The organism is Candidatus Thermoplasmatota archaeon, from assembly GCA_035540375.1.
Taxonomy (GTDB): domain Archaea; phylum Thermoplasmatota; class SW-10-69-26; order JACQPN01; family JAJPHT01; genus DATLGO01.
Window position 1 is genome coordinate 1 of the sequence record DATLGO010000009.1, and the last position, 43,331, is coordinate 43,331.

The window sequence follows — 43,331 nt, forward strand, 5'->3', positions numbered from 1 at the left end:
CTCCTACGGGGACTCGAGCCACCCCTCCGCGGTCCGATACGACCCGTCGAACCCCGACCCCTCGCACGTCGTCACCCAGAACATCGCCATCCTCGGCCATCTCGCCTACACGTCAAGCTACCACCGCGACACCGGTGGCAACGCCCCATGGCTCCTTCCGGGCCAGCACGACGTTGCCGCTTGGTACGGCAATTGGCTCGACGACGGCGACGGCGAGATCGAGATCGAAGGTCTGTACGATGCGAATGGAAACGGCGCGGGGAATGCCCCCGGAAACGAATTCCATGCGCGCTCCGAGCAGGTCCTGGCGTGGATCGAGCCCGGAAGCCATCCGACCTCGACGGATCCTCGCCGACCGATGACGCACGAGTACGACATCGAATACAACCGCAAGGCGAACCAGCTCCACGGCGCCCACGCGAACGTCCTCTTCCTCGACGGGTCGCTCCTCGAGCCCTACGTCATCGAAACGCTCGCCGCCGGCATCGCCAAGCCCGACGAAGCCAACGGGCGCCCGTTCACGATCGCCCCCGGTTCGCTCCTCGACGTGGATCGGTACATGGCTCTCGCGCCGGGCCCCGTCACGACCCTGTATCAGGCGGCGGCCTCGCCCTTCGTGAATGCGATCAGCACGCCGGGCGCGAACATGTGCCCGCGCAATTGCGTCGTCCCGCCGCTCCCGATCGCCCCGCCGCTCGGCGCGATGGACGTCGTGTTCTCGCCGTACGAGCACGAGCTCGGGAACGGCCCCCGCGCCGCGCAGCCCGGCCGCGGCCAGGACTACATCGACGACTGGCACGCGTGGATGGACGTGCTGCCCGGGATGACGCACCCCACCGGAGGCGTCGGCGCGCTGCGCAAGACCTACCCGTTGCCCGGCCTCGCGTACGACGGCGGGATTGCGATGCCCCCCGGCTTCTTCCATCCGGAGGTCCGGGTCGGCGCCTGGAAGGACTTTACGCGCGACGGCCACGTGGGACGGGTTCTCGCCCAGGACGCCTACGAAGGCGGAAACCGTCCGAGCCCCGACGACTACTATGACCATCATGGCGAATGGGTGCCGATCAGCGGGAAAGCCGTCGGGCCGCTCGGATTCCTCCTCACGCCGGAGACCGACTGGGGCCCGGCCGGCGTGTTCCGCTTCGGCCACCAGGGACTTCCGCAGACGAACGGCTCGCCGTGCCTCGCCACCGCGCCGCCCACGACGCTCTGCGTCTCCGACCTGACGCGGAACCCGAACTGGATCCGCGGCAGCGACCCGATCCTGATCCCGCCGAGCGGATCCGGCGCCGGTCACATGTTCATGACCGACTACCTGTTCTTTCCGCAGGGAACGTCCATGGGCGGCTTCGAGGTTTGCTTTGGCCCGCGCGACGTCACGTTCGAGCGCCCCGACGGATCGACGGTCACGGAGCGCGTCTCGGACTGCGACTGGGTCGGCAGGCTGGTCTAGCGGCCCGCCGACGAAACCGTGGATTGCGTCGCCGGCGAGCGCGCGGCGCAACCGGGCCGCGCGTGCGGACCTCGTCTCCGCTCGCTCCGCTGGCTCGCTAACAACAGCGCGCTTGGCGGGCCCACGGGCGCTCGAGGTCGCCGGCCGCGAAGGCGAGCGTCTCGTCGCCGACCGCGACGAGGAGCGTGCCCGCGGCATCGAGCGCGAGGACGACGGTGCCGCGCTCGCCGGTCGCGCGCACGAGCACGTCGTCGCCCGCAGCGAACATCACGCCACCTTCTGGCGGATCTCCACGCGGTTGCCGCTCGGGTCGACCGCGAGGAAGCGGCGGTGGCCTTCGAGGGGCGAGGTGTCGTGCACGCGGTACCGCTTCGCGGTGAGCGCGCGGCGGAGCGTCTCGGCGTCGTCGACGAGGATGGTCGCCTTCACGTCGGTCGAGTGCGTGAGCGTGGCCGTCGCGACGAGCACGAGCACCGTGCCCTTCGGGCCCACGAAGCGGAGGCCCGTTTCGCCGGGCTGGCGCATCGTCTCGCGCAGGCCCAAATACTGGCCGTAGAACGTGCGCGCGGGGATCTCCTGCCCCTTCGCGAGCGGGATCGGCGCGGGCGCCGCGAGGATCTCGAGGGCGCGCGGCATCGGATCACGCGACGCGGAAGTCGGGCTTCTCGCCCGCGAGGACCTTGTTGACCTGCTCCGCGACGTCGCGGCCCGCGCGGTCCTGCGCCTCGCGCGTCGAGGCGCCGACGTGCGGCGCGAGGCGGATCTCGCGGATCCCGAGGAGCGGCGAGTCCTTCGGGAGCGGCTCGGTCTCGAAGACGTCGAGCGCGGCGCCCGCGAGGTGGCCGCTCTTCACGGCCTCCGCGAGCGCGTTTTCGTCCACGATGCCGCCGCGCGACATGTTGAGGAGGCGCGCGCCCTTCCTGAACTGGGCGAGGAGCTTCGCGTTCACGAGGTGCTTCGTCTCGGGCGTGAGCGGGACGTGCAGGCTGACGTAATCCGCGCGCGCGACGAGGTCCTCGACGCGCGTGAAGCGGTCGCCGGGGCCGCGGCCCTCGGGGACGTAGGGATCGTAGAAGACGACGCGCATGCCGAACGCCTTCGCGATCTCGGCCACACGGCTCCCGATGCGGCCGACGCCGACGAGGCCGAGCGTCTTGCCCGAGAGTTCGGAGCCCATGAAGGCCTTCTTCTGCCACTCGCCCTGGCGCATCGAGGCATCCGAGGGCGCGAGGTGGCGCGCGAGGTCGAGCATGCGGCCGATCGTGAGCTCCGCGACCGCGTTCGTCGCGGCGAGGGGCGCGTTCACGACGGCGACGCCGCGCTCCTTCGCGGCGGCGAGGTCGACGTTGTCGACGCCGACGCCCGCGCGGCCGACGACCTTGAGCCGCTGCGCGGCCTCGAGGACGGCGCGCGTCACCTTCGTCTCGCTCCGGATCACGAGCGCCTCGTAATCGCCGATCGCGGCGACGAGCTCCTCGGGCGAGAGCTTCTTCTCCTCGACGTCGTGACCCGCCGCGCGCAGGGCGTCCACGCCTTCCTTCGCGAGGGGATCGGAGACCAGGACCCTCATGCGCGGGCGAACGTCCCCCCGACGTTAAAGTTAACCGCCTCCCTGGCGATCGCCCCGCGTGCCCTCCGGGAGCCTCGCGAACCTGAGCGCGATCGCGGACGACCTCATCCGGGACCTCGACGCGAAGGACGCGGCCCGCGAGCGCGCGATCGCGCTCTCGCGCGAGACCGTCCGTCTGTCGGGCGCGGCGATCCGCGCGGTGCAGCGCGGCGAGGACGCCGACGCGGCGCTTGCGGAGGCGCTCGCTTCGGGTCGCCGGCTCGCGGACGCGGTCGAGGGCCACATGGAGCTCGCCGCGGCCGGTTTCACGGAGAACGCGCAGCAGGAGGTCGCGGAGGCGGCGATGGTCGTCGCCATCGCGAAGGATCGCCCGCTTCCGCGCCCGCGCGACCTCCCCGTGACGCCGCAGGCGTACGTGCTCGGCCTCGGCGACGTCGTGGGCGAGCTGCGGCGGCTCGCGCTCGCGGACGTCGTCGCGGCGGACGAGAAGCGCGCCGCGCGCCATCTCGCGATGATGGAGGAGGTCCTCGACACCCTGCTGCGGTTCGACTACCCCGGCGCGCTCGTCGAGGTCCGCCGCAAGCAGGACGTGGCGCGCAGCCTCGTCGAGCGCACGCGCGGCGAGGTCGCGGTCGCGCTCGTGAGCGCGCGCCTCGAGCAGCGCCTCCGCTCCGTGTGACGTGTCACGCCGCGGGGTTACACCAACGTTATCCCGGCCGCGGACCCTTGCCGGGCGATGTCCCGTCGCGCGCTCGTCCTCGTCCTTGCGCTCCTCGCGTCGTCGCCTGGCCTCGCCGCCGCCGAGGAACCCCTCGACGTCGTTCCAGAGCCCTCCGTGGAAAGCGGCGCGGCGTCGAACGGATGGACCCACCGCAACAAGACGGTCGAGACGCACCACCGCCAATCGACCGAGTGGCGCAACGTCTCGTGGGGGGTCCCCGCCGCCTCGCTCGACGTGCGCGCGCGCCAGACGACCACCGACGACTGGGGCAGGGACGAAAGCGGCGACGCGCGGTACGACTGGCACTCGCACACGACCGAGCGCCATGCGAAAATCTCCCTCCGCGTCCTCACGACGGACGTCTCGCAGGAGATCCTCGTCACGAACTCGACCCGCCGCGTGGCCCATCATCTGGGCGACGACCGGGACCGCAGCCGCGAGAGCCACTACGCGCTTGCCGCCCCGGGCGCGGCGGGCGCGGCGGGCGGATGGTCGATGCGCGAGCGCGGGGACGTGGACCAATGCCGGGCCTGGATCGTCGGCGCCACGTCCGTGACGCTCCACGACGCCGCGTGCCTGCCGACCCCGAACGGGCTTGCGTGGCCCGCCCCCGCGCAGGACGGCTTCCGCGCCGCCGGCCACGACCTTCTCCCGTAGCGGTCCGCCGAGCGGCGAAGCCTTATAAATCGGCCGTCCGCTTTCCGGGCGGATGCGCCTCAGGACGCTCGCCCTCTCGATCGCCCTTCTCGCGACCGTCCTCCCCGCGCTCGCCCCCGTCACGACCGCCGCGTCGCTCGTGCCCGTCGTCAAGAGCCTCGAGTCTCACTACGGCCCCGAGGCCTGGAAGGACGAGCGCGACACGATGGGCGACGCGCTTGCGGCCTCGAACGCGCCCCCGCTTCCCGCGGGCTACACGGGCGTCTACGACAACCCGTACGACGGCCGCCCCCACCAGGCGCCGGGCGTCGCGAACGACTGGGGCCTGAATCTCACGGCGTTCGTGGAGATCCAGGACGGGAACGGCCGGCCCATCGCGCCCGTGACCGGCGCGTACCTCCTCCGCGCGCGCATCGAGGGCCCCGCGGGCGTCGGCGTCATCCCCGCGAAGCTCACGAAGATCTCCGCGAGCCTCTTCAAGGCCGAATTCGACCTCGACGGCGAGCGCGTCGTGCCGGGCGTCCGCTCCACGCGACCGCTGCCCCCTTCGGGCTCCTATCCGATCGTTTTCGAGGTCGTCCACGTCCCGTCCGACCCCGTGCTCGGCGTGCGCCAGACCGTCGCGAGCGCGACGCACGGCGTCCGCGTCTCGAGCGCCTTCGCGAATCTGCAGGGCATGGACTTCCCCGCCGCGCGCCTCCCCGAATTCACCGAGGTGAGCGGCCACAACCTCACCCCGCTCTACCCGACGCCCGTCGATCCCTCGCGCAAGCTGAACGTCGTCTTCGCGTTCGGCGAGGCGCACGCGGACGCGGTCATCGTGGCCGGCGCGGCGCGCAAGGCGACGGTGCTCAAGCAGGGCGTGACCGACGCCTTCGGGCGCATCGAGGCGACGATCGACCCGGGCGCGATCCTGGAAGGCGCGCGCTCGGGCCTCGTGATCGTCGAGGGCCACCTCAAGGGCTCGAACAGCACCGTCGGCAATGCGGTCGTCGTGCTCCCGGTCACGAGCCACGCCGTGAACATCACCGCCGTCGAGCTCGTCGCGCGCGGCGTGAACGGCGGCGAGGTGCGCGAGCTCGGCACCCTCGAGATCACCGCCACCGACCGCGACGCCGCCTCGACGCCCGCGGAGGCGAGCCGCCGCGGCCAGCTCCTGCTCCTCAAGGCCGGCGGCACGGAGGTGTTCGCGAGCGCGGAGTTCGGCCCGCCCACGGCCGGCTCCCCCACGGTCCGCAAGGCGACGGTCCAGGCGAACGACGTCCGGGCCGAGGAGGGCACGAACCCCTACTCCCTCGTCGCCATCTTCACCGGCAACGACAACCGGTTCTACGGTCTCGCGACCGCCGAGCGCGGCTACGACGTGACCCTCGAGCCCATTCCCCCGCTGCACCCGCTCGAGCAGGGCGTCCTGCGGATCCACATCCGCAACTTCGCGACGAACCACGACGCGGTGGAAGATTCCGGCCTCGCCCTCGGCGTGCGCGTCGAGGTCGAAGGGCTCCCGGGCGGGAAGACGCACCTCCAGCAGGTCGTCGTCGGCGAAGGCCGCGACGAGATCCTGGAGATCCAGTTCGTCTCCGAGACGACGCAGGAGCTCACGATCCGCGTCAACACGACCGGGGCCGAGTTCGGGATGAACCGCGAGATCTCGGCGAGCGTCGTGCCGACGCCCGGCGCCTTCGACCTGCTCGTCCAGCGCCTGCCCGTGCCCGGCGTCGCATCCGCCCTCGCGGTCCTCGCGCTCGCCGCGCTCGCGCTCAGGCGCCGCGCGCCTTGAGCACGCGCGCGTAGACAGCTTCGAGCCCGTCCACCACGGCCCCGATCGTGAAGTTCGCGAGGATGCGCGCCCGCGCCGCCTCGCCGATCGCCCGCGCGCGTTCGCGGTCCGAGACGAGATCCGTGATCGCCCGTCCGAGGTCCCGCGCGTCGAGCGGCTCCGCGAGAAGGCCCGTGACGCCGTCCTCGACCACCTCGTGGACGCCCGGGATGCGGCTCACCACGACCGGCTTGCCGCACGCCTGCGCCTCGAGCGCGGCGATGCCGAAGGCCTCGAGGCGCGACGTCGACGGGAGCACGCCCACGTCCGCCGCCGCGTAGTAGGACGGAAGATCGTCGTGTCGGATCCGGCCCGCGAAGACGACCTTGCCCGGCGCATCGCGCGCGAGGCGCTCGAGACGCGCGCGCTCGGGGCCGTCCCCGACGACGACGTGCGCGACGTCCGCGGGGGTATGCGCCGCCGCCCGCACAAACGTGTCCACGCCCTTGTGGTGCGTGAGGCGACCCACGAAGAGCGCGACCCGACGGTCGCCGAGGCCGTGCCGCTCGCGCGGGCCGCGGCCGTCGAGGCCCGGCCGGAAGCGCTCCGGATCCACGGGATTCGGGACCACCTCGACGTCCGGATGCCTCCAGAGCGAGCGCGAGGTCGCCGCGTACGTGCGCGTCGTCGCCACCACCGCGTCCGCCAACGCGACCGTCGAGCGGCCGAGGGTCCGCCTGAACACCTCGACGACGAGCGGGCCGTAGAAGGCGTTGATCTCGAGATCGCAATGATGCGTAAGCACGTGCGGAAGCCCGAGCCGGCGCGTCGCCCGCGAGGCCTGCCACGCCGTGACCGGGGGAGGCGAATGGGTGTGCACGACATCGAAGCCCCCCGAAGCGAGCGCCTCGCCCACGCCCGCGAGGACGGGCGTCGTCCACACGTTCGCGCGCATCGGAAGGCGGACGACGTCGAAGCCGTCCCGGCGCTCCCGCGGCGCGGTCCCCGCAAGACGGCTCGTCAGCACCGTCACCGCGCGGCCCCGGCGCGCGAGCTCCGTCGCGACCGACTCCACGTGCGATTCCACGCCGCCCACGTGGGGCGAGAAATACGGCGCGACCAGACCCACCCGCACAAACCGCCGCGACGGCGACCCGACGGAAAAACCTTGGCGAGAACAAGACGACGGTGACCGGGAGCCGGGCGTCGGGTGCCGGGACCGGGAGCCGGGCGTCGGGACCGGGACCGGGACCCGGGCGTCGGGACCGGGACCGGGAGCCGGGCGTCGGGACCGGTGCCGGGACCGGGAGCCGGGACCGGGTGCCGGGTGCCGGGCGTCGGGTGCCGGGCGTCGGGTCCGGGACCGGGACCGGGACCGGGACCGGGAGCCGGGACCGGGTGCCGGGTGCCGGGTGCCGGGCGTCGGGTGCCGGGCGTCGGGTCCGGGACCGGGACCGGGACCGGGACCGGGGGCGACCGGGCCACGGGACGCGGCGTCCCATCCCGGGAAGGAACATGAGTGTGACGCCGCAGGGACCCGGGACTCGAGGCAAGGGAGGTAGGCAGGCAGGGTCAGGGAAGCGACCCGGGTCCCGCGGGCACACCCCAGACTCGCCCGGGGGTTAGTTAAGGGCTCTCGGACGAGCATCGAAGCGAGGAAGGCAGGGCGCGGGAGGGTCGCCGGATCCCTGGCCTTTATGAAGGACCCCGTCGTCTGCGGCTTGATGGTCGAAGCCGTCCGCATCCTCGTCGCCCTCGGGTTCTTCGGGGGCTTCGCGCTCTACGGTCTGCACGCCTTCACGCTCGGACGGGCCCTCCGCAAGGAGGAGCTGGACACCCAGCAGACGACGGGGTGGATCCCCTTCGTCGTTGCCGCAGGTTTCCTCCTCATCGCGGCCCTTGCGGCCGCCGCGCTCAACCTCCGCCTCCTCCCGGGCGACGTCCTCGGCCTCAACGTCGTCCTCTCCTCGCAGATGGCCGCGGGCATCGTCCTCCTCATCGGCATGCTCAAGCATCGCTGCCCCGACGGTGTCGACCCGTCCGCCGGGCGCACCGCGAGCGGCATCCTCCTTGCGGCCGCGCTCGCGACGATCCCCGTCGCCGCGATGCAGGGCGCCTCGGCGATCGGGTTCCAGGTCCAGGTCGCGATCGCGGTCAACATCGGCACGATCGCGGCGGCGACGAGCCTCCTCGCGTGGCACGTCCGCGCGAGGGGTCTTACGGGCTCCGCGCTCGCCGCGAACCTCGCGGTCGTCGGCGCGAACGCGCTCGTGGTCTTCCTCTTCGTCCGCGCCGCGCTCGCGGCGGCGCCCGAAGACACCCAGATCCAGCTAAGGCTCGTCTCGGGCTTCTTCCTCGTCCTCGCGGCCGGTTTCGCGGCGCCCGCCTTCGGTCAGCTCGCGGCCGGGTCCGCTTCCGTCGCGGCCGAAGCCTCGCGCGCGGCGACCCGCCCCTCGACGTAGTCGCGGCCGCGCAGCACGACGGGGATCACGTCCCCGAGGCGGAGGCGGACGCGCACCATCTCGCCCTTCTCCTCGTCCCACAGGTCGCGCCAGTTCTTCGCGCTCACCTCGCGCTCGATCTCGGGGCGGTCCACGGAACCCGCGAAGAGCATGCTGTCGGCGTCGTCGACGGCCCACGGCCCGCCCGCGAGGTCGGAGGTCGGGAGGCGCGCCTCGAGACCTCCCTCGAGCGTCAGGAACACGCCGCCCTTTGTGATGCCGCTCACGCGACCCTTGAGCGTGCCGGACCACCGTGACGTGCGCGAGGCGAACACCATCGAGGCGTTCACGAGGCCGCGCTCGAGCGCCTCGGCCGCGGCGCCCTGCGCGGAGGCGTGCTCGCAGATGGACTCGACCTCGTCGAATCCGTGCGGCGGCGCTTCCCCGCGCAGGATCGCCTTGAGCTGGCGGTGCACGACCGTGTCGGGATAGCGGCGGATGGGAGACGTGAAGTGAGCGTAGCACGTGGACCCGAGGCCGAAGTGCCCGAGATTTGCGGTCGTGTAGAACGCGCGCCCGAGCGAGCCCAGCATCTTCAGGTGGACGAGTTCGCGCATCTCCGGATCGTCGAGGGCCGAGACCTTCGCGAGCGCGTCGCGGAACGGCGAAAGCCACGCCTCGCGCGCGGCCTCGTCGAGCTGCGCGAGGCCGCGCCACGCGGGCTTCGGCGGCGCGTCGGGAGCCTCGATCGCGGATTCGGGTTCCGGGGCGGGCTCGCGCTCCATGCGGAACCCGCCGCCGACGAGCTCGAGCTTGCCCTTCTTGAGCTGCTCGAGCAGGCTCGGCGCCTCGTCCTCGACGACGGCGGGGGCGCCCCCCGCGGCGAGGCCCGCGTCGGATTCCGGCGGCGGAAGCTCGATCGCGACGGGCATCTCCATCGTCCGCATCTGCGCGTTGAAGCGGTCGACCCCCGCGCGATCGGGAATGGGATGGCAGCGATAGGGGAGCGGGACGGCGCGGGCGGTGAGCATGCGCGCAACGGCCTCGTTCGCGGCGACCATGAACACCTCGATCATGCGCGTCGCGGCCGTCCCCTGCCGCTCGATCGCGTGGACCTCGCTGTCCGTGAGGCGGATCTTGCGCTCGTTCGTCTCGAGCGAGAGGCCGCGGCGGCGCGCCCCGACGAGCCGCGCGAACGCCTCCATCGACGCATAGGGCTCGTCGCCCCGCGCGATCGCGTCGTCGACCTCCCCGTAGGAGATGTTCTCGGCGACGCGGATCACGGATTCGACCGCGCGCTCGGAGACGACCGCGCCCGAGGCGTCGTATTCGAGGATGACGGTCATTGCGAGGCGGTCGACGTTCGCGTTCAGCGAGCAGAGGTCGTCCGAAAGGCGCGAGGGGAGCATCGGCAGGACGCCGATCGGGAGGTACACGCTCGTTCCGCGCTTGCGCGCGTGCCCGTCGAGGGCGGAATCCTTGGCGACAAACTCCGCGACGTCCGCGATGTGGACCCAGAGCGTGTGCGTGCCGTCGGGGTTCCTGCGGTACGAAACGGCGTCGTCGTGGTCCTTCGCGTCCGCGGGGTCGATCGTCCACGAGGGCAGCGCGCGGAGGTCCTCGCGGCGCGCGAGGGTTTCGGCCGGAATCGAATCCTCGAAGCGGGCCGCGGCGCGCTCGATCTCGGGCGGCGTCGCGAGGTCGAAGTACATCTCGTTCAGGACGCGCCGCGCCGCGATGAGCTCGATGACCTCCTTCTGCGTCATGAGGCCGAGATCCACGAGGAACTCGCAGAACACGCTCGAGTTCGAGACCCCCTGCGCGCCGGTCCAATCGAGCGCGAGCCACCGCGCGTCGTTCCAGAGGCTGTAGCCGTCGATCGTGGTCACGTGCGTGCCGGCGAGGCCGACCTCGCCCGTATCGCGGTCGTGGAGGATGAACGAGGCGTAGACCCGCTTCAGGAACTGGAGACGCGCGCGGTCGTCGTCCGTGAGCTGGAGGTCGGCGAGCGGAATGCCGCGGTACACGGTCTTCGGGCGCGCCCACTTGTCGGTCTCGTCGATGACCTCCTCCGCGACGATGAGGCGCTTCCTGAGCGAACGGAGGCCTTCGATCTCTCGCGTGATCGCCTTGTGCTCCGCGCGGGCGATCGGGCGCCAGAGCTCCGCGCGTCCCGCGACGCGCTCGAAGTAGCCGACGCCGGGCCTCAGGCAGGACTCGAGCGCGCTCTTCACCGCCTTGAGCTGCCCGCGCGAGGGCTCCTGGACGCGGAAGTGCTTCGCGGCGATGGCCTCGGGCGAAAGCGGCTCGGGCTCGTCCGCGACGGCGAACCAGATGTCGCGGTCCGTCAGCTCGCCCGATGCGCTCACGGGCACCTCCTCCACGAGCTTGCCCTTGCCGAACTCCGCGATGAGCTGCCGGAGCCGCGTGGCGAGCTCCGCCTCGGGCAGGTCTTCCGGCACGCGGGCGCTGAGCTTGCGGGCGGTCACGTTCTCGGGGCGGATCTCCTGCCGGCCCTTCGTCGTGAAGAGGATGACGTGGAAGGATCCCTTGCGCTTCACGCGCTCAAGGAAGATGCCGAGGTTCGCGGGCGCCTTGAGGCCGAAGAGACCTTCCTTGAACTCGACGAGGTCCCCCGGCTTCATGCGCGCGCAAGGGCGGGTGTCGGGGATGAAGGTTTCGCGGTCGTACCAGAAGGCGCAATGCGCGGCCCCCACCGCCGACGAGCGTGGCCCGCGTTGTCCCCACGCTCCTCGTCGTTGCCGCGCTCCTTCTCGCCGGTTGCGTCGCGCGTCCGCAGGCGGGGGACCCGCCGGGCGCGACGACGGGCGGGAACGGCCCGCCCGCCTTCGGCGACCCCTTCGCGGGGTGGCCGTCGCCGCGCCGCGACCGGCCCGTCGAGCCTCCGACGCCGCCCGAGGGCGTGGACGTGCACGTGCACGTCGACGGAACGCGCGTCCTCGCGCAGCTGCCGACGCGCTTCCTCGCGACGAGCATCGCGGACTGGTCGCCGCAGCTTTTCGACCCGACGCCCGATCCGACGTGGGTCGCGTACCTCGCGGCGATGCAACCCGCCTATCTCCGGTTCCCCGCGGGACATTCGGGCCAGGATTACCATTGGGACCCGACGAACACCGTGAAGAAGGCGCCCGAGGGCTCGCGATGGGTGCTCTCCGCGGACCGTCTCGAAGCGTTCCTCGACCTCTGCGACGCGGTCGGCGCGAAGCCACTCATCGAGGTGAACCTGAAGCGCGGCACCCCCGCCATGGCCGCGGACATGGCCGAGTGGAACCTCGCGAACGGACGCCGCATCGAGTGGTGGCAGCTCGGCAACGAGCCCGACTACAAGGCGACGAGCTGGAACCGGACGCCCGAGAGCCACGCGCGCGACTCCGAGCGCTTCGCGGCCGCGATCGCGGAGGTCGACCCCCGCGCGAGGTTCGCGGGTCCGGAGGTCATGACGCCCGCGGCGGTCACGGGCATCCGCGGCCGCGCGGACTGGATGACGCCGTTCCTCGAGCGCAACGGCGACACCGTGGACGCGGTCACGTGGCACTACTACCCGCTCGACTCGGAGCAGACCCGCAACTCGTCCTCCGCGACGCTCACGCGCGCGCACCTTCTGCAGGAGCGCGTCACCGACTGGCCGCCCGCCGGCCTCTCGTACGTCGACGACGCGGGCGCCTACACGCGCGTCCTGCGCGATCGCCACGCGCCCGAGGCGGAATTGTGGGTGACCGAGCTCGGCCCCGATTCGGGCATCAAGGCCGGGAAGGGCGTCGGCACGACGCACGCGGGCGCGCTCTGGGCGAGCGACGTCGTGGGCCGCTTTGCGCGCCAGGGCTTCACCGGCATCTTCCAGTTCCTGTTCAGCGCGAACCCCGGCCACGGCCTCGCGCTCATCGACATGCCGAGCGAGGACGTCCGGCCGATGTACTACGCGTACTGGCTCCACGCGCGACACGCCGCGGGCGCCGCGGTGCTGAACGCCACGGCGTCGGGCGACCCGAAGGTGGCGGCGCACGCGTACCGCGCGCCCGACGGGAGCGTGAAGCTCCTCATCGTGAACCGTAACGACGCGCCGGTCACGGTGGGCCTCACCTCGTCCGTGCGCTCGCTCCCCGCGATCGCGACCGCGTGGTGGCTCGGCGCGAGCGCGCCCGACGCGACGGACACCGCGGTGAACGGCGTGCGCTTCGCGGAGGGCCCCGTCGCGGTGGACGGCGTCCCCGCGCCCCTCCCGGGCGGCGCGCTCACGCTCCCGGGCGCGACGGCCGTGTGGCTCGCGCTCTGACGGGGACCCCGACACTCTTATGACGGGGGAGCGAGGTAGCCGCATCCCCACGCACGGATAACCAAGCCTGGCCAAAGGTGCTAGATTCAGGGTCTAGTCGCGAAGGCGTTCACAGGTTCGAATCCTGTTCCGTGCACTATCGGTGCGTCACGCGTCGGGACGCGGGGCGCCGAGCCGCCATCCTCTTGCACCCCACCGGGCGTGGGGCCGCGATGCGCATGGAGACCCGCAACGTCGCCGCTTCCGTCGTCATCGTGCTCGGCATCGCAATCGCCGCCTACGGGCTCTGGCTCGCCGCGCAACCCATGCTGCTCGAGCCCGAGCACACCGCGCCCCTCGGCGCCGCCGGGGAGGCGCCCGCCGTGCGCGACCTTCTCGCGTTCGGCTCCTTCCAGATCGCCGCGCTCTCGTTCGCCTGGGGCGCGATGGTCGCGGGCCTCGCGCCCGCCGCGATCCGGCGGGGCGACGTGGCCGCGTACGCCGCGCTCTGGCTCGGCGGCGTCGGCGCAGGCGCCGCGACCGCCTACCGCATGGTCGCGGTCGGCGACGCGGAGGGCGCGCTCTGGAGCGCGATCCCGGTGGTCATCCTCGCGGGCGCGCTCTTCACCGCGCTCGGCGCCGTCATCGACTCGGGCCGCCGGCTGCCGGTCGGCGCCCGCAACCCGCCGGGCCAGGCCGCGCGCGAGCGCGAGGATCCGATCCGCAAGGCGTGATCAGACCCGCCGGGCGACGAAGCGCCCCAGCGCGACGAGCCCGGCAAGGGCGACGCCCGCGACGAGCGCGGCCCCCGCGTCGAACGCGAGCCCCGCGCCCGCGGCGCGCGCCGTCGCCGTCTCGCGCCAGGCGCCGAGCCCCGCGACGGCGCCGAGGGCGAGCGCCGGCGCGAAGGCCGCGGCGAGGGTCCGCGCGCCGCGCGTCGCCGCGCCGAGCGCGAAGGCGGCGACCGCCCCCGCGGCGACGGCCGCGACCGGCGGGCCCGGCGGCTCGGCGCCGGGCGCCGCGAGCGACACCGGAACGAAGCCGGCGCTCGCGGCGCCGCCGAAGAGCGCGTCGAGGTTCGAGGGCGCCACGAACACGGCGGAGGGCGCCCGGGCGTCGAGGACGCCCACGACGAGGAACTCCACGTCGCCGCCCGCGCCGGGGATGACGAGCGTCGATCCGACCCCGTGCGCGCCGGGCGTCCCGTCGGGCGCGCGCGTGAGCGGCTCCGTGACGACGGCCGCGCGCGGGCTCGTCGGCAGCACCTCGAAGACCTCCATCGTGGAGCGGAAAGTCTGGGAGGCCTCGAAGAGCGGGGGCAGGTCGGGCGCGAGGCGCGACTCCGCGCCGAGCACGACGACGCCCGCGGGCCGGGGGGAGCCGTCGAGCCGCACGACCGCGTCGTCGGGGAGCCGGACCGCGCGCCACGGGCCCGCGTCCGTGATCTCGTAGGCTTGCTCCGAGACGCGCCCGGAGGCGGCGGCCGCCGAGGCCGAGACGACGGCGCCCGCGAGGACGACCGCGAACGCGGCGGCGGCGAGACCCGCGGCGCCGGCCTCGCGCGGCGTGGCGCGCGCGCCGACCGCGATTGCGACGCCTCCTCCGAGGGCGACGAGCGGCGCGAGCGCGAACGAGAACGACGGCAAGAGCACCCACGCGAGGGCCAGGAGGGCCGTCCCCGCGGCGACGGCGAGCGGCAGGCGGCGCGAAATCTTGCGCGGGAAGGGCACGAGGAGGAGCGCGAGGGCGAGCGCGGCCGCGAGGACGGCGGGAGCGGCTTCGGTCGCGCGGCGCGTCCACGCTTCGAGGGCCTCCACGCGGGCCGTCTCGCGGTGGCCTTCGAGGTCGCGGACGGACAACGCCTCGCGGGCGACGTCGCGCGACGGGCCGTCCGCGAGCGACCGCGCGGCTTCCTCGAGCGCCTCCTCGGCGAGGGCCGCGGGCGCGCCGGGCGCGGTTTCCACAACGCGAGCCTCGGTGATGCGCCCGCGCGCCCCGAAGAGCGCCTGCGCGGTCTCGAGCGAGGCGACGAGGTCGGCGTCGCGGGCGGCCTCGGGGGGCGTCGCGGGCGGCGCGAACGAGAGTCGGCCGGGGACGACCGAGACCGGCGAGCGCGCGTCGGGCGCGGCGGCGCCGGGCCGCGGGGCGTCGACCGCGACGACGCCCGCGACGCCCGGCAACCGCGTGCCGTTCGCCTCGAGCGCGAAGCGCACGGTCCACGTTCCCGGCGCGAGCGTCGGCGCGCCGTCGAGCGCGAAAGGCGGCGGGAGCGCGGTCGCGCCGCGCGGCACCTCGAGGGAGAACGCCGCCGCCACGCGGCCGTCGGGGTCCTCGAACGTCCCGTTCCAACCGGCGGGTCGCTCGTCGCGGCGGAGCTCCCGCACGTCCGCGTGGAAGGCGAGCCGTCGCGCGTCCCTGGGGATCGAGACGCGGAGGACCGTGAGGTTCTCGGCCGCGATGGCCGCGTCGTCGCGGCAGACCTCGCGCTCCGCCGTGAAGCGGGGCTCGCCGCAGGCCTGGAGGAACTCCATCTCGTGGAGCGTCGTCACGGGCGGAAGGACCCGCCGCAGCGCGAGAAGCTCCAGCTCGCCGTCGTGGTCCGAGAGCGGGCGGGCCGCGGTCGAGACCGGCGCGGCGGTGCCGCGGGGGAGGTCCACGCCCTCGAGCCCGACGAGCGTGTAGCCGACGCCCGCGATCTGGACCTCGCCGCGGTAGGCGAAGGCGGCCCGCGACCCCGGGACCGCCGCGAGCATCGCGCGGGCGCTTGCCGCCGGGAAGTCGGTGCGGCCGTCGATCGTCACGACGGCGGGGTGGTCGCCCGGCGCGACCCGGCCCGCGAGCGCGAGCGCGGCGTCGCGCTCGACCGCTGCGGCGCCGAGCGAGCCCGCGAGGAGGAGGGCGAGGGCGAGGCCGACGACGAGGCGGCGGGCATCCACGCGGGGTCCACGCGCGGCCTTCGGCTAAAACGTGGCGGCCGCGCCTTCCGCGCCGAGGACGCAGGGGGGAAACGCCACGGGGGAACGGGCGCGAACATTCATAAGCCGAAGGCCGGTTTGGAGCGCGCCATGACGTCGTTCCGCGGGCGCCACCTCTCGCACATCGCCGACCTCACGGTCGAGGAGATCAACCGGGTCCTCGACGTCGCGGAGACGTACGTCCCCGCGGGCCGGGGCGAAGCCTCCCTCGCGCGCGGCCAGGGCAAGGTCCTCGCGACGCTCTTCTTCGAGCCCTCGACGCGCACGCGGCTCTCGTTCGAGTCCGCGATGGCGCGCCTCGGCGGCACGACCATCAGCGTCGCGCAGCCCGGGCAGACGTCGGTCTCGAAGGGCGAGACCTTGTCCGACACCATCCGCATGGTGGCCGCCTACTCCGACGTCATCGTCCTCCGCCACCCGCAGGAGGGCGCCGCGCGCCTCGCCGCGCAGGTGTCGCGCGTCCCCGTCATCAACGCGGGCGACGGCGCCGGTCAGCACCCGACGCAGACGCTCCTCGACCTCTTCACGATCCGCCGCGAGAAGGGCACGATCAAGGACAACCTGGTCGCGCTCGTGGGCGACCTCAAGTACGGCCGCACGGTGCACAGCCTCGCGAACGCGCTTGCGCGCTTCGGCGCCGAGATGGCGTTCATCGCGCCCGACTCCCTGCAGGTGCCGAAGGACACCCTTGCGCAGCTCGACGAGCTGGGCGCGAAGTATACGCTCGGCAAGCGCGTCGAGGACGTGATCGACCGCGCCGACGTCCTCTACGTCACGCGCATCCAGCGCGAGCGCTTCCCGGACGCGGAGGAGTACAACAAGGTGCAGGGCACCTACCAGATCACGAACGACCTCCTCGCGAAGGCGAAGAAGGGGCTCATCCTCCTCCACCCGCTCCCGCGCGTCGGCGAGATCCACCCCGAGGTGGACGCAACACCGCACGCGAAGTACTTCACGCAGGCCGCAAACGGCGTCCCCGTCCGCATGGCCCTGCTTTCGCTCGTGCTCGGCCTCGAGGAGGGGACGCGATGAAGGAGCTCAAGGTCCAGCCCATCCGCAACGGGACGGTCATCGACCACATCACGCCCAACATGGCGATCAAGGTCCTGAAGATCCTCGGCCTCCCGCGCCCCGGCGCCTCCTCCACGGTCACGGCCGCGATCAACGTCCCGAGCGGCAAGTCGGGCGCGCGCAAGGACATCGTGAAGATCGAGGACCGCGAGATCGACGCGGGCGAGCTCAACCGCATCGCGCTCATCGCCCCCAAGGCGACGATCAACATCATCCGCGAGTACGAGGTCGCGCGCAAGGACGTCGTGCGCCTGCCCGAAAAGATCTCGGGCATCGTACGCTGCACGAACCCGAGCTGCGTCACGAACCACGAGCCCATCCAGTCGCAGTTCTGGGTGAACGGCGCCACGTCGCCCGTGCGCCTCAAGTGCATGTACTGCGACCACGAGGTCTCGGACGTGGCGGAAAGCCTGCGCTGATCAACGCATCTCGGTCCCGCCGTCCACGACGAGGGTCTGCCCCGTCACGAAGCTCGCGGCGGGCGAGGCGAGCCACACGATCGCCTCCGCGATCTCGCGCGGTTCGCCGAACCGCCCGAGCGCGTTCTCCCGCTCGAGTGCGGCCGCTTCCTCCGCGCTCACCTCGTCGAGCCAGGCCGTGCGGACGTTCCCCGGCGCGACGACGTTCGAGAAAATCAAGGAAGCCCTACACGGGGAGCCCACATCAAGAAGCACGGGTTACAACCTCCTGACGGATCACGGCACTCTAAAGGTGTTTCTCCATCCGAGCCACGAGCACCTGCTGAGCCCTTCGAGTGATAGGCGGAAGCCGTTTCAGGATTCGGAAGTAAGGGACCTGAAGGCCCAGCCTTGGCCTCAGATTCGGCGCCCGATCCCCCCGAACCCGCCGGCCCGGGGGGCATGCAGTGAGGTGTAGCGTGATAGGCCGGCGTGCAAATGAAGTTCTGGCACTCCATGGTGACGTACGTGACGAACATGAATAGTCCATCTCCTCCCTTGCCACCCGTCCCTCCTCGGCCTCCTGTAGCGCTGGCGTCGCCACCGCGGCCCCCCACGATACCGGGACCTCCTGGGCCACCTTGCGCGTAAGCTGTTCCTCCCGGCCCCCCTCGCCCACCTCTACCCGCGTCGGAGGTAGTGCTTGCGGCTCGGCCAGGGCCGCCGGGTCCCCCAGTGCCGCCGACGGCCGTGGCATCGCCACCGCGGCCCCCTACGCCTAGCGGGGATCCACCACCCGCGCCACCTGTTTTGTGGTCACCTCCACCGCGACAACCTTCTTGCCCATTCCCGTCCGAATAGGTACCACCGCAGTCCCCGCCGGGCCCCCCTAGATCAGGAATTTCGGGAACGTCTACAGGGTCAAAACTCAAAAGACCTGAGTTAGTTACGAGGATAGACTCAGCGTCACCCCCGTCCCCCCCGCGACCGCCATCAAACGAGCGCCCTCGAATGATGTCGGTAAGGTTAGAAAGGTCTCGGCCCGATCCGAGTCGCAACGCCCCGGATGCTCCGCCAGCGCCCCCTACGGCCTTTCGGGGCTCGAACCCTGAGGAATACGGTGCAAAGATTATATCTCGTACATCCCCCCCTTTGCCCCCGCTCCCGAAGATAATATCTCCGCTGAGAATCATCGATTCTGCATCTATCGAAAGGTCCCCGCCTGCGCCGCCGCGCCCCCCGACATCCGCGGCACCCGAAGGAATCAGCGAAACGGGCCGTTCTAAAGACTGCCCATCTCCACCGGCACCCGTCATCAGAACTCCTGTGACAAAGAGGAAGCCACGCGGCACGTGGAGAGAGATCCCCCCCCACGACCCCCCGGGAGAGCCTCATGCAATGAGGCGGCTATATCGCGCGAGATTCCTTGTGCAGCGATAATATTACCCTCTACGACGAGGAGATCTCGTGCAGACAAAACTATATCATGCCCGTTACCATCTTCGCCCACTCCGCCAATAATTGTCCCCCCAACTACGATTGTATTTGCTTCAAGTATGAAGGCGGCGATTGGCTGGATTTCGACACCAGAAGGGATAATGATCGTGTCATATTCGTAGCGCCCCCCGACAAGGGATTGAGTTACGAATGAACAGGAGGCGAGTGCGAATACACCTGGGACACAAGGAGTTGATGCCTCGCCCGCGGTGGGGGGCACAAGGGCGATCGGAATAAGCAATAGAACACTGATCGCGGCCGGACCACCAATCACGATGCGCAATCCTGCACACGCATAAAACCTATCATTTGGGTGACTGCTTAAGGAGCGATAGCACACGTTAAAGATGTGTTGATTCGGCTTACGTCTGATCACCTTCGTGCATGTTCCCCGCGCCCCAGAAGAAGATACTGGCAGCGAAGGAGCATCCTGACAACTCTGGCGAAGCGAAACACGGGAACGCCACCACCCGTTCCATGCGCCCGATCTTCGAGAGCAATTGAACTTGTTCCCATCCGATGAGCGTGGGTGTTATGCTTGGAACGCGCACAGGGCCTGCCCGTTCAAGTGAACCCTTAAGACACCAAAGTACCTCTTCTTGGCCGGTGTCGGCACGCCTTCCCACCCTGATCATCGTGGCGCTCCTTCCCGCCGCGGGTTGTCTCGCAATTTCGCAACAAGATGCCGGCAGCGGAGGGACTATAGCCGACGGCTCTGGAAGCACGGCACACTGGATCAACGCTACCGCCCGTTCCTTGAGCCTCATCGTCGAAGACAAAGGAGCTTACGGACTAGCGCATGAGAGTGGGAATGGTGCCGTCCAATATACCCGTATCAACGGGCTGAATGTCACTCAGACGGAGCGCCTTCTCCCGTTGGCGGGCGGAGAACGCGTGGAATGGATCGAAGGGGATTTTCAAGGAGGCTGGGCCGCCTATTTGGTCTCGGTAGTTCACGAAGGCTCTGGCGGCGTCACCGAAAGAAGGATTTCTGCAATGGTGCGCAAGCCTTCTGAAAGGCAATGGCACCGCATCGAAATTCCTGCGAATAGCCTACATTCTTCCGCATCAGGTCCAGTGTCCTTTGCGCTCGCGCCTGACGGAACGGCTTACGCACTCGTCTTTTCGATCGCTCCAGAACCCGCCCTCACCTTAGTTACGATCCGAGGAAAAGAGATTCAGTCTGAATCCATTGGACCCCCCTCATTCGGATCGGTGGCGGTCGATACCGAAGGAAAGGCTCGCGTATGCCACTCCGACCGACAGGGAAACGTGATCGAGCGAACTCCGGGAGGAAAATCCAGCCTTATTCACACAGGAAACCCAGGCGAATCCTACCTCTGCGTCTTCGCGATTCTATCCGACGGGAGCGCTAAGGCGGCCTTCGTGGCCCCCCCCGCCTTAGGCTCAAGTTGTTTAATCTACGATCTCTGCACTGGCAGTGTAACCAATCAGCGCTACATGCTGGGAGATCGGGAAGCAAACGGCTCCTGGAATGTCGCCTCTTCGACGATTCCGCTCCATGGCATGCCTCAATTGTCTGAGACACCTGACGGCCGCGTCTACTTCCAGAATCCCGCGAACGAACATCTCGTCGTTTACCAAGTCGAAGCCCTCACCGCGAGTGTCGTAAGGGCCATGGAGTACCGATTCCCATTCTCGACGCCCCGCTCCAATGGGACGACCCCGGCCTGGGCGTACCAACAGATAGAAAACCAGACGATCGTCGTCGAGCCCCTGATCCCCGCGTGACGCCCGCGATCACCGCATCTCGGTCCCGCCGTCCACGATCAGGGTCTGCCCCGTCACGAAGCTCGCGGCGGGCGAGGCGAGCCACACGATCGCCTCCGCGATCTCGCGCGGCTCGCCGAAACGGCGAAGCGCGTTCTCCCGCTCGAGCGCGGCCGCTTCCTCCGCGCTCACCTCGTCGAGCCACGCCGTGCGGACGTTGCCGAGCGCGACGACGTTGGCGCGGATGCCGTCCGCGCCCGCGTGGCGCGCGATCTCCTTCGCGAGGCCGAGGAGCGCGGCCTTCGCCTCCGTGTACGGGAGGCCCTTGTAACCGGTGAGCGCTGGCGTGGAGGAGACGAGGACGATCGCGCCCGCTTTGCGCGGCGCCATCGCGCGGAGGGCTTCGCGGGCGCAGTAACGAGATCCCGCGAGGTCCACGCGCGCGACCTCGTCGAACCAGCGCGTCACCGCTTCGTCGTCCATCGCGGCAAGGGGCGTGTCCCACCACGCGGGGACGACCGGGTGGCCCGCGACGCAGGCGAGCGCGTCGAGGCGCCCGTCCGAGACGTCGAGGATCTCCTCGAAGGCGGCCTTCACGGAGGCGAGATCCGCGACGTCCGCTTCCACGCCGAGCGCGGTGACGCCGTGCGCGGCCGCGAGGTCGTGCGCGACGGCCTCCGCCTCGTGCGCCTTGCGCGAGACGACGGCGACGTTCGCGCCATGCGCGGCGAATGCCTCCGCGGTCGCGCGGCCGATGCCTTTGGTGCCGCCGGTCACGACGGCCCACGCGCCTTGTGGATACAGACTCACGGCGTCCGAAGCGCCCCTGCTGCAGAAAAGCGCTTCGGGCGCCGCCAAGCGAGCGAAGCGAGCGTCCCCGCGCTCGCCGCAGGGTCGCAGCGAAGCGGAGACGAGGGCCGCGGGAGCGGCCCGATTGCGGCGAGCGCTCGGCCCGGCGACGAAATCCGACAGGATTTCGTCGACGGGACGCTAGCGGCCCGCCATTTCCTTCCAGATCGCCTCGGCGCGCGAGAGCTTCACGTCGCCTTCGGCGACGAGCCGCTCCGCGACCTCTTCGAGGCGCTCGGCGGGGACGCCCGCCATGAGCGCGAAGTTCTTCGCGTGGAGGCGCATGTGGCCCTTCTGGATGCCCTCGGAGACGAGGGCCCGCATCGCGGCGACGTTCTGCGCGAGGCCGACGCTCGCCGCGACCTCCGCGAGTTCGTTCGCGCTCTCGACCCCGAGGATCTTGAGCGCGAGGCCCGCCGTCGGATGCGCCTTCGTGGCGCCGCCGACGATGCCGAGCGCCATCGGGAGCGTGAGGCGCCCGCGCAGATGGCCTTCGGGCGTCGCGCTGAAGGTGGAGAGGGACCGGTAGCGGCCGAAGCGCGCGGCGTACGCGTGCGCGCCGGCTTCGACGGCGCGCCAGTCGTTGCCCGTCGCGACGACGACGGCATCGATGCCGTTCATGATGCCCTTGTTGTGCGTCGTCGCGCGGTACGGGTCCGCGTCGGCGAAGGCCGCGGCGTCGAGGATGCGCTCCACGACGTCGGGCCCGCCCAGCTCGTCCTTGTCGAAGACGGCCTCCGCGGTCGCGAGGCGCTGGTCGGCGAGGTTCGTGAGGATGCGCATGAGCGACGTGCCGCCCGTCATCTCCTCGAGCACGGGCGCGAGGGCCTCGGCCATCGTGTTCACCGCGTTCGCGCCCATCGCGTCCACGGTGTCGACGTGCAGGTGCACGACGACGAGCGTGCCGCGCTCGGTCGTGACGCGGCGCACCTCGATGAAGCGCGCGCCGCCGCCGCGTCTTGCGAGGCCTGGCTGGGCGGCGTTCGCGACCGCGAGAAGCTCGGTCGTCCGCGCCGCGACGAGGGCGCGCGCGGCGGCCGCGTTCGGGACGTTCTTGAGCGCGATCTGGCTCACCATCGCGCCGCCGGCCTTCGCCTTGAAGCCGCCGTGCGGGCGCGTCATCTTCGCCGCGTGGCTCGCCGCGGCGACGACGCTCGACTCCTCCACGACCATCGGGACGAGCCGGTCGCGGCCGTTCACCGTGAAGTTCGTCGCGACGCCGAACGGCAGCGGGTGCAAGCCGACGACGTTCTCGACGAGCGGGTCGAGGCGCTCGCGGTCCGGGCCCTCGGCGAGGAGCGCGAGATCGCTCTTCGTGAGGCCCGTCTCGCGCGCCACGACGGCGGCGCGCTCGGCGGGCGGGAGCTTGAAGAAGCCGGGAAGCCGCGAGGTGGGCACGCCTCCGCGAGCGCGGCGGCCCGCCTTAAGAATATCCCATCCGGGCCCGCGCGGTGGCATAGGTTGATGACCGCCGGGGCGGGTTCGACGCCGATGACCCGCGCCGCGGCGCTCGAACTCCGGGGTGTCGTGAAGGAGTACGGCCAGTACGCGGAGACCGTCCGGGCGCTTCGCGGCATCGACCTCGTCATCGAGGCGGGGGAGCTCGTGGCGGTCGTGGGCGCCTCCGGGTCCGGCAAGTCGACGCTCCTCCACATGATGGGCCTCCTCGACAAGCCGACCCGCGGCGAGGTGCTCGTGGGGGGCGTCCCGACGACCCGGATGGGCCGGAGCGAGGCGGCGCGGTTCCGCGGCCGCAAGCTCGGCTACATCTTCCAGGGCTACAACCTGATCCCGCGCCTCACCGCGCTCGAGAACGTCCTGCTGCCGGGCACGTTCGCGGGCGGCGACCGCGACGCGCTCGACCGCCGCGCGCGCGAGCTGCTCCGCCTCGTCGGCCTCGGCCACCGCCTCGACCACCGCGCCGTGCATCTTTCGGGCGGCGAGCAGCAGCGCGCCGCGATCGCGCGGGCGCTCGTGCACGACCCCGTGCTCATCCTCGCGGACGAGCCGACGGGAGCGCTTGATTCCACCGCCTCGCGCAAGGTCATGGAGATCCTCGCGCGGCTCAACGAGGAGCGCGGGGCGACGCTCGTCTTCGTGACGCACGACCTCGGCGTCGCGGCGCACGGGCGTCGTCTCGTCCGCCTCGCGGACGGGGCCGTCGTCGAGGACGCGCCCGCCGCGAAGGTCGTCGCCGGAGGGTGAGCGTGGGCGCGAGCGCGAGGCTGGCGTTCGGCGAGATCCGCGAGCACGCGGGCGTGTACCTCACGATCACGCTCATCGTCGCGCTCGCGATGGCCGTCTTCACCACGCAGAACGCGCTGAACGCCTACCAGGAGCACGTCAACGAGAAGACGGTGAAGCTCATGTACGGCGACGCGACCGTCACCGTCCATCCGATCGAGGCGCGGCGCCTCATGACGGGCGCGCCGCCGATGGACGACGCGGGCGCGATCGCGGAGCGCATCCGCGCGAACGGACACGAGGCCGTCCTGCGCGCGGCGGCGGACGGGACGATGTATCCGCACGCGTTCAAGGACGGCCGCTACACCGTGGACGGCGGCGCCTTCTGGGGCGTGGACGTCGCCCGCGACCCGCTCGTGACGACGCTTCGCGAGCGCATCGTCGAGGGCGCCTACTTCGACGCGAACCGCACCTACACGCAGGCCGCGATGGGCGCGCCCATGGGCCGCGAGCACCAGAACAAGCCGACGGTCACGGGCTATGGCGACCCGCGCGTCTCGTTCCCCCAATTCTACACGGGCCAGCAGAAGCCGTACCCGGTCATCATCGGGAAAGCGACGCAGGAGCTCTACGGGGTCGAGATCGGCGACGTCCTCCTCACGAACGTGCTCACGAGCCCCGACCAGGGCTCCTTCGCGACGCCCTTCTTCGAGGTCATCGGGGTCTACCAGATCGGACAGCCGAAGTTCGAGGAACTCATGTACTTCGCGCCGATCGAGAGCATCCAGGAGGTGCGCGCCTGGAACGCGGCGACCGCGAACTACGTGATCGCGAAAGCCGCGCCGGGATCGACGCCCGAGGCGCTCGTCGCCGCGGCGGAGGACGCCTCGCCCGGGCGCGGCGTGCACACGGCCTCCGACCTCAAGACGCTCTGGACCGGCAACCTCGGCGCCGTCGCGACCGCGATCCTCTACACGACCGTCGCGGCGGCGCTCCTCCTCTCCGCGACCGCGGTGAAGTTCGTGATGGACTCCATCGTCGTGCGCAAGACGCGCGAGATCGGCACGCTCAAGGCCCTCGGCGCCACGGACGGCGCGGTCGCGCGGGTCTTCCTGTACCAGGCCGCGCTCGTCGGCCTCGCCGCGGGCGGCCTCGGGCTCGCGATCGCCCACCTCGTCATGGGCGAGGTCGCGAAGGCCGGCGTCACGGTCGAGAGCATGCTCGGGTCGAAGCTCGAGATCCGATTCCTTGTGACGCAGGACGCAGTCGCCCTCGCCCTTGCGCTCCCGCTCGTCGCGGCGCTCGTCGCCGCGATCGTGCCGGCCCTGCGCGTCGCGCGCCTCTCGCCCGTCGAGGCGATGCGCCGCGGCGACGTCGCCGCCGCGCCGCGCCGGTCGCGCCGCGCGAGCCGTCGCCCCACCGCGGGCCGCCTCGCGCGCGGCGACCTCGCCGATCACGCGGGGCTCTACGCGGTGATTGTCGCGGTCGTCGCGATCGCGCTTGCGGTCTACGGCCTGCAGGAGGGATTCCGCGCGAACCTCGACCAGCAGGTGCAGGTCGCGGTGCGCGACACGATCAGCGGCGACGCGATGCTGCTGGCGCAGGGCCAGTCGATCCGCGACGCCGTCGCGGGCGCGCCCGCGATCGCCGACGCGGCGGGGCTCGCGGACGCGATCGCGAAGAAGCCCGGATGGAACGCGTCCCTGCGCACCAACATGGAGGGGCTCGTCTACTTCGGCGAGGGCGAGGAGGCCGACATCGACGCGGGCATCCTCTACGGCATCGACGTGGACCGCGACCACGACGTCCTCAGCCTCCAGGACAAGATCGTCGCGGGCGCCTACTTCGAGCCCGGCCGCTCGTACGCGGCGGGCGTCGAGCCCGTCGCGCAGCGCACGATCCCCCTCTGGTTCCCCGCCGTCTTCGAGCCCTTCCGCGGCCCGCTCGCGCCGACGATGCCCACGTACCCGATCCTCGTCGGCGAAGCCACCGCGAAGAGCCGCAAGCTTTCGGTCGGCGACGAGTTCGTGGGGCTCTTCAACAGCCCGACCGCGGACGACCCGCAGCGGCGCGTGAACGCGATCTTCCGCGTGCACGGCGTCTACGCGTCCGGCTTGCCGTTCAACGACCTCCTCATGTACTACATCCCGCTCGACGCCGCAAACGAGCTGCGCGGCTTCGCGCCCGGCGAGGCGTCGCTCGTCGTCGTGAAGGCGCCCGCCGGCATGGAGCGGGCCGACGTGCGCGCGACGCTCGAGCGCGACCACCCCGGCTTCGTCGTCTACACGTGGCACGACTGGGCCCTTTACTTCGTGGGCGCGGTCTTCGACGCGATGGCGCTCATGACCCTCGCCGCGATCGCGGTCACGCTCGCCCTCGCGGCGGTCGCGATCCTCTACGCGATGGACGCGACGGTGAAGCGCAAGACGCGCGAGATCGGCACGCTCAAGGCGCTCGGCGCGACCGACGCGACCATCCTCGGCCTCTTCCTCCGGCAGGCCCTCGTCGTCGGCGTCGCCGCGGGCCTCGCGGGCCTTGCGCTCCTCCACCTCGGCATCGCGTGGCTCGACGCCGCCGACGTCGCGGCGGAACTTCCGCTCGGCGTCACCGAGAAGATCCGCTTCCTCGTGACGCCCGCGACCACGCTCTTCGTCGTCGCGACGCCCGTGGCCGTCGCCGTCCTCGCGAGCGTCGTCCCCGCATGGCGCGCCGCGCGGCTCTCGCCCGTCGAGGCGCTGCGCGAGGGCGACCTCGCGCTTTGATGCCGGGAGCCGGATTTGAACCGGCGAACCCCTGCGGGAGCAGATCTTGAGTCTGCCGCCATTGGCCAGGCTCGGCCATCCCGGCTTCGGGCGTGCAGGATTCGGACGCCCGCTTAAAGGGTTTCTGAAGGGTGACGGATCGCCCGCCGCACCACAACGCTCTTGCACCGGGCGAAGGTCGCGCGGCCCGATGCCCCGCGTTCCGCGCCTCGCCGTGATCGTCCTTGGCGCCCTCGTCGCGCTCGTCCTCGCGCCGCCCTTCGTCGTGGACGCCGCGCACCGCGAGGACGCGCCCGCGGGATGCGAGCCCGTCGCGACGGTCACGACCGCGCGCACCGAGCGGGCGGCCGCAAACGGCCTCGTCGTCGTCGAGGAGCGCACGACGCGGCGCGCCGTCGACTGCGAGGGCCGCGCGAGCGGGAGCCTCCTGGCCGCGCGCGAGTCGTACCGCGCGGACGCAGGGTCGCACGTCCTCGAGCTCACGTGGCGCGCGAACGGCACGAAGCAGCTCGTGGTCCTCGACGCGCGCGGCCTCGCGGGCGCCGATGCGACCGGAACGTTCGAGACCTATCCCCGCTCCGACCTCGCGGCCCGGACCCATCGCCCCCTGCTCCCGATCTGATCAGCAAGCTGACCACAAAGGCCAAATGGACTCGAACGGGGTGACCGGCGCATGGCCGTCCGCCCCCTCGCCGTCCTGGCCGTCGCAAGCGCCCTCGCCCTCGCCGGGTGTCTCGGCGCGAGCGCCCCGCCCGCCGGCGCCCCGAGCATTGTCGAACGCGACCCCCTCCCCGCGGGTCTCACGGTGCTGAACGGGACGGGCCTCCTTCCCGCGCTTCCCGCGGGCTTCAACGGAACCCTGCCCTCGGCGCTCCAGTTCCTGCTTGGCGAGCGCGGCGGGGAGCCGAACGTCGGCGTGACCTCGAAAGGCACCGTCTTCATCACCGCGGACGACCACGTGATGCGCTCGGAGGACGGCGGCGCGACGTGGAAGTCGGTTTACGAGTTCGGAAGCGTCCACCCGCCCCAGGTGCCGGGCGTTCCCGTGAGCACGCAGGACCCCATCGGCAACAACGATCCCTACCTGTGGGTCGACCCGATCACGGACCGCATCTTCGCGCCCCTCATGTTCCCCATCCTCACCTGCTCCGAGCACATCTGGAGCGACGACGACGGCAAGACGTGGCTCGAGAAGCCGATGGGCTGCGGCCTCCCGCTCGTCGACCACCAGCGCATGGCGACCGGCCCGCCCTCGGCGAAGGGTCCGCAGCCGATCAAGGCCGTGTACCCGAACGTCGTATACTATTGCTACTTCAAGCTCGTCTCCACGAACTGCGCCGTGAGCTACGACGGCGGCCTCACGTACCCCATCGACCAGCCGATCGCGACGCGGCAGGACGCCTGCTCCGCCCAGAACGGCACGCCCGCGGTCGCGAAGGACGGCACCGTCTACGTGCCGATGGCGCGCTTCTGCCCGGTTCCGCAGGTCGCGGTCTCGGAGGACAACGGCCAGACGTGGGAGATCCGCAAGGCGCCCGCGACGGCCGGCACGTGGGGCGGCAACATCGACCCGGACGTGACGGTCACGCCCGACGGCACGCTCTACCTCATGTACGAGGGCGACACGACGCTCCCGACGCTCCTCCGCTCGAAGGACAAGGGCAAGACGTGGGAGGGGCCGTGGACGATGTCCCCGCCCGAGGTCAAGGGCGCGGTCTTCACCGTCATCACGAGCGGCGACGACGGCCGCCTCGCGTTCGGCTACCTCGGCACCGCGTCCGACGTGCGCGACCCGAGCGAGGCGCCCGCGGACACGCGCTGGCACGCGTACCTCGGCTGGAGCCTTGATGCGAACGCGACGGACCCGACGTTCGTGAACCTCCGCGTGACGCCCGACGAGGACCCCGTGCAGATCGGCTGCGTGTGGCTCAAGGGCGGCGGCAACCCCTGCCGCAACCTCCTCGACTTCATCGACCTGCACGTCGGGCCCGAAGGGCGCGCGTACATGGCGATCACGGACGGATGCACGAAGGACTGCGCCGGGAACCCCTCCGCGACGAACGAGAACTCGCGCCGCCGCGACACGGCCGTGATCGTGCAGCAGGCGGGCCCCTCGCTCTTCGCCTCCGTCGGGATGCTCGCGCCGCTCCACGCGAACCTGAGCGCGAGCGCGCCGGGCCAGGTCGTGTTCGGCACGCCCGCGCACGATCCGGTCCTCGACGGGACGCCGGACGCGACCCCGCCCGCGCGCCTTCCGCGCGAACGCCGTTGATCGGGACCCCCGGGGGCTTCCCCCCGGGGCGTCACCGGCCTCCGGGCCTGCGTTCGGTATAAATAGGGCTTCGCGCATCCGAACGCTGCTCCCTGCCCTTCCGGCAAGCCCTTTGGCTCGGACCCGGAAGTCGGACGGAGGCCATTCTCATGGCAGACCAGAAGGACGATTTCAAGTACATCGTGCGTATCGCCAACACCGACCTGGACGGCAACGACCAGGTCGAGGTCGGCCTTGCGGGCGTGAAGGGCATCGGCATCCGGACCGCGGCGCTCGTCGCGGAGAAGGCCGGCGTGCCGCGCTACATGAAGGTCGGCAACCTCTCGGACGAGCAGGTCAACGCCCTCGCGGGCGCCGTGGACCAGCTCGCGGAGATCGCGCCCACGTGGATGCTCAACCGCCAGAAGGAGATCGAGTCCGGCGAGGACCTCCACGTCATCGGCTCGGAGCTCGAAGGCAAGCGCCGCGACGACCTCAACCGGCTGAAGAAGATCCAGAGCTACCGCGGCATCCGCCACGGCTCGGGCCAGAAGGTCCGCGGCCAGCGCTCCCGCTCGAACGGCCGCACGGGTCTCACGATGGGCGTCATCAAGAAGAAGGAAGGCTCCCAGCCCGCCGGAGACAAGAAGTGAGGTGACCTGACATGGGCGACCCGAAATTCTCCCGTCCGAAGTACGAAACGCCGTCCCACCCGTGGCAGGCGCAGCGCATCAAGGAAGAGCGCGACCTCGTCAAGAAGTACGGCCTCAAGAACAAGACCGAGGTCTGGAAGGCCCGCTCGCTCCTCCGCAGCATCCGCGGCCAGGCCCGCGACCTCCAGGGCAAGCAGCGCCTGGACGACCCGCAGGTCAACCGCGAGACGCGCGGTCTCCTCTCCCGCCTCTACCGCGCGGGCATGCTCGAGGAGAACGCGACGCTCGACGACGTCCTCTCGCTCAACGTCGAGGCCGTCCTCGTGCGCCGCCTCCAGACGCAGGCCTACCTGAAGGGCCTCGCGGCGACGCCGAGCCAGGCGCGCCAGCTCATCATCCACGGCCACATCGCGATCAACGGCAGCCGCGTCACGATCCCCGGGATGATCCTTCCCCGCGCGGACGAGGGCGGCATCCAGTACACCGCGAACTCGCCGCTCACGAACGAGCAGCACCCGGTGCGCCCCAAGTTCGAGGCGCCGCCGGAGCTGCGCGACGCCCCGGCGCCCGAAGAGCGCCGCGGTGGCGGCGGTCGCGGCGGCGGCCGCGGTCGCGGCGGCCCGGGCGGTCGCGGTCGCGGCGGCGGCTCGAAGCCCCGCGGCGGTCGCCGACCGGCCGGTGAGGGCCAGTCGCAGGGAGGTGGCTAAGCATGACCAGCAAGTGGGGCATCGCCAACATCTACGCCTCGTTCAACAACATCATCATCACGGTGACGGACCTGACCGGCGCCGAGACGATCACGAAGTGCACGGGCGGCATGGTCGTCAAGGCCGCGAAGGACGAGGGCGGCCCGTACGCCGCCATGAAGGCCGCGGAGCGCATCGCCGAGGCCGCGAAGGAGAAGGGCATCGACTCCCTCCACGTCAAGGTCCGCGCGCCCGGCGGCCACAAGAGCAAGAGCCCGGGCCCCGGCGCCCAGGCCGCGATCCGCGCGCTCGCGCGCGCGGGCATGCGCATCGGCCGCATCGAGGACGTCACGCCCATCCCCCACGACGGAACCCGCAAGAAGGGCGGCCGGCGCGGGCGGAGGGTGTGAGCATGAAGATCGCCCTGCGCTCCTCCACCCCCAACCGCCTCGAGTTCGTGATCGAGGACGTGACGACGGCCTTCGTGAACGCGCTCCGCCGGACCCTCCAAGCGGAGGTCCCGAAGCTCGCGATCGAGGACGTCACGATCTACGACAACACGAGCGCGCTCTTCGACGAGATGGTCGCGCACCGCCTCGGCCTCCTGCCGATCCCGACGGACCTCGCCGCGTTCAACGCGCGCGAGGGCTGCCCGTCGTGCGGCGGCGAGGGCTGCGCGAGCTGCACGGTCCTCTACACCCTGTCGAAGGAGGGCCCCGCGATGGTCACGAGCGGCGACCTCAACCCGACGGACCCGAAGTTCCGCATCGCGGACGAGCGGATCCCGATCGTGAAGCTGCTCGAGGGCCAGCGCGTCATGCTCGAAGCGGCCGCGGTGCTCGGCACGGGCACGCGCCACGCGAAGTGGAACCCCGTGACGGCGTGCGGCTACCGCGAGATCGGCCGCGTGCAGATCGGGAACGCCTCGCTTCCCGACGCGGTCGCGCAGCACATCCGCGACACGGCGCCCGAAGGGAGCGTCGAGGTCGTGGACGGCAGGCTCAAGGTCGTCGACGAGGAGAAGGCGTACCGCTACCTCCGCGCCATCCAGGACGTCCACGCGCTCGAGGGCGTCAAGCTCTCGACGGAGGACAACAAGTTCGTCTTCTTCCTCGAGACGGACGGCGCCCTCACGGCGAAGGACGCGCTCCAGCGCGCGATCCACATCCTGATGGACAAGCTGAAGCAGGTCGAGAACGACGCCTCGGACCTCAAGCCGAAGGCGTCCCCCGTCCTGAACTAGGCCGACGTCCGCGCCCGCCCGCAAGGGCGGGACCCTTCTTTCTATCCGATGATCCAGCGCAAGCCTTGCGCGCGCGACGCGTTCCGCGCTCCTTAAGACGCGAGGCCGCCGTGGCCCCGCGTTGGTCGACGCGTCGCCGTTCGTCGCGCTGGAGCTCAGCCAATACGAGGTCTACGGCCTCTTCTTCCTCCTCGGCTCCTTCGTCGTCGCGAGCGTGAGCGACCTCAAGCACCTGAGCGCGCAGCGCGAGTTCATGGACGTGTGGATCGCGGTCGCGGTCATCCTGTTCATCCTCGACCTCGCGAACGCGAACTGGCGCCCCGACGCGCCGTTCCTCGTGAAATGGGGCCTCGTGATCCTGCTCTCGCTCCTCAGCTGGCAGCGCGTCGGCCTCGTGTTCCGCCTCGCGCCCGCGGACGTCGCCGCGTGCGCGGCGGCGGCCGCGCTCCTCTCGCCGCTCCTCATCCTCCTCTTCTTCATGGTGATGAAGGTCCTGAGCTGGCCTTTGGGCCCGCTCCTCGCGCGCGGCCGCAACGTCTACCCTTTCATGCCGGTCGTGACGCTCGGCGTCGTCGCCGTCCTGGGCTTTGCGGTCGCCACCGATCCGGGATTGATGGTTTAGACGATCGGGGTTCGGGGCCTTCAGCGGTGCACTCCGTGGCGCGCGTTTCACACCGAAGGTCCCGCTGCGGCGGGACCTTCGGCGCGCGCCCCTCCTCTGGACGTTCGCCCGACCTGCGGGTCGGGCTCGCCGCGGCGGCGTATCGCCGCGGCCCACCCCCAACGCCAGGGGCTTGGCCCCTGGACGCCCGCCGAGACCCGCGTTTTCTTCTCGAACGGTGCTCCGGTTCTCCGGCTCTTCTCGAGCGGGCGTGTGGGGCCCCCGTGGGGCGCCCTTCGCGCCGTTCAAGCTTCCGAACCTGAGCGCGAATACCGGCTGCGGTCCCGGACCCGGTCCCGGACCCGGTCCCGGACCCGGACCCGACGCCCGGCACCCGGACCCGACGCCCGATCCCGGTCCCGGCGCCCGACGCCCGGTCCCGGCGCCCGCTCCCGGCACCCGGCACCCGACGCCCGGTCCCGAAACCGGTCGCCGCGGTTCCGTGCTCGCCATCGACGAGACCGGCGCGCAAGGAGGCTCGCTCTGGGTGCTCACTCTCAAATAGGGGAACAGCTTTGTCGGGATGCCCCCGGGGCCGAGGCGCTTGGCGCGCGGCAGCCCGGGACGGTCCTCCGCGGAGGTAGCCAAGCCTGGCCAACGGCGCTAGCTTGAGGGGCTAGTCACGTAGGTGTTCCACGGTTCAAATCCGTGCCTCCGCACTCCGGCCGCGCGCGTCGCGCGGTCCGCTTTTCCGACCCGCGCGGCGGGTCCATGCGCGCGCGGTCCTGCGCGGGCGCCGCGTCGCCGACGGCCGCGTCCGGCGCCTCCGGCCCGACGGTTCCGCACGCCTTGGCCGCCCCCTTCGCCCCGATGAAAGACGGTATCCAATACGCTTATATGCGCACCACGGTACTTCCCGCCATCCCCCGAAGCGGGGGCAACCGGCTCGGCATCGTGACCGGGCGCCGCGAAACGACACGCGGTCGCAATCCGAACGGTTAAGTAGCGAACATGGACTCCGGTGAAAGCTCAGGAGAGGTTGTGATGACCCACACGTTCAAATCGATCGCCCTTGCGGGGCTGCTGCTTGTGGCCGCCCTGTCCTCGATGGTCCCGACGGCGGCGGCGCAGGCGCTGCCCGCGCAGCCGGCCGAGTCGCGCATCAGCCTCCTGATCACGCCGGTCGACGCGCCGATCAAGCCCCTCTCGGGTGTCGCGACGGCCAAGATCACCGGCACCTACACCTACTTCTCCGGCGGCGTCGCGCTCGTCCCGACGCAGATCGACCTCAAGGTCGACGACGCGCCGGGCTGGGCGGTCGCCTCGGTGACGCCCTCCACGCTGCAGGTCACGGGCGGCACGCCGTCCGGTCAGACCGTGACGCAGACCTTCTCGGCGAACGTCGTCATCTACACGCTCGCCGACGCGCCCGCCTTCACGCCGGGCCAGATCAAGATCTCCGCGACCGCGCTCCCGAACTCGGACATCGCGGGCAGCAAGGCGACGGAAGTCCTCCAGGTCACGGCGGACTTCTTCTCGATGATCGACGCCCAGATCACGCAGACGATCCAGCTCGCGAAGCCGCAGCAGCAGGTCTCCTACCCGATCACGGTCAAGAACCTCGGCAACGCGGACACGAAGCTCTTCTTCGAGATCGTGAGCAAGCCGGACAACTTCGAAGTCATCCCGCCCCAGCCGATCATCCTCGAGTCCAAGCAGCGCGGCGGCAAGACCACGCAGCAGGACGTGTTCCTCACGATCCAGACGCCGTACAAGAACGGCTACATGAACTCGGTCGGCGCGGTCACGATGAAGATCCGCTCGAACTACGCGCTGGACGCGACGAAGATCGGCGATTCGACGCAGCTCTCGGTCCTCACGACGACCAAGGGCTTCTACGTGCCCGGCCCCGACGCGGCGTTCTTCGTGATCGCCCTCGGCCTCGTCGCGGTCGCGCTCGGCGGCCGCCGCCGGTCGGCGTAGGGTCGCCGCTGGGGTGACCCATGCGGCGTGCCCCGATCGTCCTCGCCATCGTCCTCGCGACGACCACCCTCGTCGCGGGGGCGCCCCCCGCCTCGGCGCAGTATCAGAAGGAGCTCGTCGCGGTCTCGCTCGAGGTCCTCGATCCACCCCAGTTCGTGCCGTACCTCGGCGACGCCCGCTGGCGTCTCGTCATGCGGGACCTGAGCCGCGACGCCGTGCCCGAGGCGAGCCTCCAGGGCGATCCCGGCTTCGCCCACATGACGACCTTCGAGGTCCAATTCGTCAACGTCCCCGCCAATGCGTCCCTGAACGGCTGGGAGGCGGCGCTCACCAACACGACCGTCTTCACCTCGGGCGGCATGGTCCGCGAGACGACCCTCATCGTGCAGGCGCTCGGCCCGGTCTCCCTCAACCACGTCACGCTGAAGGTCGTCGCGACCATGCGCGCGAGCGACGGCGGGACGAAGTCGGCGGAGGTCCACGTGAACGCGTTCCTCGAGCCGTTCCGGCTCGCGAACGTGTTCATCAAGACGCCCCCGAGGTTCGTCGAGCAGCAGAAGGTCGTCACGTATCTCGTCCAGGTCGACAACGTGGGGACGTACATCGACACGTTCCTCCTCAACGTCTCCATCACTCCGGGCTGGAAGGCGATGATCACGCCCCGCGTCGTGATCGAAGGCAAATCGTCCGCGTTCGTGAACCTCACGATCCAATCGCCTTCGGGACAGCTCTGGCATCCCGGCGAGACCGCGATCATCCGCGTCTCCGCCCGATCGATCCACGAACCGGAGGTGGCCTTCACGGGCGCGAGCGTCATCATGGTCGACGGACCCTACGTTTCGGCCCTCTGGCGACCGCTCGCCGCGCTCTCCCTCGTCGCCCTCGCGCTGCTCACTGTCCGCGCATGGCGCGACCGCGACCTCGCGGCGCTCGAGAAGGGGCGACCCCGCAAGCCGCGTCCCACGCCCCGCCAGGCCGTCCTCCTCGCCGCCCTCGCGAAGCGCGACCCGCCCGCGTGGCGCGCCCGGAAGGCGGAGCAGCTCGCCCTCTGGCGCGAGCGTCGCCGCGCGTACCGCGCCGAGATGCGGGCCCGCCGCCGCGACGAGCGCAGGCTTCTCCGCGAGGAGCGCCGCGAGCTGCGCGCAACCCGCGCGAAGATGCGGAAGGCCGAGAAGCTCCGCCGCAAGGCCGAGAAGCTGCGCCTGCGCGAGGAGGCGAAGCAGCTCCACGCGACCCGCAAGGCGCAGAAGGCGGCCGACAAGGTCGCCCGCAAGGACGCGAAGCGTCAGGCGAAGGTCGACGCGAAGGAATCGAAGCGCCTCGCGAAGCTCGCGAAGGCCAAGGAGAAGCAGCTCGCGGCGGCGAAGAAAACGCTCGACAAGGCGCGCGCCAAGGCCGAGAAGGCGGAGAAGCGGGCGGCAAAGGCGGCAAAGCGCGCCGAGAAGCGCGGCCGAAAGGGGTCTTGAGCAAGGCTTAACGTTCCACAAGGAGACGCGAAACCATGGACGGACCGAGGCTGTCCCGAGCGGCCCTCGTCGCGCTCCTCGCGCTCGCGCCGGCCTTCGCCGGCTGCCTGGGCGGAGGCGGCGAGCGGCCCGTCGTCGCGGCGAGCGCGCCGCGCGAAGCCTCCGGGATGACCGTTTTCTTCGCGGCCCCCCACAGGCTCATCGGGCTTGCTCCGCCGCAAGCGGAGCTCCAGGTCCTGTACAACGGCAAGCCGGCCTACCCCGCAGGCGGCATGTGGGCGACGTTCCCGGTGAGCGATCGGCAAGGCGCGTTCTACCTCCCCTACTCCTTCTTCGTCGTGGGAAACGGGCAGTACGAGGTCCGTCTGCGGTACGACGGCGAGATCGCGACGACCCGCGTCAGCGTCGACAAGTGGGTCGAATACGTGTATCTGCATCCCTACCCGACGGACCGGCGCACGATCGCGGTGGACCTGCAGCTGTCGCGCCAGTCCGGCGGCGACCCCTCCAATCGCATCATGGCCTACGGCGATCTGACGATCCACGTCTACTACCGCGGCGAAGACACCTCGGGCTCGACGCGGGAATACGTGCACCGGGTCGCCCTCAAGACGAGCGGCGAGAAGGATTTCACCCGCCTCGAGATCCCGCGATCCGTGTTCAACCGCGGCCCGGGATACTATTCCTTCGAAAGCAAGTTCGACAACCTCGATGCGAAGGGCAACCACGGGGTCGGCAACGACCCGAGCCTGGCGGCCCGGTCGCCCCCCTGGAACTGGATCCGCATCGAATGAGCAACGTTTATGGCGCATTCCATGCGTGGGCGCCGCATGTCGCGCGCGCTCGCCCTCGGCCTCGTCCTGGTCGCCTCCACGCTCGCGGGCTGCGCGTCGCCGACGGGCGAGCCGCTTGACTCCGATGGCGACCGACTCCCCGACGAGGTCGAGGTGTCGCCGCGAAGCATCTCCGTGCTCCGGCCGGACGGCGAAACGACCCTCGAGGTCACGAGCGACCCCAAGCTCGCGGATACGGACGGCGACGGCTTGAGCGACCGCGACGAGTTCCTCCTTGGCACGGACCCCCGGAGCCTCGACACGGACGGCGACGGCCTCCTCGACGGCCGCAGCATCACCGCACAACCGGGCACCGACCTCCACGCCCGGCTCGTCGCGGCGGGCATCCATACCGCGCGCGACGACCCGACGACGTTCCTCGGCGAGGCCTCCATCTGCGAGGGCGGAGACGGCCTCAATCCCACCCAGCACAACAGCGACCGCCCCCTCGTCGACGGCCTCGGCGACGGCGAGGAGGCGGCGGGCGGCTGGAACGTGACCGTGCGCGGCGTCACGACGTTCGTCCAGTCGAGCCCGTGCGTGCCCGACACCGACAGCGACGGTCTCGCGGACGACCTCGAGAAGGCCGCGGGCACCGACCCGACGAAGCGCGACACGGACGGCGACTCGACGCCCGACCGCATCGACGCCGATCCGCTCGCGAACCTCGGCCTGCGCCTCACGCTCGACCGCGTCACGCAGAAGACGCCGCGCAACCCGCTTGGCGACGACGTTCGGTTCATCATCCAGAGCGGCCAGGATTCGCGGACCTTCACGGCGAAGGTGGGCGCCTCGACGGACGTCCGCATCACGTTCGCGTCCGATTCGGACGACGCGACGGCCGAGCCCGGGCGACTCCCGACGCAGGTCACCATCACGGCGCTCTACGACGTGGCGGGCAACCCGCAGCCCATGCGCATCGCGGGGTCGGGCCACATCCTGTCGCTCACCTACGACCTCATGACGGGGGAATGGTCCACGCAGGCGGGCGCGAAGGGGCGCTCGACCGGCACGAGCGAGGGCGAGGACGCGACGGTCGCGTTCTCCCTCGCGACCACGCGGTCCTGATCAGGCGGCCTTCCACCAGGGGCCAAGAAGCGCGTCCCACGCGGCGCGCATCCGCGCGTACTCCTCGGGGCAGCCTTCGGCGCGCTCCGCGGTAAGCCCGTCGCCGCCCGCGAGATCGGCGAAGCGGTCGGGATCGCTCCCGTAGACCCAGCAGAGGATGTTGTGGAAGCGCTGCGCGTCGAGGCTGTGCGCGTCGGCGAAGGAGGCCTCGTCCGGGTCCGCGGACCCGGCCTCGAGCGCGAACCATTCGGCGGCGGAGAGCGCGACGCCCTCGCCGCCCTCCTCCGCGAGCACGATCAAGGCGCTCAGCTGGTCGACCGCGTCCTCCTCGCGGCCCGTGGCGGGAATCCCGTTCACGTCGATGATCGCGTGTCCCGCTTCGTGGAAGAAGACGAAGGTCCACGTCCTGACGGCGTTCTCGACCGCGCTCGCATCGTCGTGGCCCGCGGCCTCGAAGAGCGCGCGCACGTGCTCGAGGAGATCGTGGCACATCGTGATGCGCCGCGTCTCGGGATCGTAGAACGCGTTCGCCTCTCCGCAGTCCGCGGCCGCGACCTCGACGTCGCGCGCGAGGCGGAGGTTCGCGTTGAGGTCTTCCACGAGCGCGGCGGGAAGGCCCGACGTTTCGAGCGCCCGCGCCGCGGTCCCGGGTTTGACCGCGACGACGAGAAAACGACCTTCGGTCGCGTCCGCGGCGGGCGCGGCGCAGCCCGCGAGGGCGACGGTCGAGAGGAGCGCGGCGACGACGGCCGCCCGCACGTCAGCACCCCGTCGCGGGGCTCACGCCCGGCACGACGCTTGGATCGAAGACGACGTAGGCAAAGGCCGCGATGACGAGGAGCGTGCTGAGGTACGCGAGCTTGCTCCAGGCCCACACCTTGCTCCCGTCGAGCGGCGGGATGGGGAGCATGTTGAAGCCCGCGAGGAAGACGTTCACGAACACGACGACCTGCCAGAGGTTCGCGTGGCGGGCGACGCAGAGCTCGGGCGTGAAGAGGAACATCGGAAGCGCGATGAGCGCGAGGCCGAGGTTGAGGGCGGGACCCACGATGCTGATGACGCCCGAGTCCCGTCGGGTCGCCTGGCCGTAGATGTGGACCGCGCCCGGCGCCGCGAACACGACGCCGAGGCCCATGCTCACGAGAAGTCCCACGAGGAGGTTGGTCCAGCTCGCGCGGAACTCCGCCCACATGTAGCGGCGCTGGGCGACGACCTTGTGCGCGAGCTCGTGGAGCACGAACGACGTGATGACGATGCCCACCGCATAGGGGAGGATCGCGAGGAGCGTGGACTCGTCGAGCTTGCCGTCGATCGCAAGCGCGGTGCCGGAGAGGGCGAACGTGAAGGCCACCGAGAGCACCGCGACGCTCAGCGCGAGGTGGAGGATCTCCTCGCCGCTGAAGGACACGGTGGGCTCGTCCTCCGTCTCGTCCCAGCGGTCGATCGCCCCGGTCGGCTGCACGGGGCCGTCACCCGTGTCGCGGTTCAAGACACTTCTGAAAGAGACGCGAAACCCTCATTCGCGGCGGCCGAAGGTGAAGAGCAGCGCGCCGAGGGCGAGGACCGCGAGGACCCCCGCGAAGCCGGGGCCGGGCAGCTCGCCCGGGGCGGCGTGCTCGACGCGGTATTCGAGCTCGATGGTCCGCGTGTTGGGATTCTCGAAGGTGAACCGGTAGGCGCCGGTCACGGGAGCCTCGAACGTCCCGTCGCGGGCGTTCTCGCGCGCGGGGGGGAAGATCGTGGTCGCGTTCGGACCCGCCGTCTGGATCGTGAGGAAGACCTCGTAATAGCGAGGCTCCTTGACGAGATAGGACCAGGCCACCTTCTGGCCCTTTCCGAGGCTCACGGTCACGGTCTCGCTCGTCCCCGGGGCGAGCGTGAGGGCGTCGGCCTTCACCGCGGCGAGCGCGGTGGGGGCCAGGAGAACGAGGGCGAGCGCAAGGAGAACCGGGCGCACGGCGCGCGAACCCCCTGGATCGCCTTAAACCTCACCTTCGGCGCCACGGGCGCGCGGCGAGCGCGAGCGCGGCGAGGGCCGCGACGAGGGCCGGCGCCGGGATGAAGGGGCGCGGGGGCTCGTTAGCGGGGTCGGGGAGCGGCTTCACGTAGACCCCGCCGCGCATGCCGCTGTGCACTTCGCAAACGAAAGGGACGACGCCGGCGGCGGTCGCGTTGAACGCGACAACGTCGGTCGGGCGCGATTCGCCGGGCAGGCGCACGGGCGTCCCCTGGTTCACGTCGCCCTGGACGCGGAGGCTGTGCGGGGCCGCGTTCGAGGCGGGGTTCGCGAACCGGAGGACGACGCGGTCGCCGACGTCGACCGTGATGTTCGTCGCGGACCAGCAGAAGCCGGCGCGATCGCACCCGGACTCGCGCGGCTCGAGGTCGACGGCGCGCTCGGCGGCGGATGCCGCGGGCGCGAGGGCGACGAGGGCGAGCGCGAGGGCGGGAACCACGATCCGGGGGCTCACGGGCCCCCGACGGCCGTCACCGCATTTGAATCCGACGCGCGAGGAGGGCCGCGAGCGCGCCGCCCGCCGCAAGGAGCGCGAGGCCCGGCGCGGGCGTCGGCGCGTTCGTCGCTTCCGAGGCGACGACGATCGTCCCCTTCATCTGCGGATGCACGTCGCAGATGAACGGGATCTCGCCGGCCTCCGTCGCCGTGAAGGTGATCGTGTCGTTCGCCTGGGCGCCGCCGGGGTCGCGGATCGGGGTGCTCTCGTTCACGTACCCGAGGACCGCGAGGTTGTGCGACATGAAGTTGGTCGCCTCGTCCTTGTACACGAGGGTGACGTTGTCGCCGACGTTCACGGTGATGTTCTGGGGCTCCCAGCAGTAGGGCGCGCCGCCCGGGCATCCCGTCTCCTTCGCGAGGACCGTGATGCGACGGTCTTCCGCGTGGACGGTGGGGGCGATCAGGGTGGCGAGAAGGAGGAGGGCGAGGACGCCGCGCATGGGTGCGCGGCGCGCCTCGCGATGCTTGAGGGTGGCGCCTACCGGCAAGGCCGGCGGGCGCCCGGGATCGAACGGTCCCCGGATCAGCCGCGGCGGCGCAGCACGACCGCGACCGCGAGGGCGCCCGCGGCGAGGAGAGCGACCTCGAAGCCCGGCGTGCGCGTCGGGGCCGTGGGGGTCTCGTCGCCCGTTCCGTTCGCGCTCTGGACGACGATCTTCCCGACCATCGTCGGGTGGACGTCGCAGATGAACTGGATCTCGCCCGTCTTCGTGGGCGTGAAGGTGATGGAGGCGTTCTCGGGCGTCGTCGTGATCGGCGTCTTCTCGTTCACGGGGGCCTTGATGTGGAGGTTGTGGGGCTGGATGCTGCCGTTCGCCTGGACCCATTCGAGGGTCACGTTGTCGCCGACCCTCGCCGTGAAGGTGGCTGGCTTCCAGCAGAACGTCCCGACGGGGCAGTTGGCCTCGAGGGCCTCGGTCACGAACATCTTGTTCTCCGCGGCGGCCGTGGGGACCGCAAGGAGCGCGAGCGCGAGGACGCCGACGAGGGCGAGCTTGGAGTTGCCGAGCATGCGGGCGGGCAAAAGGCGCGCCGAAGAAAAGCGTTTGGGTCATATTGTTGGGCTATCGCGGCCCGTTCACGGACCGGTCCCTTGAGGCGCTATTCCTCTTCCGCATCGCGCTTCTCCTCGAGACCGAGGACCGCGAGCACCTGCTTGCGGACGGCGTCCTCGGCGAGCTTGAGGAGCGCCTCGCGCTCGTCCACGTCCCCGAAGATGCCGAGCTTGATCTGGCCGCCCGCCATCTTCGCGTGGCCGCCCGCGGACTGCTTGCCGAAGGCCTTTTCCAGGGCCTCGCCGAGGTTCACGCGCACGTCGTTCGTGCGCGCGCTGATGTGGATGACGTCCTCGACGATGCCGAAGACGATGACCGTGGAGATGCCTTCGAGGCCGAGGAGGAAGTCCGCGGCCTGGGGCAGGGTGTCGCGGTCGCGGATGAACTCGACGCTCGTGATGAGGGTCGAGCCGTAGCTCTCGCGGTTGCGGACGGCCTTGCCGAGCACGTCCACGGTCTCGGCCGCCATCGGCGGGTTCTCGATCTTCTCGAGCAGGTCCATGTCCGCGTACGAGGAGAGGAACGTCGCGGCCATCATGTCCTCGGCCGTCGCGCCGCGCGTGTAGTCCTTCGTGTCGGTGCGGATACCGTAGAGGAGCGCGACCGCGAGCTTCGGCGAGACGGGGATGCCGAGCTGCTGCAGGTACTTCGTGAGGATGGTGCTCGTCGCGCCGATGCCGACGCGCACGTCCGCGAAGTCTGCGACGATCTCCTCCTCCTCGATCTGATGGTGGTCGAACACGATGTTCGGCACGACCTCGGGCGGGAGGATGTTGTTCTTGCCGGGAAGCGAGGCCTCGACGAGCGCGACCTTGTCGTGCGCGTTCACGATCTCGAGGACGTCGTCGCGCGGCCCGACCTGCGTGAGCTCGAGGTCGAGCAGGTTCACGAAGGCGCGGTTCTCCTGGTGGCCGATGTTGCCGCCGTAGTAGATCGTCGCGGGGACGTCGTAGTGCTCGCAGATCGTCTGGAGCGCGAGGCCCGACCCGAGGGCGTCGGGGTCCGGGTTGGACTGGATGAAGATGGCGATGCTCTTCGCCGACTGGATGATGTCCGTGAGCGCGTTGCCCGCGCGCTGGACCTCGTATTCCTGGAGCTCCCGGAGCACCGACCGGGCGATGACGTCCGAGGGCTGGATGACCCGGTCCGCGCCCGCCTTCGTGAAGGCGTCCGCGCTCACGGGGTCGAGGGCGCGGACGATGACCATGGACTTCGGCATCTCGCTCTTGACGTACTTGAGCGCCTGGAGGTTGCCCTCCATGTTGCTCGACATGAGGAGGATCGCGGTCGCGCTCGCGAGCTCCTCCCGGAACTCGCCGAGCTGGTCCATGTCCCCGACGACGGCCTCCATCTCGGAGTCCCGGAGATCCTCGACCCGTTTCCGGTTCTTGTCGATGATGAGGATCTCCTTGTCCCGGCTTTTCAGCAGCTTCGCCGTCTGGTAGCCGACGGAGCCGCAGCCGAGGATGACGTACACTGCCAGGGACCTCCGCGTGCAACGCATCAGCCGGGTGACCGTATTTAAATCTGTGCGGGCGGTGAGGACGCCCGACCCCAATCTTCGATCCGACGCCACCCGGACAGGTTCAAGCGGGCGGGCGCCCACGTGCGCCAGCCTCGACGCGGCGCTCGGGGGTCCCGGAGCGGCGCCGCCCCTCCTCGACATGGGCTGGAGACGCAAGACCGCCGGGCGGCCGAGGTCAGATTCCCGCCGCCGCGAGCGCTTCCCCGCAGCGGCACGCCTTGCGCTCCGGGATCTCCCCGAGGGCCCTCGCGAGCGCCTTCCCGACCGCGTCCGCAAGCGCCTTCGCCGAGGCCGCGATGTCGACCGCCCGCACGGGGCCGGGTGCGACGCCGGGGGCCGGGTTCGTGACGAGGCAGAGCGACGCGTAGCAGAGGCCCTTCTCGCGCGCGAGCGCCGCCTCGGGGCAACCGGTCATCCCGACGACGTCCCCGAGCGTCGCGTACCAACGCGTCTCCGCGGGGGTCTCGAGTCGCGGGCCCGGGGAGGCGACGTAGACGCCGTGGCCGCGCGCCGCGAGGCCGGCGTCCGAGGCCGCGGCGACGAGCGCGCGCCTCACCTCGGGGCAGTACGGCTCCGAGAGGTCCACGTGCACGGCCCGCTCGTCGTGGAACGTCCGCTCGTCGGCGCGGCCCGAGAGGTCCACGAAATCGTGCGGCACGAAAAACGAGGGCGTGGGGATGGTGGCGTGGAGCGCGCCCACGGTGTTCACGGCCACGACGCGGTCGACCTTCGCCGCGGCGAGGGCCCACACGTTCGCCCGGAAGCGGACGCGGTGCGGGGGCCGCGCGGGGTCGCCGTGGCGCGCCACGAAGGCCGTCTCGAGGCGGCCGGATCGGCCGAAGACCACGTCGACGGGTCCCCACGGGGTCTCGACCGGGAGGCGCTCGCCCGACATGAGGTTCCCGAGCCCGGTCCCGCCGACGACCCCGACGCGCACGCCCCGCGAAGGCCCGCGCGCCTCATAAGCTCCGCCGGAGGCTGAGCCCCGCTACAAGAAAGGCTAAAAAAGGAGGGCCCAATCGGGACCCGGGGACCCGGACATGCGCGCGACCCTCCTCACGTACACCCTGGCCCTCGTCCTCCTCGCGGCCCCCGCCGCGGCCCTCGGCCC

40 protein-coding genes and 3 tRNA genes are annotated in these 43,331 nt (G+C 71.0%); 25 read left to right on the plus strand and 18 right to left on the minus strand.

Annotated elements, in window-relative coordinates; all coding sequences use genetic code 11:
- Positions 1–1,453: hypothetical protein (locus tag VM889_01100; protein HVL47136.1), on the plus strand; the 1,453-nt coding region annotated here is incomplete at its 5' end.
- A gap of 97 nt (positions 1,454–1,550) precedes the next feature.
- Here the strand turns inward: VM889_01100 and VM889_01105 are convergent.
- From VM889_01105 to VM889_01115, 3 genes are read right to left on the minus strand one after another with little or no spacing between them, the layout of a single operon-like run.
- Positions 1,551–1,721 carry a hypothetical protein gene (locus VM889_01105; GenBank protein HVL47137.1) on the minus strand — a complete coding sequence of 57 codons (171 nt, stop codon included), beginning with the start codon at positions 1,719–1,721 and terminating at the stop codon, positions 1,551–1,553.
- Complete coding sequence (locus tag VM889_01110; protein ID HVL47138.1) at positions 1,721–2,089, minus strand: VOC family protein; 369 nt, start codon at positions 2,087–2,089, stop codon at positions 1,721–1,723. The genes VM889_01105 and VM889_01110 overlap by 1 nt, the downstream gene beginning before the upstream one ends.
- 4 nt (positions 2,090–2,093) lie before the next feature.
- Positions 2,094–3,023: a hydroxyacid dehydrogenase gene (locus tag VM889_01115; protein HVL47139.1), complete on the minus strand. Its 930-nt coding sequence runs from the start codon at positions 3,021–3,023 to the stop codon at positions 2,094–2,096.
- A 58-nt stretch (positions 3,024–3,081) separates the two neighbouring features.
- Here VM889_01115 and VM889_01120 point away from each other — a divergent pair, with 58 nt between their 5' ends.
- From VM889_01120 to VM889_01130, 3 genes are read left to right on the plus strand one after another with little or no spacing between them, the layout of a single operon-like run.
- Positions 3,082–3,702, plus strand: coding sequence for a translin family protein (locus VM889_01120; protein HVL47140.1), 621 nt, complete (start codon positions 3,082–3,084; stop codon positions 3,700–3,702).
- Between the two features lie 57 nt (positions 3,703–3,759).
- Positions 3,760–4,401 (plus strand): hypothetical protein, encoded by a 642-nt coding sequence (locus VM889_01125; GenBank protein ID HVL47141.1) that lies wholly within the window; start codon positions 3,760–3,762, stop codon positions 4,399–4,401.
- A gap of 52 nt (positions 4,402–4,453) precedes the next feature.
- Positions 4,454–6,181 carry a hypothetical protein gene (locus tag VM889_01130; GenBank protein ID HVL47142.1) on the plus strand — a complete coding sequence of 576 codons (1,728 nt, stop codon included), beginning with the start codon at positions 4,454–4,456 and terminating at the stop codon, positions 6,179–6,181.
- Here VM889_01130 and VM889_01135 read toward each other — a convergent pair.
- Positions 6,162–7,295 carry a glycosyltransferase family 4 protein gene (locus VM889_01135; protein ID HVL47143.1) on the minus strand — a complete coding sequence of 378 codons (1,134 nt, stop codon included), beginning with the start codon at positions 7,293–7,295 and terminating at the stop codon, positions 6,162–6,164. The genes VM889_01130 and VM889_01135 overlap by 20 nt on opposite strands.
- A 589-nt stretch (positions 7,296–7,884) precedes the next feature.
- Here VM889_01135 and VM889_01140 point away from each other — a divergent pair.
- A complete protein-coding gene (locus VM889_01140) occupies positions 7,885–8,622 on the plus strand; it encodes a hypothetical protein (protein ID HVL47144.1) in 738 nt (245 codons plus the stop codon).
- On the opposite strand, the gene VM889_01145 is transcribed toward VM889_01140, so the two are convergent.
- The gene (locus tag VM889_01145; protein ID HVL47145.1) at positions 8,553–11,246 is read right to left on the minus strand and encodes a ribonuclease R family protein; all 2,694 of its coding nucleotides are present in this window, start codon (positions 11,244–11,246) and stop codon (positions 8,553–8,555) included. The two genes, VM889_01140 and VM889_01145, sit on opposite strands and share 70 nt — an antisense overlap.
- Before the next feature lie 83 nt (positions 11,247–11,329).
- Between VM889_01145 and VM889_01150 the strand changes: the two genes are divergently transcribed.
- The 3 genes from VM889_01150 to VM889_01160 all read left to right on the plus strand — a co-directional run bounded on the left by VM889_01150 (position 11,330) and on the right by VM889_01160 (position 13,608).
- Positions 11,330–12,895, plus strand: a complete 1,566-nt coding sequence (locus VM889_01150; GenBank protein ID HVL47146.1) for a hypothetical protein — start codon at positions 11,330–11,332, stop codon at positions 12,893–12,895.
- A 51-nt stretch (positions 12,896–12,946) separates the two neighbouring features.
- A tRNA-Leu gene (locus tag VM889_01155) sits at positions 12,947–13,031 on the plus strand.
- Positions 13,032–13,107: 76 nt separating this feature from the next.
- On the plus strand, positions 13,108–13,608 hold the full coding sequence (locus VM889_01160; GenBank protein ID HVL47147.1) for a hypothetical protein: 501 nt from the start codon (positions 13,108–13,110) through the stop codon (positions 13,606–13,608).
- Here the strand turns inward: VM889_01160 and VM889_01165 are convergent, their stop codons facing one another.
- Positions 13,609–15,810: a hypothetical protein gene (locus tag VM889_01165; protein HVL47148.1), complete on the minus strand. Its 2,202-nt coding sequence runs from the start codon at positions 15,808–15,810 to the stop codon at positions 13,609–13,611.
- A gap of 129 nt (positions 15,811–15,939) precedes the next feature.
- Between VM889_01165 and pyrB the strand changes: the two genes are divergently transcribed.
- Together pyrB and pyrI are read left to right on the plus strand one after the other, a co-directional pair.
- Positions 15,940–16,881 carry an aspartate carbamoyltransferase gene (gene pyrB, locus VM889_01170; GenBank protein ID HVL47149.1) on the plus strand — a complete coding sequence of 314 codons (942 nt, stop codon included), beginning with the start codon at positions 15,940–15,942 and terminating at the stop codon, positions 16,879–16,881.
- Entirely contained in the window at positions 16,878–17,339 is a 462-nt protein-coding gene (pyrI, locus tag VM889_01175) for an aspartate carbamoyltransferase regulatory subunit (GenBank protein ID HVL47150.1), read from the plus strand. The genes pyrB and pyrI overlap by 4 nt, the downstream gene beginning before the upstream one ends.
- Here the strand turns inward: pyrI and VM889_01180 are convergent, their stop codons facing one another.
- On the minus strand, positions 17,340–17,558 hold the full coding sequence (locus tag VM889_01180) for an SDR family oxidoreductase (GenBank protein HVL47151.1): 219 nt from the start codon (positions 17,556–17,558) through the stop codon (positions 17,340–17,342).
- A 1,863-nt stretch (positions 17,559–19,421) separates the two neighbouring features.
- Between VM889_01180 and VM889_01185 the strand changes: the two genes are divergently transcribed.
- Positions 19,422–20,567 (plus strand): hypothetical protein, encoded by a 1,146-nt coding sequence (locus tag VM889_01185; protein ID HVL47152.1) that lies wholly within the window; start codon positions 19,422–19,424, stop codon positions 20,565–20,567.
- Positions 20,568–20,576: 9 nt separating this feature from the next.
- On the opposite strand, the gene VM889_01190 is transcribed toward VM889_01185, so the two are convergent.
- Together VM889_01190 and VM889_01195 are read right to left on the minus strand one after the other, a co-directional pair.
- Positions 20,577–21,356, minus strand: coding sequence for an SDR family NAD(P)-dependent oxidoreductase (locus tag VM889_01190; GenBank protein ID HVL47153.1), 780 nt, complete (start codon positions 21,354–21,356; stop codon positions 20,577–20,579).
- A gap of 180 nt (positions 21,357–21,536) precedes the next feature.
- Positions 21,537–22,793 carry a hydroxymethylglutaryl-CoA reductase, degradative gene (locus VM889_01195; protein ID HVL47154.1) on the minus strand — a complete coding sequence of 419 codons (1,257 nt, stop codon included), beginning with the start codon at positions 22,791–22,793 and terminating at the stop codon, positions 21,537–21,539.
- 93 nt (positions 22,794–22,886) lie between these two features.
- On the opposite strand from VM889_01195, the gene VM889_01200 reads away from it, so the two are divergent.
- Both VM889_01200 and VM889_01205 read left to right on the plus strand, forming a co-directional pair.
- Positions 22,887–23,600, plus strand: coding sequence for an ABC transporter ATP-binding protein (locus VM889_01200; GenBank protein HVL47155.1), 714 nt, complete (start codon positions 22,887–22,889; stop codon positions 23,598–23,600).
- Positions 23,601–23,602: 2 nt separating this feature from the next.
- Entirely contained in the window at positions 23,603–26,341 is a 2,739-nt protein-coding gene (locus VM889_01205) for an FtsX-like permease family protein (GenBank protein ID HVL47156.1), read from the plus strand.
- Here VM889_01205 and VM889_01210 read toward each other — a convergent pair.
- A tRNA-Leu gene (locus tag VM889_01210) sits at positions 26,342–26,426 on the minus strand. It lies immediately after the preceding gene.
- A 105-nt stretch (positions 26,427–26,531) separates the two neighbouring features.
- On the opposite strand from VM889_01210, the gene VM889_01215 reads away from it, so the two are divergent.
- The 12 genes from VM889_01215 (at position 26,532) to VM889_01270 (ending at position 37,125) form a co-directional block, all read left to right on the plus strand.
- A complete protein-coding gene (locus tag VM889_01215; protein ID HVL47157.1) occupies positions 26,532–26,963 on the plus strand; it encodes a hypothetical protein in 432 nt (143 codons plus the stop codon).
- Positions 26,964–27,014: 51 nt separating this feature from the next.
- Positions 27,015–28,613, plus strand: coding sequence for a sialidase family protein (locus VM889_01220; protein ID HVL47158.1), 1,599 nt, complete (start codon positions 27,015–27,017; stop codon positions 28,611–28,613).
- 149 nt (positions 28,614–28,762) lie between these two features.
- Positions 28,763–29,245 carry a 30S ribosomal protein S13 gene (locus tag VM889_01225; protein ID HVL47159.1) on the plus strand — a complete coding sequence of 161 codons (483 nt, stop codon included), beginning with the start codon at positions 28,763–28,765 and terminating at the stop codon, positions 29,243–29,245.
- Positions 29,246–29,256: 11 nt separating this feature from the next.
- On the plus strand, positions 29,257–29,952 hold the full coding sequence (locus tag VM889_01230; protein HVL47160.1) for a 30S ribosomal protein S4: 696 nt from the start codon (positions 29,257–29,259) through the stop codon (positions 29,950–29,952).
- A gap of 2 nt (positions 29,953–29,954) precedes the next feature.
- Positions 29,955–30,341, plus strand: coding sequence for a 30S ribosomal protein S11 (locus tag VM889_01235; GenBank protein ID HVL47161.1), 387 nt, complete (start codon positions 29,955–29,957; stop codon positions 30,339–30,341).
- A gap of 2 nt (positions 30,342–30,343) precedes the next feature.
- Positions 30,344–31,174: a DNA-directed RNA polymerase subunit D gene (locus tag VM889_01240; GenBank protein ID HVL47162.1), complete on the plus strand. Its 831-nt coding sequence runs from the start codon at positions 30,344–30,346 to the stop codon at positions 31,172–31,174.
- A gap of 121 nt (positions 31,175–31,295) precedes the next feature.
- Entirely contained in the window at positions 31,296–31,796 is a 501-nt protein-coding gene (locus VM889_01245) for a hypothetical protein (GenBank protein ID HVL47163.1), read from the plus strand.
- A 613-nt stretch (positions 31,797–32,409) separates the two neighbouring features.
- Positions 32,410–32,494, plus strand: a tRNA-Leu gene (locus VM889_01250).
- Between the two features lie 325 nt (positions 32,495–32,819).
- Entirely contained in the window at positions 32,820–33,758 is a 939-nt protein-coding gene (locus VM889_01255) for a hypothetical protein (GenBank protein ID HVL47164.1), read from the plus strand.
- A gap of 20 nt (positions 33,759–33,778) precedes the next feature.
- The gene (locus VM889_01260; GenBank protein HVL47165.1) at positions 33,779–35,224 is read left to right on the plus strand and encodes a hypothetical protein; all 1,446 of its coding nucleotides are present in this window, start codon (positions 33,779–33,781) and stop codon (positions 35,222–35,224) included.
- A 35-nt stretch (positions 35,225–35,259) separates the two neighbouring features.
- Positions 35,260–36,018, plus strand: coding sequence for a hypothetical protein (locus VM889_01265; GenBank protein ID HVL47166.1), 759 nt, complete (start codon positions 35,260–35,262; stop codon positions 36,016–36,018).
- 36 nt (positions 36,019–36,054) lie between these two features.
- Positions 36,055–37,125, plus strand: a complete 1,071-nt coding sequence (locus VM889_01270; GenBank protein HVL47167.1) for a hypothetical protein — start codon at positions 36,055–36,057, stop codon at positions 37,123–37,125.
- On the opposite strand, the gene VM889_01275 is transcribed toward VM889_01270, so the two are convergent.
- The 8 genes from VM889_01275 to VM889_01310 form a co-directional block, all read right to left on the minus strand.
- Positions 37,126–37,884 (minus strand): DUF4344 domain-containing metallopeptidase, encoded by a 759-nt coding sequence (locus tag VM889_01275; GenBank protein ID HVL47168.1) that lies wholly within the window; start codon positions 37,882–37,884, stop codon positions 37,126–37,128.
- A 1-nt stretch (position 37,885) separates the two neighbouring features.
- Complete coding sequence (locus tag VM889_01280) at positions 37,886–38,587, minus strand: site-2 protease family protein (GenBank protein HVL47169.1); 702 nt, start codon at positions 38,585–38,587, stop codon at positions 37,886–37,888.
- A 54-nt stretch (positions 38,588–38,641) separates the two neighbouring features.
- On the minus strand, positions 38,642–39,082 hold the full coding sequence (locus VM889_01285; protein HVL47170.1) for an emp24/gp25L/p24 family protein: 441 nt from the start codon (positions 39,080–39,082) through the stop codon (positions 38,642–38,644).
- Positions 39,083–39,113: 31 nt separating this feature from the next.
- Positions 39,114–39,596 carry a hypothetical protein gene (locus VM889_01290; GenBank protein HVL47171.1) on the minus strand — a complete coding sequence of 161 codons (483 nt, stop codon included), beginning with the start codon at positions 39,594–39,596 and terminating at the stop codon, positions 39,114–39,116.
- Positions 39,597–39,612: 16 nt separating this feature from the next.
- Complete coding sequence (locus VM889_01295) at positions 39,613–40,080, minus strand: cupredoxin domain-containing protein (GenBank protein HVL47172.1); 468 nt, start codon at positions 40,078–40,080, stop codon at positions 39,613–39,615.
- 83 nt (positions 40,081–40,163) lie between these two features.
- The gene (locus VM889_01300) at positions 40,164–40,652 is read right to left on the minus strand and encodes a cupredoxin domain-containing protein (GenBank protein ID HVL47173.1); all 489 of its coding nucleotides are present in this window, start codon (positions 40,650–40,652) and stop codon (positions 40,164–40,166) included.
- An 89-nt stretch (positions 40,653–40,741) separates the two neighbouring features.
- Entirely contained in the window at positions 40,742–42,172 is a 1,431-nt protein-coding gene (locus tag VM889_01305; protein HVL47174.1) for a DHH family phosphoesterase, read from the minus strand.
- Positions 42,173–42,395: 223 nt separating this feature from the next.
- The gene (locus tag VM889_01310) at positions 42,396–43,157 is read right to left on the minus strand and encodes an MTAP family purine nucleoside phosphorylase (protein HVL47175.1); all 762 of its coding nucleotides are present in this window, start codon (positions 43,155–43,157) and stop codon (positions 42,396–42,398) included.
- Positions 43,158–43,331: the final 174 nt, after the last annotated feature.

Bases quoted from the DNA above. Each gene is read 5' to 3' on its own strand.
- VM889_01200 (HVL47155.1), top strand. From the start codon at position 22,887: ATGACCCGCGCCGCGGCGCTCGAACTCCGGGGTGTCGTGAAGGAGTAC.
- VM889_01130 (HVL47142.1), top strand. From the start codon at position 4,454: ATGCGCCTCAGGACGCTCGCCCTCTCGATCGCCCTTCTCGCGACCGTC.
- VM889_01240 (HVL47162.1), top strand. From the start codon at position 30,344: ATGAAGATCGCCCTGCGCTCCTCCACCCCCAACCGCCTCGAGTTCGTG.
- VM889_01110 (HVL47138.1), bottom strand. From the start codon at position 2,089: ATGCCGCGCGCCCTCGAGATCCTCGCGGCGCCCGCGCCGATCCCGCTC.
- VM889_01140 (HVL47144.1), top strand. From the start codon at position 7,885: ATGGTCGAAGCCGTCCGCATCCTCGTCGCCCTCGGGTTCTTCGGGGGC.
- VM889_01215 (HVL47157.1), top strand. From the start codon at position 26,532: ATGCCCCGCGTTCCGCGCCTCGCCGTGATCGTCCTTGGCGCCCTCGTC.
- VM889_01115 (HVL47139.1), bottom strand. From the start codon at position 3,023: ATGAGGGTCCTGGTCTCCGATCCCCTCGCGAAGGAAGGCGTGGACGCC.
- VM889_01225 (HVL47159.1), top strand. From the start codon at position 28,763: ATGGCAGACCAGAAGGACGATTTCAAGTACATCGTGCGTATCGCCAAC.
- VM889_01295 (HVL47172.1), bottom strand. From the start codon at position 40,080: ATGCGCGGCGTCCTCGCCCTCCTCCTTCTCGCCACCCTGATCGCCCCC.
- VM889_01230 (HVL47160.1), top strand. From the start codon at position 29,257: ATGGGCGACCCGAAATTCTCCCGTCCGAAGTACGAAACGCCGTCCCAC.
- VM889_01260 (HVL47165.1), top strand. From the start codon at position 33,779: ATGCGGCGTGCCCCGATCGTCCTCGCCATCGTCCTCGCGACGACCACC.
- VM889_01270 (HVL47167.1), top strand. From the start codon at position 36,055: ATGTCGCGCGCGCTCGCCCTCGGCCTCGTCCTGGTCGCCTCCACGCTC.
- VM889_01105 (HVL47137.1), bottom strand. From the start codon at position 1,721: ATGTTCGCTGCGGGCGACGACGTGCTCGTGCGCGCGACCGGCGAGCGC.
- pyrI (HVL47150.1), top strand. From the start codon at position 16,878: ATGAAGGAGCTCAAGGTCCAGCCCATCCGCAACGGGACGGTCATCGAC.
- VM889_01235 (HVL47161.1), top strand. From the start codon at position 29,955: ATGACCAGCAAGTGGGGCATCGCCAACATCTACGCCTCGTTCAACAAC.
- VM889_01160 (HVL47147.1), top strand. From the start codon at position 13,108: ATGCGCATGGAGACCCGCAACGTCGCCGCTTCCGTCGTCATCGTGCTC.
- VM889_01255 (HVL47164.1), top strand. From the start codon at position 32,820: ATGACCCACACGTTCAAATCGATCGCCCTTGCGGGGCTGCTGCTTGTG.
- pyrB (HVL47149.1), top strand. From the start codon at position 15,940: ATGACGTCGTTCCGCGGGCGCCACCTCTCGCACATCGCCGACCTCACG.
- VM889_01145 (HVL47145.1), bottom strand. From the start codon at position 11,246: ATGAAGCCGGGGGACCTCGTCGAGTTCAAGGAAGGTCTCTTCGGCCTC.
- VM889_01265 (HVL47166.1), top strand. From the start codon at position 35,260: ATGGACGGACCGAGGCTGTCCCGAGCGGCCCTCGTCGCGCTCCTCGCG.
- VM889_01220 (HVL47158.1), top strand. From the start codon at position 27,015: ATGGCCGTCCGCCCCCTCGCCGTCCTGGCCGTCGCAAGCGCCCTCGCC.
- VM889_01125 (HVL47141.1), top strand. From the start codon at position 3,760: ATGTCCCGTCGCGCGCTCGTCCTCGTCCTTGCGCTCCTCGCGTCGTCG.
- VM889_01300 (HVL47173.1), bottom strand. From the start codon at position 40,652: ATGCTCGGCAACTCCAAGCTCGCCCTCGTCGGCGTCCTCGCGCTCGCG.